We start from the raw sequence: 55,729 nt of genomic DNA, 5'->3' as shown, positions 1-55,729 counted from the left end.
CGTTGATTACCCCTGACTGAGCACAGTCATCATTTTTTTAATATCCGCGCCAAGGAACGTCAGTCCCGACTGATATTTCACGGCGTTATCCGCAAAATTGACGCGCTCACGGTCCATATCCACGGTATTGCCGTCGGCACTCGGTTGATCCGGTACGCGATAGAGCAACTGACTGTCGTCAAACGGCCTCGCTTTACCTTCAATATGCTTATTTGACGTTAATGACAGTGACACGGGTGATTTCGTCATGGCGTTATTTTCCATGGCGGCTTTTAGCTGCTGAGTAAAATCAATATCTCGCGCCTTGTAGCCCGGCGTATCAGCATTCGCAATATTTGAAGCCAATATATCCTGACGGCGCGACAGCAAACCTAACGCCTGCTGTTGAAAGCGAAAGGCGTCATCAAGTTTATTCATGACAACAGGACTCCTGTCTCGCGTTATTTAAACTGCGATAGTGTAGTCAGCGCGGGTGAAATATCACACCGCGAAGACCCGACAGAAATAAGCCTATTTAGAGAAATAGAAATAATGCACAGAGCGTTAAAAAATTGAAGAAATTAAATGGCGACAAAAGTGTCATTATTTCAGGCAATAAAACCCGTGTTTCTGCGTATATAATTTCGCCACGTTTTATAGAGTAATTTCGTTATTAAGGCAATAAGATGAAGCTCCGATTATTCAGCACGGCGGTGGCCGTCTTGCTCTGTTCTGCCTCCGCTGCAGCCAGCGTACCGTCTGACCAGATGGCGAAGCAACGTCTGATGCTCAAACTGGATACCCTGATCAAACAGCCCGAGAACGGCAGCGAGATCGTGCGCACCGCGACCCTGCTCGCCACCCCGGCACAGCTGGCCGCCGTGTGTGAGAACCCCACGCTGAGTCTGGTGGGGCGCGACAGCCGTCTCACAGGCAAACGCACCGTGCTCGCGCAGTGTGGCCCGCGCCGCCATTTCCTGCCAGTACGCATCAGCGCCCAGGGTACCTGGTGGGTGGCAAGCCAGAGCCTGCCCGGCGGGGCGATTGTGCAGCGCAGCGATATCGAACCGGTCACCGGCAACCTTGACCACCAGCCAGGCGGTTTAATCTTTAATGCCGACGAGATTATCGGCCAGCGCCTGACCCGCGCAATTGATGCCGGTAAACCGCTGTTAGAAAACCAGCTGCGTCAGCAGTGGCGACTGCGGGCCGGGCAGACGGTGGACCTGGTCACCACTGGCGCAGGCTTTCGTATTCGCAGCCAGGGCAAAGCGTTGAATAACGCGGCGGTGGATGACGTGCTGAAGGTGAAAACCGTGGGCGGGCGCACCGTAAGCGGGAAAGTGGGGGCTGACGGTCAGGTGATGATTATTTCCCAACAATAAATTTTAGGTTTTCTGTGAATCACCGATGAAAGCAGTATTGAGTAGATAAATTGATTTGCGAGGACAACCATGAGCATCAACAGCAGCCAGACCACCACGCCGATTGCGAAAATCGCCCCAACGCAGGAACTGCGCGCCCGTACGCAGTCTCAGGAACATGACGCTGCGGCAGAACGCCCGGAAAAGAGCGACAAAACCAACGTCACCCTGAGCGAATTGACCAAAAAAATCCAGACCGACGACAGCCGCGACGTGGATTACGCGCGTGTCGCCGAACTGCGCGACGCGCTGGCAGCAGGTACCCTGCGCATTGAGCCTGAGAAAATTGCTCAGGCCATGGTGCAAGACATGTTTCAGTTTTAACCGTTTACAGGCCCCTTATGGACAAGCTTTACCCGATACTCGCGCAGATGAAAACGTCTCTGGATGAACTGGAGGCGATCATGATTGAAGAGGTGAATCAGCTCAACCGCACGCAGATCAACCCGGTGTCGCTGCAGGTGCTGGCGGATAACAAAAACCAGCTGCTGACCACGCTCCAGTATTACGACGATATGCGCCGCCAGCAGGAGCAGAGCTGTGGCACAGAAGCCCCCTACCCGGGGCTCGGTAAGCTCTTTGCCAGCTGGCAGCAGGTGCATGAGAAGGTGCGCAGCACCAAGGCGCTGAATCAAAAAGTGGAATCACTGCTGCAAAGTCATATGAAGAAAAATCAGCATATCCGCAAGGCTATCGACCATGTGGGTCATGCAAACGCGCTCTATGGCCCGGCGGGAGAATCCAGCCAGCTGCCTTCTGGCCGCAAGTACAACATCAGTATCTGATCGTTCCTGTCTGCGTTGTCCTCTTTTGCCCGCCTCTGGTGGGCTTTTTTTTGCACGGGCCTGCGGGTTTCATCGTTGAGTAGGCCGGGTAAGCGCAGCGCCACCCGGCAATCAGGGAGGGAACTAAACAGCCGTGTAGGCTTTATTCATCGTGCGGGATTTACGCATGGCGGAGAGTTCGGTGCTGATGGTGGTCAGGCGCCCCTGAATAGCCTGCGTTAACAGGGCGTCGTGCTCCAGAAGCGTCGCCAGTTGAGCACTGACGGGCGCTTTGTTGTGCTGTGCCAGCTGGGTTAAATCGATATCACACAGCGTTCTCATTCCCATGGTGTACGCCACAGACTCGTCAAGAAACAGATCCCATTCGCCAGCCTCAGCCTGCTGGCGCAGCTTCGTGTTGCTGATAAGCAGTTCTTCAATCAGCGCAATAACATCCTTATCCATGTTTCACCTGCTTTTGCTGTGGCGCAATGGCCTGCCAGGTTTCAGCCATGCCTGTCATCAGGGCGATAAGGTGCGGCAGCTTTTCGCCGGATTTGTTGAGATTCGCCTCCAGCAGCGTGCGCGAAATATACTCGTACAGACTCTCCAGCTCTTCGGCGATTTTCCCGCCCTTCTCGTGGTCCAGCCCGGCGCGCAGGCCGTTGTCGATAATATTGATGGCACGGGAAATCATCTCACCGCGACGGGCAATGTTCCCGGACTGGAAGTAGATTTCTGCGCGCTTCATGGCGTTGATCGCCCCGTCGTAGAGCAGAACGATCAGCTGGTGCGGCGTGGCGCCGGTGATCTGGCTGTCGAGTGAGACAGCGGTGTAGGCACTGTTGCCCGTTTTGGTGTACATCGTCAAATCCTGCCGGGCAGCGGCCTGCCCGGATTGTTAATAGTTAAATTAACCCCGCCAGCGACTGCTGCAACCGGGTGCTCATGCTGTTCATATCACTCATGGCTTTATCCAGACGCTGATATTCTTTTTCTCTGCGCAGCATGGTCTCTTCAATGCGTCTTTCGACGGCCGTGATCTGCTTGCCAATGCGCTTTTCCTGCTCGCGCAGACTTTCCAGCGCGTCTTCAATGACGCCGTCTTTGTTGTCAATGGACTCTTTATCCCCGAGGTAGGCATTAAAGATCCCATCCATTCGATCCTTAATCCCCTCTTTCCCGCCTTTGCCGAGGAACAGCGCCTCAACCTCTTTCAGGTTGTCCTTCAGGGCGGCATCGAGCTTTTTGTTATCAATTGTCAGCGTGCCCAGTGTGCCTGTACGGTCATCGCCGGTTTTGCCATCGAACGTAACGGTAATCCCTAGTTTGCCCAGGGTCTGAATCACATCCCCCACCTCGGGATAGCTGCCGGTTACGGTGGCTTTCAGTTGGCTGGTCAGACGGCGTAAAGAGCCATCGCTGAACAGCGCGCCGTTACTTGGGTCAGGCTTTGGCAAAGCATCAGAATTGCTGTCGCGATCGGGTGCGGTGTACTTCGTCGCACCGGCGACGGTGGTGAGGTAGCTGTTGTAGTTCTTAACAAACTCTTCAATCAGCGTTTTCACCTTTGAGGTATCTTCGGTGATGGTGAGGGATTCTTCTTTGTAGACGGGTTTAGCCGGGTCTTTGTCATCGCTTTCAGAGACTTCACGCAGCTCCAATGTCACACCGGTGATTAAATCGCTAATGGTGTTAGAACTGCGAGTGACTTCCTTGCCATTAAGTAAAATGATGGCATTCTTCGGTTCCGTTTCTGGCGTAGCCATGGCAGCGGTCATCTTGCCTTCCAGTGCCGCATTGCCTGTGACTTTGATATCCATTTCCCCGGCATCACCGGTTTTTTTAGAGGTCAGCACCAGCTTGTGCTTACCGTCCTCTATGGTCATCACTTCCGCAACCACATCGCCTTTCTGCTCGTTGATCTTTTTGGCAATCTGATCAAGGGAGGTTTCATCTTTCGCTAAGTCCACTACCAGCGGTTCTTCGCCCTCTTTCAGGGTGATAGCCACTTTCGCACCGCTGCTACCAATGGGTTTATCGCGTGTGTCGTTCTCAATCGCAAGCTGATGCGCTTTCGCCAGCTGTTTAACGGCAATGGAGTAGCTGTTCGGGATCGCGCCCTGCCCCGCGGTTGCTTTGAACGTTTTGTTGTCGCTAACGCTGACGCCATTAAAACCTTCATCTTCCAGCTTGCTGAGATTGTCCTTCAGCGTACTCAGCGAGCTGGAAATCGATCCCCACGCGGAGATCTGTCCTTTATAACTTGACTGCTTTTGCAGATACGGATTCAACTTTTGTGAAAGGCCTTTACGCTCGTCGGCCATCCATTGGTCAAACGGCAGCCCGGAGCCCACGCCGAGAAAATTAGTTGCAGCCATAATAGTGTTCCTCCAGAAATGAGATAGCTTTCACTATTCTCATCGGGTAATAGAGAAGGAAGTTTAATTTTTCACAGTGGTCGTAACAATATGATGGCAGGGTAAAGACAGTTTTGTGCGTTTATTCCGCCATTGCCCTTTGTTATTTTAATAATTAGCGACATGCTTGACGCCATTTTATGCCATTAACAAAAAAATCAAAAAAAATAATTCAGTCTTTTTTATTACCCCCGATGAAAGAAGTATGCGCAGCAACGAACGCATATTTCATATTACCGTTATTACTTAGAAGGAAATAACAATGGCACAGGTCATTAATACCAACGCGCTGAGTCTGATGGCTCAGAACAACCTGAACAAATCTCAGTCTTCTCTGGGTACCGCTATTCAGCGCCTCTCGTCCGGTATGCGTATTAACAGCGCCAAAGACGATGCAGCAGGTCTGGCGATTTCTAACCGCTTCACCTCATCCATCCGCGGTATGACCCAGGCGGCACGTAACGCCAACGACGGCATCTCCCTGGCGCAGACCACCGAAGGCGCGCTGGAAGAAGTGACAGAAAACATGCAGCGTATTCGTGAACTGACCGTACAGGCGAAAAACGGCACTAACTCCCAGAGCGACCTGGACTCCATCAAAAAAGAGATCGGTACCCGTCTCGAAGAGATCCAGCGCGTAGCGGAAACCACCAACTTCAATGGCGTGAAAGTCTTTGACGGCTCTAAAGATAAAATCACTATTCAGATCGGTGATAAAGACGAAGATACCATTGACATTTCTCTGAACAAACTGGACATGGAAACCCTAGGTCTGGATAAATTCATGGATGACTTCGCAAAAATCGGTACAGGCAACGGCACAGGTAGTAGCTATACTGGCAAAGCAGTTAACAAAGCTGCGAATGATGACACGGGAGTGGTTGTAGGTGGTGGTACCGAAAAATGGAAAATTGATGCCGCAGATATCACTGCGCTCAAAGGGGCTATGCCAGGTGGTGTAGCAACCGACGCCCCTGAAATTTATATCAAGGACGATGAGGCCTTCGTCCTGAATAAAGACGATGGTAAGTTATATAAACTCGATCTTGATAAAGTAACATGGACTGCCAATGGCGCAGGTTTCCAGAAGATTGATAACGTGACTTCGGCTGCACTAGAGGAAATGAATGAAGCCGATACCGATATGCTGCTGAACGGACCAACCAAACTGAGCGATGCTAAGCTGGTTAAAGCGGATGACAGTGTTCAGGTTGGTGGTAATCCAGTGAAACTTGATGCCGCGAAGATGGATGCGATTTCAACCGAACTCTTCGGCGGTGATGTAGCGACTTCTGGTATGCAGTTTTTCTCTGCAACTGGCGCAGCAGCGGATACGTTCTATGCAATCAATGATGCGGGTGAAGTGAAATCATTTAAACTTGATGCCACTGGCGCAATCGATCCAGCGTCTAAAGCCGACGCGGGTTATGGCGATGCTGCAGTAATCAAGAAAGCAGCAGGGGTTGCAGTGGGTGAAGGTCTGCTGGCCGACATGGATGCTGCTATCACACAGGTTGCCGACTTCCGTGCCGACCTGGGTGCTGTTCAGAACCGCTTCAGCTCCATCATTGCGAACCTGAACACCAATATCATCAACACCACCGAAGCGCGCTCCCGTATTCAGGACGCTGACTTCTCCGTAGAAGTGTCCGCCATGAGCCGCGCGAACATCCTGCAGCAGGCAGGTGTTTCCGTACTGGCCCAGGCCAACCAGGTTCCGCAGAACGTGCTGTCCCTGCTGCGTTAATCTGCGTTACCACCTCACTATTATTACGCGCGTGCCTCACGCGCGGTTTGCCCTCCCTGGTGGAGGGCTTTTTTGTTTTTGTGCTCTGTGCGCATTGCCCGGCGGCGCTGCGCTTGCACGGGCCTACAAGGATCAACGCAAACGTAGGTCGGGTCAGCCGCCACCGCCACCCGGCAAGGGTTTAAGACGGGAGATAAGGCTCCTTCACATAATCCGCCAGCAGGTACACCATATCGTGCAGTCATCCCATCAACGCGATGTTCACCTCCTGCGGCAGGATGTTTCCCAATATTGCCTGTGGCAGCGCCTGCGCATAGTGAACCGGCGTAAACGTGTCCGGCCAGCTGTCCGGAATGCTCGACGGTGTGGCGTCATGGGCAATGAGTTGCTGGAGAAATCGTTGCGAGAGAAAGAAGAAAGTGCGGACAGAATCGTCATATGAAAGCCTCCGGAGAGATGAGAAATGAATAACAAAGAGCAAACCAGCAGGTCGCTTCGGTACCACCTTGTATTTTCAGGTTCTCACGCCCGGCTGCGGGTATTGCCGCAACGCGGGCACTTTAGTTGGGATAGAAACTAATAACAGGATAAATCGCGTATTACAGAGAGTTACTTATGGGATTGCGAGGCGGCTTCCAGATTTTTGCCGGGTGACGGCTACGCCTTACCCGGCCTACAAAATCTCCGAAAGTAGGCTGGGTAAGCGCAGCGCCACCCGGCTAGCTGCCTGTGCGCTGAAGCAGGGTATTCGCCACCGTATAAACCTCTTCTATCAACACGCTGTTATTCTGCGTCACTGACGGTGCCCCGCTTTGCGCCTGCATCATCGCGTCGTCAATCAGCGCCCGGAGTTCTTTCGAGGAACGCGCACAGCGGCTGGCCAGATTGCGCGACTCGACGGCAAAAATGCCCTCATCGTTATGCAGCGAATAGCTGTAAGCACGGCTGGCCAGTTGCACCAGCGCGCCGCTACTGTCGGCAATCTGCAGCGCGGCGTCATGCAAGGCATTCATCCCCTGAACCACGCCGGAGGTGCTTTCGCTCAGCATGGCGAGGAGATTACCGTTCGCTTCAGGTACCCGCAGCAGGCGCTCGTTTTCCTCAGCAATCGTGCTGGCTGCCTGCGCAATCACCCTCACCTGTTCGCCAATCTCCTGCATCAGCGGCGGCAAGTGCGCCCCCTGTTCGGTTTTCAGTTGCGACGGAAGTTCTTCGTTAAGGCGGGAAAGGTGCAGGTTAACGCTGCGCAGAAGAGTCAATGTGGAGACCAGCAGCAAAGCCGCCAGCGGCCACGGTTTATGCAGGAGTATGCCCGGGCGTTCGCCCAGCCTACGGGTGGGAACATCAATGGCCAGCAGCCATGGTGTCTCAGCAATGGGCGTCACCACCAGCGTATGTTCGCCGCTGGCGCTGCGAAAACGGGTATGGCGCATCCCTTCACCCGACTGAGCCAGCAGCGCACGCAGCGGTACCGCCATGGGCAGGCTGGCATCGTTGAGAGATTGTACCGTCGGCGCACCGGCGGCATCACCAATGATGCGCCCGGCAGCATCAACCATCCAGGCGCGACCACCAAGGCGTTCGCCGATCTCTTTGACCAGTGAATTGAAGAATTGGCGGCTGGTGCCCGTCTCTTCGGCGATATCGGTATCACCGGGGGCGCTTTTGTCCAGCGCAAAGCTTTTCAGGGTAACCACACTTTCGGTCATTGAGCGCTGCTGCGCTTCAACCCTGTCGAGCTGTTCACGTAATTGGGTAGCCAGGGCATCAACCTGCGTACGCAGACGCTGCCCCTCCGTGCGAATAAACCACGGCATGACGCCAGCCTGCACAAGAATAACCAGAGTAATAAAAATAACGACCAGTATGACAATAAAAACCATGACATCAGCGCCTGTTCTTTTAACGGCAGCACGACGCTGCCTCTACAGGGCTATTTTATTATGCAGGCGTCAGGAAATATGCTCTTCAAACCGTTGATAACCGCACACTTGTGTTACTCCTCCACAAAAACAATTTTGCGCACATTATCCCAGCGTTTCACCAGCCAGCCATCAAGACTACACAGCGTGCCGCCCCAGGTCAGGGGCAACAAACAGAGCACGATATACAGTGTCTCGGGCAGGTAAAAGAGCCAGCTCAACCAGGCAATCAGATTTAGCCCGCGCGGAATGGTATAAATACCAATGGTTGCCAGCGCCACGGTGCTGATAATCATCAGAACCAGCGCGCTAACGCGACTGAATAGCCCCAGTGTCAGCAACAGGCCCATGCTGCATTCCAGGAAAGCGACGACGACCGCCATCACGTCCGGGAAAGGGATCCCCGCGTCATACAGGGTATCCACCATCAGCAACTGGTTTTCAATCACAAATAATTTATTAAACCCGGCGGTAAAGAAAAATATCCCGACAACCAGACGACAGATAAATACGGGAAACATGGCGGGCAGATCGGACGTTTGCATAAAACGCTTAACAGATACCATCGGTCATCCTTGTAAAGAAAATAAAATACTGTGTAATAAATTCAATATCCTGTCTTTACTCAGTATAAATTTGCTGACCTCATTCGCAACCGCACCGGCCCCATTCCCAACACAATTAATAAATATATACAGATTAAAAATTATTAATTTAAAATAATAACAGCGTCTCATTATCAACGCTGCGGATGCCCCACCTCCGCCATCACAACTGCAAGTGATTGGTTTTAATATAATTAAAGTAAAACACTCCTAAGCATTACTTTTTACATGGTTAATAAGAGCCCGATTAATAACCTTAATTCTGTTAAGGCTGTTATTACGTAGTGGTTGCAAAAATATGACGTAAGACATAAAAAGCATGTCGCTCTGGCCTTCGGCTAGCAATACCGTGCATTCATTACTATTAATTACACTAGCCAGAAGCGATGTCCATTACACCAGAAGAATCAAATAACTATGCTAAACCCTATCGCGATTGGAACGTCACTAACGCTGGATGTGCAGACCCGGGAACTTACCCGGACGGATACGCAAGAGACCGTTACCCTCCCCCAGAGCGCGTGCCTGTGTCTCGCCGCACTGGCCGAGGCGCAGGGTGAGGTGCTTTCCCAGGAACAACTGATGGAGATCGGCTGGCGTAGCGCCGGGGTAGAAGTCACGGACAACAGCGTACGGGTGATGATCACCAAACTGCGCCGCGCGTTTACTCAACTGAACCTGCAGGAAGCCATCACGCTCATCGCCGTGACGCGCAGCGGCTACCGCCTGCTGGTGCGGGAGGCGGGCAGCGAACTGCCACAAGCGGAACCCCTGCCCCTGGAGGATGAACCGATACAGGCCGATACACCAGAAGCACCACCGGCTGTGACGCACCTTCCTGCCCGCGCTCGCAATGCGCTCAGGCAAAAGATCGGTGTCACTCTGGCGGGCGTACTCGTTGGGCTGGCGATTGCGCTCCTCCTGCACGGCATTGTCGACTTTACCCCGCAGCCGGTTCACTTTGTGCGCTGGAACGGGCCCGGCGTGCCGCCCGGCACACAAGTGATGGTTCAGCAGGATAAACAGTCGCAACAAGCGCTGATTGAATCCACGCTGCAAACCTATACCCGTCACGTGCTGGACCGTCGTCCCAACGAAAAACCGGCCGCCGTGCTGTACGTCACCACCGGCTCTGAAAAAATGAGCCAGTTCCAGGGGCTTATTGCCTGCCAACAACCCTTTAAGGATTCAGGGAATGACTGCGAATCGTTCTATTTTCGCCTTTATTAAATCCCCGCTCACCCTGCTGTTTGTGGGCGGGATGGTCGCCGGGCTGGGCGGTATGGCGCTGTACGGGTTTAAAACCACCGCGTACGCCTCGCAGTGTATTGCCCCCACCTCCTACTACGTGATAGAGGACGACAACAACGCGACGCTGGCGCGGGGTATCTACCGCTCCTATCGCGACGGTCTGTTCAGCGGGCATACCACCTATATTGGCACTATTAGCCACTTCAGGGACGGCAAGCGCGACGGACTGCCCAAAGCGGTGAACCGTGAAGTGCGTTACGATGTTGAACTGTCGGGCAAACGGATCCATCTGACCGTCACCAGCCAGCACCGCAAGCTCGGTGGCCAGACCGCAGATAAAGACGTGACCGACTATATCTTCCCGCAGATTAAACCAGGTGAAGTGGCCACCAGCACCGTGTATCTGCTGGACGATAAAGTGCTGGCCTCCGGCACGGAAACCGTCGCCCGTATCGCCTGCATGAACTGAGGGTTACACCAGCGCCTGAATCAGGCCGGCAAGGGTATCAAACCCGGTGGCCATCAGGCGCTCAAAGAACGGGGCCAGCGTTTCGGCAATCAGGAACAGCGCCAGCATGCCGAAGGTGAGTGTCAGCGGGAAACCAATCACGAAGATGGAGAGCTGTGGCGTCAGGCGGTTTAACAGCCCGAGGATAAAGTTGATGCACAACAGCAGGGCGATAATCGGCAGTCCCAGCATCAGCCCCTGGCTGAAGATGAGCCCCGCGTGAGTGACCAGGTACATAAACCCGCCCGCATGCAGCGGCGTGGCGTCAACCGGCAGCGTCTGGAAGGTCTCCGCCAGCAGCGCCAGCAGCCAGAGATGGCCGTTAAAGGCGAGGAACAGCAGCGTCACCAGCAGGTTGAGAAAGCGCGAGATCACCGGGCTGTTACCGGCCCCGGGATCGAAGAAGGTGGCGAACGACAGCCCCATCTGCATACCGATGATCTCACCGGCCATGCGCACGGCGGCAAACAGCAATTGCAGCGTCAGCCCCATCGCCGCACCGATAATCACCTGTTTGGCCAGCACCCAGACGCCTTCCCAGGAGTAAAGCCCCACCTGCGCGTCGGGCAGCGTACCGCCGAGCAGGATCGCCGTCAGCAACGCCAGGCACGCGCGCAGCCGGGCGTTGATCGCCTTCTCGCCAAACACAGGGGCAACGTGCAGCAGCGCGGCAATGCGCACCATAATGAAAAAATAGTGGCTGACCAGCCCGTAGAGCTGGTCAAGAGGAAGTCCGAAGGCCATCAGCCGATCACATAGGGGAGGCTGGCAAACACCGCGCGGGTGTATTCAATAAAAATTTTCATCATCCACGGGCCAAGCGCCACCGCGACGCCGACAATCATCAGGATTTTCGGGATGAAGGTCATGGTCATTTCGTTGACCTGGGTGGCAGCCTGCAAAATACTGATGATTAGACCGGTGACCAGCGCGGCCACCAGCATTGGGGCTGATACCATCAGTCCCACCTTGATCGCCTGCATACCAATCACCATTACGCTTTCCGGGGTCATGGGTCTCTCCTAACTGTAAAAGCTCTGCGCCAGCGATCCCACCAGCAGCTGCCAGCCATCGACCAGCACAAACAGCATCAGTTTGAACGGCAGCGCAATGGTGGTCGGCGGAACCATCATCATCCCCAGCGCCATCAGAATACTGGCGACCACCAGATCGATAATCAGGAACGGGATAAAGATGGTAAAGCCAATCTGGAAGGCGGTTTTCAGCTCGCTGGTGATAAACGCCGGTACCAGAATGCTGAGCGGCACCTCTTGCGGCGAGGCGACATCCGGGGTTTTGGCGATACGGGCGAACATCGCCAGATCGCTTTCGCGTGTCTGGTCGAGCATGAACGCACGCAGCGGTTTCACCCCTTCGGTGAGCGCCACCTCCATGGTGATTTTATTTTCCTGCAGCGGCTGCCAGGCTTTTTCGTAGATCTGGCTGAACACCGGAGACATAACGAAAAAGGTCAAAAACAGCGACAGCCCCACCAGCACCTGGTTGGGTGGCGCGGTGGGTGTACCGAGCGCGTTACGCAGCAGCCCCAGTACAATGATGATGCGGGTAAACCCGGTCATCATCAGCAGTACCGCAGGGATAAAGGTAAAGCCGCTCAGCAGCAGCAGGGTTTGTACCGGCAGCGTCCAGCCCCCTTCCCCCGCCGGTTTGCCGAGGGTGATGTCAGCGTTGGCCGCCAGCGCACCGGCGGCAGGCAGCATCAGGGCGAGCGCCAGCAGCAGACGAAGGCTCACTGCTCACCTCCCGGACGGTATTTCTGACGCAGCTTTTCCAGCATCAGCGGAAAGGTCGCCGCAGGCGCGGTGGTCTGCGGGGCGTTTTCCGGGCGCGCCTGTGTGGCGAGGCAGGTAATCTGCGAGGCGGTAACGCCCAGCACCAGACGCTGTTCACCCACGTCAACCAGCACCAGGCGCTCGCGCGGCCCCAGCGACTGGGTCGCCACCAGGGTCATGTTGCCCTGGGCGTCGTTCAGCCGACGCGCCAGCCCGCTGCGGCGGGCGGCCCAGGCCAGCACCACCATCAGCAGGACGATCAGCGCCAGCGCGCCGCTGACCGTCATCAGTACCGAGCCGGTGGCCGGGAGGGAGTCAGTGGCGTTCATCAGCGGCTCAGACGATGCATGCGCTCAGACGGGGTGATGATATCCGTAATGCGGATGCCGAATTTATCGGACACCACCACCACTTCGCCCTGCGCAATGAGGTAACCATTGATCAGGATATCCAGCGGTTCACCCGCCAGACCGTCCAGCGACACCACCGAGCCCTGGCTTAAGCGCAGCAGCTCCTTGATGGTCATTTTGGTGCGTCCCAGCTCCACGGTCATTTTTACCGGGATATCCAGGATCAGGTTCATCTCGTCAGAAAATTGCGGTGCAGCCATGGTGTCGGTAATTCCCGCCGCGTGCTGTTCGGTCATGGCCTCACCCCAAAGATTATCGATGGACTGATCGTCAGAACCCGATGAGGTGTTCATATCGCTCATGGGGAAATTACTCCTTGTTTAATGAAAGTAGTGAAGGCTGAATCATCTGCTCGACCTTCAGGGCATATTGATTGTTGACGGCACCGTAGCGGGCCGTGAAGACCGGTACACCACCGACGCTGGCCTCGATAAATTCCTGCTTGTCCAGGGCGATAATGTCGCCTTTTTTCATCTGCATGACGCTGGAAAGCCGGGTGCCGATATCCGCGAAGCGTGCCGTCAGCTCCAGCTCGGTTTCCCGCATCTGGCTGGCCAGCAGCCCGCGCCAGTGGGAGTCCTCGTGCCGGGAGTTGTCCATCGGCGGGTTACTCAGCAGCTCGCGCAGCGGCTCAATGGTGCTGAAGGGAATACAGATGTTGAACTCCCCGCGGTGCGAGCCGATCTCCACCGAAAACGGCGTGGTGACCACCACGTCATTCGGGGATGAGGTGATATTGGTGAACTTCACCTGGATTTCGGAACGGATGTACTCCGTTTTGATTTTATAGATCGAACTCCAGGCAAATTCGTACGCCTCGCGCGCCATCGACAGCATGCGGTGGATCACGCGCTGTTCAGTGGGCGTAAACTCGCGGCCGTCAGCCTTGGTAGGGAAACGACCGTCGCCGCCAAACAGGTTATCCACGGCCATAAACACCAGCCCCGGCGAGAACGCCATCAGCGAGGTGCCGCGCAGCGGGTTAAGGTGCAGCAGGTTCAGGTTTGTCGGCACCGGCAGGTTGCGGGCAAACTCGTGATACGGCTGGATCTTAATGTTCCCAGCGGTAATGTCCGGGCTACGGCGCAGCAGGTTAAACAGCCCCATACGGAACTGACGGGCAAAACGCTCGTTAATAATTTCCAGCGAATGCAGACGTTCGCGAATGACCCGGCGCTGGGTATGCGGATCGTAGGGTTTGATCCCCGGGTCTGCCCCGTTGTTTTGACGATCGCTGTTGCTCTCCACATCGGCATTGAGCAAACGGTCGATCTCATCCTGAGATAAAAAGCTGTCAGCCATAATAATTACCGCAGAATAAATTCGTTAATAAGCACGTCAGTGACGCGAATGGACTGGTTAAATGCCAGCGGTTTATCGAGCTCACTCTGAATATTGGTAATCAGGCGACGCTTTCCTTCATCCGTCGATAAATCTTCATAGGTCTGGTGAGTAAGCAACATAAATAAGCGGCTGCGATATTCCGGCAAATATTTTTCCAGCACCGCCAGTGATTTCTGTTCTGCCACGCGAATGGACAAGCCCAGATACAATACCCGATCCGATTCGTTCGCCGTCGGCTTCAGGCTCACGGTAAAGGTATTCATTGAAGCGTACAGCGGCTCAACCTGTACCGGCGCCGGTGTTGCCTGCACTTCCCCTTGCGCAACCTCTGCTGCCGGTTTCGCAAATTTCATTTCCCAGAACAGGTAGCCGGAAAATCCGCACGCCGCAACGGCAGTCAAAAACATGAACGTCATCAGAAGCGAGCGAGACCCTCCGCCGCTGGCGACCTTTTTATTTTTATTACTCATTGAACGTACACCTGATAAATAAGAGAGGGCAGCGGACTACCCTCGGGTCAATATGGCGGACATTGTAGTCCATATCATCATCCTGATAATCAGGTGATAAAATTTCATTCCTGAAGCTAATTCGCCACTTCAGGCAAAGGTATTTATTCCGTATATATTTCCGGGGGTGGTGGTTAATAAGGTCGGCACGATCTCCTCTTCCATCAACGGCTCTTCCCCTTCCTGCGCGCCGTGCTCGTCACCCGATGCGTTCTGGCCCTGCTCACCGGCGGCAAACTGCTGCCCTTCCGCGCTCACGTTTGCCTGGCCGAGCTGAATACCCGATTCCGCCATCGCGGCCCGCAGCTGCGGCATGGCCTGCTCCATGACGTGACGAATATGGGCATGTTCGCTGACGATATGGATCTGCGCCTGATCCTGCTGCATACGCAGGGAGATCTGCAGCGACCCCAGCTCTTCCGGGTGCAGGCGGATCTCCGCGCTGTGCAGCCCGTTACGGCTAAAGATAGCGATATGCTGGCTGACCGACTGCTTCCACTCCGGCGTTTCCGGCGGATGGTTGACGGTGACAACCTGCTGCGGTGCATGCGCCACACTGGTGCGTACGGCGGCCGGCAGCGCCACGGCGCTCACCGATGAGCTCGCAGGCACGTCTGCCGTGATTATCGCCTCACTGCTCACCGCTGCGGGCTGCGCCGTCAGCGGTGCGGTATTTGCCGCTGGCGTGTTCCCGGCGGCGGCCATCAGGGGAGACACCGTTTTGCCTTCTCGCGCCGGGGTTTGGCCACTCACTATGCCCTCTGCAGGTTTAACCGGCTCTGCTCCGGTGACGCTGCGGGTCACCAGCTGTTGCAGCTGCCACTGCGGGCTCTCTTCACCCTCACCGTCGGTGAGTGAAACCCCTTTCAGGGCCTCTGCCAGCCCCGGCGGCGCGGCGAGCAGCATACCGTCGGCATCCGTTACCGGTGCGTCGCCGGTAAGCTGTTGCGGCAGTAAATCCGCGGATAACCCCGCCAGCGCGGCTTCCGGCATGGCTGCCAGCGCCTGGGGGTCAAGCCCCGGGAAAAGCTGCGCCAGTTCCGCCAGCTTGTCATCCAGCGCCAGGCTGAAGCCTTCGTCTGCGAGCAATCCGGCCTTCGGTTTGCCCTGTGCTGCGCCACCCAGTAACAGGGCGGCAATATCAATGTTCATAGCCTTTCTCTCTTTTGTCCGGCACGCTGAGCAAATTCATCCATCAGCTTTTGTTCATGTCGGCTCTGAACCAGGGCCTGCGCCGTCGCCCGGCGCTCAATCAGGGTTTCAAACGCGTTCAGGCGCTGCTTGTTCTGCACCCAATTCTGCTTCACCTCGTCTACCGCCTTTTCGCAGGCGTTAACGTGGCCTTCCTGCTGCTTCACCACCTGTTTCAGCGACAAAATAAACGACTGGTGATTCACCAGATCCGCCACCGACATACCGCCGCCCATCATTCCCTGACGCAGGGACTGCTGGTACTCCTGCTCATAGTGCTGCAGCTGTTCGTGCTGGGTCATCGCCTGCTGGAGCTGCTGCTGCGCCCCACCCAGCGCGCGGGTGGTCTCGGTCAGCGTCTCCTGCGCCATATCGCGCAGCAGCGTCATGGGGTTTTTCACGTTCATCGCGCCTCCGGATTAGTCCCTGATGTCCGGGAAGAGCCCGGACAGGGCGCGAACGGCGTCGTCATAGCCGCTGCGCTCGTGGATCGCCTGATGGAGGAACGCCTCCAGCGACGGATATTTGTCGATAGCCTGATCCAGCATCGCGTCGCTCCCTTTGACGTACGCCCCCACGCTGACCAGATCGCGGTTGCGCTGATACGCGGAAAGCAGCTGTTTAAAACGCTGCACCTTGCGGTACTGGGCATGCGGGATAAGCTCGGTCATGGCACGGCTGATCGAAGCTTCAATATCGATCGCCGGATAGTGCCCCGCCTCAGCAAGACGACGCGACAGCACGATATGGCCGTCGAGGATCGCCCGCGCGGAGTCGGCAATCGGATCCTGCTGATCGTCCCCTTCAGTGAGCACCGTATAAAACGCGGTGATTGAGCCGCCCCCTTTAATACCATTACCGGTGCGTTCAACCAGCGCAGGCAGACGGGCAAAGACCGACGGCGGATAGCCTTTGGTCGCGGGCGGTTCGCCAATCGCCAGCGCCACTTCACGCTGCGCCATGGCGTAACGGGTCAGGGAGTCCATGATCAGCAGCACGTTGAGGCCGCGTTCGCGAAAATCTTCCGCAATACGCGTCGCGTAAACGGCCCCCTGCATACGTAAAATCGGCGAGACGTCGGCCGGGGCGGCGACCACCACCGCCCGCGCCAGCCCCTGCTCGCCGAGGATATTCTCGATAAAATCTTTTACCTCGCGGCCACGCTCGCCAATCAGCCCCACCACGATGACGTCAGCGGTAGTAAAGCGGGCCATCATGCCGAGCAGTACGCTTTTGCCGACACCGGAACCGGCGAACAGGCCCATACGCTGCCCGCGCCCTACCGTCAGCAGGCCGTTGATAGCGCGCACGCCGACGTCGAGCACGTTTTTAATCGGATCGCGGTGCAGCGGATTAAGCGTTGGGGTAAACAGCCCCGCAGCCGGTTTTCCCGGCGCGGGACGGCCATCCAGCGGTCGCCCCTGCGCATCCAGCACGCGACCCAGCAGGTGCGGGCCAACGGGCAGTTGCTTACCCGCGTGGTTGTCACTTTGCAGGGCGTAAATGCGCGCCCCCGGCAGAATGCCGTCGACATGCTCCAGCGGCATCAGGAACAGCGTCTGGCCGTTAAAGCCCACCACTTCGCTCTCCACCGGGATAATGCCCTGCTCCGTCTGGCGCTCAACGATGCACAGGGCACCGATCGGCAGCTTCAGCCCCACGGCCTCCATCACCAGCCCGGTGGCGCGCGTCAGCTTGCCGTACTGGCGAAAATCGGGCACCTGCGTGAGTTTCTCCTCCACCCGGTCGAGGGCGGAGAGCCACTTTTTTAGCTGCTGGCTCATTGCGAGAGCTCCTCGCGCGCCAGCTGACAGAGCGCCTGCCAGCGGGTTTCCATGCTGGCATCCACTTCCACATCCGGGGAGACCACCCGGCAGCCGCCAGCGGCCAGGCTGGCGTCGCGGTGCAGCTCCCAGCCCATCGCGGTGAGCGTTTCACCCAGCGCCTGCTGCACCGCGCTAAACGCATCCGGGCTGACATACAGCTGGATGGTGCCGTGCAGCAGCGCGTCCTGCTGCATCAGGCTGCGGATCTGGGTCACCAAAGCATGGTTATCTGCCACACGAGACGAACCGTAGAGTTGCTGCACCGCTGTCAGGGACAGCTGCACCAGACGCGCGGGGATAAGCCCTTCGAGGTTTTCCAGCGCCAGCTTAAAGTTGCTGACCCAGGTTTCCGCCTCGCGCAGCAGCGCCTGCTGCTCCACACGCGCCTGCTCGACGCCCTGGGCAAACCCGGCGTCGCGGCCCTCTTTCAACCCGGCCTCATAGCCCTGTTTGCGGCCCTCTTCCTGGCCCTGTTGCTGCCCCTGGGCAAAGCCCTGCTGTTCCGCCTGCTTGCGCAGACGCGCCAGTTCGGCTTTCAGCTGCGCCTCAGACTGGGTGTTATCCAGCGTGGGCAGCGGGGTGTCCTGAGGTTCACCCAGCAGGTTTTCAGGCTGCCAGGCGCGCCACCCGGTAGCGTTATGTTCATCAAATGTAGGCATCGTCGCTGCCTCCAATCAGGATCTCGCCGGTCTCGGCCAGACGACGCACCACGTTGAGGATAGTCTTCTGTTCGGCTTCCACCTGCGACAGACGCACCGGGCCACGGGAGGCCAGATCGTCGGTCATCAGCTCGGCCTGACGGCGCGACATGTTGCGGAAGAACTTCATGCGCAGCGGCTCGTCGGCCCCTTTCAGCGCGATGATCAGCGTATCGCTCTCGATCTCCTGCAGCAGGCGCTGGATGCTGCGGTCTTCCACATCCACCAGGTTTTCGAACAGGAACATCTCGTCGATGATCTTCTGCGCCAGCTCGCCGTCGAACTCGCGTACCGCCTCGATGGCCGCCTCTTCCTGCTGAGATTTCATCAGGTTGAGGATCTCGGCCGCCGGACGGACACCGCCCATCTTGCTGCGCTTGAGGTTCTGACCGTGCAGCAGGTTGTTGAGCACTTCCGTCAGCTCCTGCAGCGCGGCCGGCTGTACGCCGCCGAAGGTGGCAATACGCAGCATGATGTCGTTACGCTCACGATCGTCGAATTTACCCAGCACGTCCGCCGCCTGGTTACGCTTAAGGTGGACCAGGATGGTGGCGATGATCTGCGGATGCTCTTCGCGGATAAGATCGAATACCGCCTGCGGATCCATAAAGTTGAGCGTTTCGATGCCGTTGGTGCCCTGGTGGGTATCCAGCAGATCTTCCAGCAGCGAGGAAGCGCGCTCTTCGCCCAGCGCCTTGACCAGCACGCTGCGCAGATAATCGTTGGTGTTGAGGCTAAGCGCCGCATATTCGCTGGAGTCTTTCTTAAACTCCTCCAGCACCATGGCCATCTGGTCGTGAGTAAAGCCCGCCATGTTAACCATGGAGCCACTGATCTGCTTCACCTCGTGGGCGTTGAGGTGCTTGAACACCTCCGCCGCCAGGACATCTCCCAGCGTCAGCATGACGATGGCGCTTTTTTCTGAGGCATTCATTATTTCGGCTCCTTACTCATCCACTGGCGGATCACGAGGGCAATAACGCGCGGCTCCTGCTCTGCCAGCTCACGCAGCTGTTGACCATTGAGTTCCGTATCCACACGCTGCTGGGCGCGGTCGCGGTTGCTTTTCTCCGCTGCACGTTTTTTCGCGGCAATCTCTTCTTCCCGCGCCTCTTTTTCCATCTCCAGACGGCGCAGGGTGGTCTCCTGGTGGCGAACCCAGGCAGGCTGAACCAGCTTGCGCCACATGACCCAGGCGATAATGGCGATGACCAGATAGCGGGCGATAGCCATCAGCAACGCGTAGAAGCGATCCTGCTCCCAGAACGGCGGAACCGGCTCTTCCACCACGCCGTTGAAGGCGGAGTTGAGGATGTTGACGCTGTCGCCACGGCTGGCGTTATAGCCAATCGCCTCTTTGACCAGCGCGTTAATGCGGGTCAGTTCGGCCTCGCTAATCGGCCCAGCCTTACCCTCTTCGCCCTGCGGCAGATGGTTTATCACCACCGCCACGGACAAACGCTGAATGCGCCCCACGCTGGATTTGGTGTGCGTAAGGGTGCGATCCACCTCAAAGTTGGTGGTCTCGTCACTGCGGTTGTTGTACGGCTGCGGCGTCTCGCGGTTATTATCCGTGCCGGTGGTTTTCTCTTTCTTATCATCCCCTGGCGTGTTCAGCGGCTGGGTGATGGGCGCGGTCGCCGGTGCGGGAGGCGTATTGCTCAGCGCGCCCGGAACGCCGCTGGCACCACGGCGATTCCCCTGCTCGGCCAGGCTGGCCTGACGACTGCGGATCGCCATTTTTTCAGGGTCGCTGTTCGGCTGATACTGCTCCTGCGTCTGCTCCTGCTCGGTGAAATCAATCTGCGCGGTCACCTGGGCGCGGATGTTTTCATCCCCCACCAGCGGGGCGAGAATGCGCTGGATGCGCTGCTGGTAGTCGCTCTCGATTTCATTGGTGTATTTCAGGTGCGCGGTCTGCAGGCCGCGCATCCCGCTCTGGGTGAGCAGGTTGCCGCGCTGATCGACAATGGTCACGCTCTCTGCGGCCAGCCCGGTCACCGCGCTGGAGATAAGATGGGTGATCGCCACCACCTGGCTGTCGTCAAGGGTGCGGCCCTGCAACAGGTTAACGGTGACGGACGCAGTCGGTTTTTTCTGTTCGCGGACAAACATCGACGGTTTTGGCGTGGCCAGATGCACGCGCGCGCTCTGGATCGGCCCGAGATTTTCAATGGTACGCGCCAGCTCGCCTTCCAGAGCGCGCTGATAGTTCACCTGCTCGGTAAACTGGCTGACGCCAAATTTCTCCTGATCGAGCAGTTCAAAGCCCACGCCGCCGCCTTTCGGCAGCCCCTGCTGGGCCAGCTTCATGCGCACCTCATGCACCTGCGATGCCGGGACCATGATCACGCCACCCGGCGTGTCGATGCGGTAAGGGACATTGAGCTGCGACAGCTGCGCCACGATGGCGCCGCCTTCTTCATCACTGATATTACTGAACAGCACCCGGTAATCCGGCTCCTTTGCCCAGAACATTAACGCGATGATGACGGAAAGCGCCGCAGCGCCGCAAATCACCAGCAAAAGCTTCGGGCTGCCGCGAAGTGAGGACAGCATCGATTTAATTCGCTCTGCCGGATTGTTGGTTAACTCATTTAGTGTGGCACTCATGCCGTATTCCTGTATGAAATAGCACGCATCCGCGATGCGCGTCAGCTCACGAAATTCGCGAGAGTGATGTCGACGATTTCAAAAATATAAGAATTTTTCAGGCGGGCATTATCGTCTGAAAGGCGTTTTTTTTAAGGATAAATAAGCTCAAAGTTCTGTCGGCTTATTGGATTTTCTGAGGTTTTTAAACGCGTGTTAAGCTGTCGACGTTTAAAAGATGTGCAACAAACCGCCGTTTTTATCTTAATCACCAGGAATAAAAAGAATGTCAGCGACATTAATGCGTGGCGTACTCGATCAAATTCAAACCCAGGCGCAGCAGGTCAGCGGCCCATCTCACCGGCTGCACACCTCGCGCGACGAGGCCCCTGCCTTTTCTGACGTTTTATTTAACAGCATTAACGAAATAAATAAAACCCAGGTTGAGGCAAAGAGCAAAACACAGCAATGGATGTCTGGAAGTAGCGATATTGCCCTGAATGACGTGATGCTGGCGATGCAGAAATCGTCTATTTCATTCAGCTTTGGTATGCAGGCACGAAATAAGATGATTAGCGCCTATCAGGAAATAATGAATACGCCGGTTTAAGGTCTGATCCCCTTCTATGAGTGAAATTAACAGCACGCCTGCACGCTTATCCCTGAATACGCTTTCACTGACTGACAGCGAATTACAGCGTGTCGGGAAATTAATCTATAAGCGCGCCGGCATTGTCGTCAACGCGCAAAAGCGAGAGATGATTTTTAATCGTCTCTCGCGTCGCGTGCGCACGCTGGGGCTGGCCACGTTCAGCGAGTATATCGCCCTGCTTGAGTCGCACTCTGAGCATCCGGAATGGCAGAACTTTATCAACGCGCTGACCACCAACCTGACCTCCTTTTTCCGCGAGGCGTATCACTTCCCGATCCTCGCGGAACATGCGCGCCAGCGCGCGAATGGCTATCGCGTCTGGTGTACCGCCGCCTCAACGGGGGAAGAGCCCTGCTCTATCGCCATGACGCTCAACGAGCAGCTGGGTGCGTCGGTGGCCGGGCCGCGCATCTGGGCGTCGGATATCGACACCGAGGTGCTGGCTAAGGCCGAAGCGGGCGTCTACCGGCTGAGCGATCTGGATGCGCTGACGCTGGCGCAAAAGCGCCACTATTTTCTGCGCGGGGCGGGCGACAACAGCGAGTGGGTGAAAGCCCGGCGGGAACTGCTGTCGGCCATTCACTACCAGCAGCTTAATTTACTCGATGAAAAGTGGTCCGTTCCCGGTCCGTTCGACGCCATTTTCTGCCGCAACGTGATGATTTATTTCGACGCGCCGACGCAGCAGCGTCTGTTGCAGCGTTTTGCGCGTCTGCTTAAGCCGGGTGGCCTGCTGTTTGTCGGTCATTCGGAACACTTTAACCACGCACATATTCCGCTGCGCCTGCGGGGGCAGTCGGTGTATGAACTGACGGAGGCCACACGGTGAAGGCGATTCGTGTGCTGGCGGTCGATGATTCCGCCCTGATGCGTAACATGCTCAGCGCGGTGGTCAATCAGCAGCCTGATATGGAAATGGTCGGCACGGCGCCGGACGCGTTTATCGCGCGCGAGCTGATTAAACAGCTCAACCCGGACGTGCTGACGCTGGATATCGACATGCCACGGATGGATGGGCTGGAGTTTCTCTCCCGCCTGATGCGCCTGCGCCCGATGCCGGTGATTATGGTCTCCTCTCTGACCACCCGTGGGTCGAAAGCCACCATGACCGCGCTGGAGCACGGTGCGGTGGATTTTCTGCCCAAGCCGGAGCACCGCGGCGCAGAGAATATCGACAGCTGGAGCCAACTGGTAGTGGAGAAGATCCGCGTCGCGGCTCGCGCAAAGCTGGCACAGCATAGCCCTGACGTCAGACCGGTCCTCGCCGGTATTCCCGTGCGCCAGCAGAGCATCATCGCCATCGGCTCTTCTACGGGTGGCACGGAGGCGCTGCGCCGGGTGCTGATGCAGCTGCCGGTCAGTACGCCAGGGATTGTGATCGCCCAGCACATGCCTGCCGGTTTCACCTACTCCTTCGCCCAGCGGCTTGACTCGCTGTGCCAGATTGCCGTGCGGGAAGCGCAGGATGGCGAACCGGTGCGACCCGGTACCGCCCTGATTGCCCCGGGCGATCGCCATATGGAGATCCTCTGCCAGGACAATGGCTACCGGGTCAGGCTCAGCGATGCCCCGCCGGTGAACCGCCATCGCCCGTCGGTGGATGTGCTGTTTGACTCCGTGGCGCGTCAGGCCAGCAAACACGCCACCGCCGCCCTGCTGACCGGCATGGGCGCGGACGGCGCGCGCGGTCTGCTGCACCTGCGCCAGACCGGCGCCTTTACCCTCGCGCAGAGCGAAGCCACCTGCGTGGTGTTCGGCATGCCGCGTGAGGCGATTGCGCTGGGCGCGGCGAAAAAGGTCGTCGATCTCGACGATATCAGCCAGTGCTTACTGGACAGTTTTCATAAACATAAATTATCCAAAACCGACTCACGTTCAGGAGATCTCCCCCATGTCGGATAAAAATTTGCGTTTTCTGGTGGTAGACGACTTCGCCACCATGCGACGCATCGTACGAAACCTGCTGCAGGATCTGGGCTACAAGCACATTGACGAGGCCGAAGACGGCCAGGACGCGCTCAACAAGCTGCGCACCAGCGACTTCGATTTCGTCGTCAGCGACTGGAATATGCCCAATATCGACGGTCTGGAGCTGCTGAAAACCATCCGCAGCGATGCGGCGATGTCAAAACTGCCGGTCCTGATGGTGACCGCAGAAGCGAAGAAAGAGAACATCATCGCGGCCGCTCAGGCGGGGGCTAATGGTTACATCGTTAAGCCGTTTACCGCTGCCACGCTGGAAGAAAAGCTCGGCAAAATCTTTGAAAAACTCGGGTAACCCTTATGAACTCCCCGTTAAACATGCAGGCGGATAACGCCAAAGAGATTTTTGTTCGCATCGGACAGCTGACCCGTCTGCTGCGCGACAGCATGGCTAACCTCGGTCTGGAGCAGGCGATTATGGAAGTCGCGGACGCCTTTCCGAACACCCGCGACCGCCTGAACTACGTGGTCGGTAAGACCTCTCAGGCCGCCGATCGCGCGCTGACCAGCGTGGAGGTGGCGCGCCCGCTGCAGGAAGGGCTGAGCGATAACGCCAGCGCACTGAGCGCGCGCTGGGACGCCTGGTTTGAAAACCCGCAGCCGCTGGAGGATGCCCGCGAGCTGGTCAAAGCGACCCGCGCCTTCCTGCACGACGTGCCGGAGAAGGCCCGGCAGACCAACCGCCAGCTGACTGAAATCATGATGGCACAGGATTTCCAGGATCTCACCGGTCAGGTGCTGCAAAGCCTGATGCACGTGATTGAGACCGTCGAGAAAGAGCTTATCAGCGTGCTGGTGGAAAACATGAACGAACGCGACGCCAGCGCCGCCGCCGGTGATGCGCATCTGAAGAACGGTCCGCAGATCGATACCCGCGCCGAAGGCATTGTGGCGTCTCAGGAGCAGGTGGACGATCTGCTGGAGTCACTCGGCTTCTAATCCCGCCGGGCGAATGTCATGTCAGAACAAAACGACAGCGAAAAAACAGAAGACCCCACACCCCACCGAAAGCAAAAAGCGCGCGAGGAGGGACAGGTTCCCCGATCGCGCGAGCTGACGAGCGTCCTGATGCTGCTGGCAGGCTGGGGATTGCTGCTGGTGGCGGGCGGCTGGCTGGCAAAACAGCTGCAGCATCTGCTGCATAACGGCTTAACGTTTGACCGGCTGTTAGTCAGTGACCCGCAGCAGATGCTGCATCACGCCGGAGCGCTGCTGGGTATCGCCTTTCTGGCCCTGCTGCCGTTCGTGGGCGGGCTGTTTTTGACCGCCGTCGCCACGCCGTCGCTGATTGGCGGCCTGAATATGAGCGCCAAAGCCCTCAAATTTAACGTCAAAAAGCTCAATCCGATCAGCGGCATCAAACGCCTGTTTTCCGGGCAGATGGTATCGGAGATGGTGAAGAGCATTCTGAAGGTGATGCTGGCGGGCATCGGCGGTGGGCTGTTTTTGTGGTTCAACAAAGGGAAATTTATCAGCCTGATGTATGAACCGCTGCGCCTGGCGCTGGGGGATATCAGCGCCCTGCTGATGGGCTGCATGCTGGTCATTATTTTATCGCTGATCCCGATGGTGGCGTTCGACGTGGTTTACCAGCTCTGGAGCAACTTCAAGAAGCTGCGCATGAGCCTGAAGGAAATCAAAGACGAATTCAAAAATCAGGAAGGCGATCCGCTGATTAAAAGCAAGGTTCGCCAGTTGCAGCGTCAGATGGCGCAGCAGCGAATGATGAGCGACGTCCCCACCGCTGACGTGGTGGTGAATAACCCGACCCACTATTCGGTCGCCCTGAAGTACCAGGAAGGTGCCATGGGCGCGCCGATGGTGGTTGCCAGCGGTAGCGGGCTGATTGCCCTGCGCATCCGTGAACTGGCCGAAGAGAACCGGGTCCCTATGCTTGAGGCGCCGCCGCTGGCGCGCGCCCTGTATCGCCATTGTGACCCCGGCACACCGGTTCCCGCCGAGCTGTATAGCGCGGTGGCGGAAGTGCTGGCCTGGGTTTATGGCCTTAAGCGCTGGCGTAAGGGCTATGGCTTACGTCCGCTGACACCTAAAGATCTTCCCGTTCCGGCGGGGATGGATTTTGCACAAGAGAGTAGAGAGTGATGGCCAATATCGCCACCAAATTACGATTACCCAACATGAAGGAAACCCAGTGGCAGGTGCTGGCCGGGCCGGTGCTGATCATGACCATCCTCGCGATGATGATCCTGCCGCTGCCGACCTTTGTGCTGGACCTGCTGTTTACCTTCAACATCGTGCTGTCGATCATGATCCTGCTGGTCGCCATGTTTACCCAGAACACGCTGGAGTTTTCAGCGTTCCCGACGGTGCTGCTGTTCTCCACCCTGCTGCGTCTGGCGCTGAACGTCGCCTCAACGCGCGTGATCCTGATGAACGGCCATACCGGCTCGGAAGCGGCGGGCCAGGTGGTAGAAGCCTTCGGCCACTTTCTGGTGGGCGGTAATTTCGCCATCGGTATCATCGTGTTCATCATTCTGATCATCATTAACTTTATGGTGATCACCAAGGGTGCGGGACGAATTGCGGAAGTGGGCGCGCGCTTTTCTCTCGACGGGATGCCGGGTAAGCAGATGGCGATTGATGCCGATCTCAATGCCGGACTGATCGGCGAAGAAGAAGCCAAGCGCCGCCGTAAAGAGGTGACGCAGGAGGCGGACTTCTACGGCTCGATGGACGGTGCGAGTAAGTTTGTGCGTGGCGATGCCATCGCCGGGCTGCTGATTATGGCGATCAACATTATTGGTGGCCTGGTGATTGGCGTGATGCAGCACGACATGTCCGTGGGCGTGGCCGGTGAAACCTATACCCTGCTGACCATCGGTGATGGTCTGGTGGCGCAGATCCCGGGTCTGGTGATCTCCACTGCGGCCGGCGTGGTCGTGACCCGCGTAGCCAACGATCAGGATGTGGGCGAGCAGATGGTGGGCCAGCTGTTTACCTCTCCGCGCGTGATTGTGCTGGCGGCGGGCGTGATTGGCCTGCTGGGGCTGATCCCCGGCATGCCTAACTTTGTCTTCCTGCTGTTTACCGCCACGCTGCTGGGTGTCGCCTGGTGGCTGCGCGGGCGCGAAGGTGAAGCGAAAAAAACGGGTGGAGCGCAGGCTGACGCCTCCGACGCGACGGAAGCCGAGATGGCGCAGGTACACGAAGCCACCTGGTCTGATGTACAGATGGAAGATACCCTGGGTCTGGAAGTGGGCTATCGCCTGATCCCGATGGTGGATCACGAGCAGCAGGGCCAGCTGTTGACCCGCGTGCGCGGCATCCGCAAGAAGTTTGCCCAGCAGATGGGCTTCCTCCCGCCTGCCGTGCATATTCGTGACAACCTGGATCTGGCGCCGACGCACTATCGCATTCTGCTTAAAGGGGTCAACATTGGTTCGGGTGAAGTGCAGCCGGATCGCTGGATGGCAATCAACCCCGGTTGCGCCGAGGGCGAAGTTCCCGGCACGCCGTGCACCGAACCCACCTTTGGTCTGCCAGCCCTGTGGATCGATGAAGTCCACCGCGAACTGGCGCAGACGCTGGGCTACACGGTGGTGGATCCGAGTTCGGTGGTGGCAACGCACCTCAACCATCTGATCACCACCCATACCGAGGAGCTGTTTGGTCGTCAGGAAGCGCAGCAGCTGCTCGACCAGATCACCAAACATTCACCGAAACTGGTGGAAGATTTGATCCCGGCGGTCATCAGCCTGACCATGCTGCATAAGGTGCTGCAGAATCTGCTGGCCGAGCGCGTGCCGATCCGTGATATGCGCACCATCATCGATACGCTGGCGGAGTTTGCCACCGCCCAGAGCGATGCCGATGAGCTGACCACCCGCGTGCGGGCGCGTCTCTCCCGGGCGATCACCCAGCAGTGGTTCCCGGGGGAGGACGATATTCAACTGATTGGTCTGGATCTCTCCCTGGAGCAGCTGTTGATCCAGGCGACCCAGAGCGGCAGCGCGATTGAGCCGGGGATAGCTGAAAACCTGATGAAGCAGACCGAACAGGCGCTGCAGCACCAGGAAGGCCTGGGCGCGCCGCCGGTGCTGCTGGTGAACCCGGCCCTGCGTCTGATGCTGTCGCGCTACCTGCGCCGCATCTTCCCGCAGCTGGCGGTCCTTTCCAGCCAGGAGATCAATACCCAGCGCAACGTGCGGATGACGTATCTGATTGGGGGTAAAGGATGAGGAGAGCAGGACTTGCGCTGCTGCTGGTTTCACCGCTGGCGATGGCGGCGGACGGTTCATGGAGCGGTAGCAGCTTCGGCGGCACAATGACCCGTGGACAGGTGGTACTGAAAAGCAAACCGCTGCAAAGCCCCTCTCCCCTGCCCGCTGGCGCAGTGGCTTCGCGCGTACACTGGAAGATTCAGACGAACGGCCTCACCCCCGCCGGGTTTCGCATTCGCCTGTGCAGTGCCACTCGCTGCCTGAGGCTGCCCGGCTATGCCGGGGAGCTGCCCCTGCCTGCCGGAATGCCGCCAGGCGGGCCGTTTCGTTTTGAGTATTATTCCGTGGCGGGAGGTCGCCTCGACACACCGCTGACCGTGCTGAGTAACCAGGTGACGGTGAGTTATCGCAACCGGGGTTGAGCGTATCGCCCCCGTTGCAGTCGGTGATATCTCTGGCTCATTTTTTGCGTTCGGCTTTAAAGAGCGCAACCTTCCCTTCAACGGTAATCTCCACATGATGAAAATAGCGGGAGAGAAGAGAGGCTAACCCCTCTGCGCTGTCGGTTCGGTTAGAAAAGATGCCTTTTTTATTATAAATGTCCATCAGTTTTCGCCCGAACATATTGTGACCCGCATCGTCACCCAGAATAGTCGCGCCAAATAAACGCCCTTCTTTTGTTAATGCAGCACTGGCATGGGCAATCACCTCAGCTTTATCGTGCATTTCGCCGGGCAGGCAATGGAGCAGATAAAACATCGACACGGAGTCAAATTGCTCTCGCAAATGCGGTGGATAAGGATTGAATACGTCATGCAATATGGACTCTTTTACTCTTCCTCTGCCCACACGTGCATTCGCCGCCTCCAGACTTGAGATATTCAAATCCATAAGCGAGATAGTGCAGAAACCTGGCGTAAACGTCAGATAATATCCGGTGCCGACTCCCACATCGAGGTGGTTATTTTTCATGTTATTTCTGAAATGAGGAATCAGATGTCGCTCGGTAGCGCATTTCCAGGCATAGCGATTGGAAACGCGAAGTACCCACCAGTCATAGAGCTTCAGGGAAAGTGGGTTATAGGCTTTTATTCCGTCACGTGTTTTTGTACTCATAAGCTCTCCTGCGCGAGCGGTGCAGTAAAAAGGCCACATTATGTGGCCTTTTATTTAGAAGAAGAAAGTAAATTGCGCGACACCGCCTATCGTGCGGTCACGACCGGCAATAGCGGTTAAGTCAAACTGCATGGCGTCACCGGCTGAAAGCCCCACCCCGCCCGTGACGACGCGGCGGTCGTTACCACGCATATCAAGGCGATAACCCGCCCGCAACTGGATCCAGTCTGCCGTGCGCCATTCAGCACCAAACGCCGCGTACTGATTTTTGTCGACATACTGGAAATGGCTGACCGGCGTCAGATCAATATCGGCACCTAACGTCACTGGCCCCGTTTGCCAGGCGGTACCGGCGGTAACCTGCGGACGAATAACAAAAGCAGGCTGATAGCCGTTCACCTCACGGGTTTTCACGCGGTTTTCAAACAGGTTTTGCGCCGACAGCGCCACCATCCAGCCCGGTGTCGGTGAGGCAAAGAAACCGGCGTCGATATTGGCACTCATGGTTTGATGTTGCCAGTTACCATCGCGCAGATCGGAGGAGTCATAGTTGTTAATGGCGACGTTGTAATTCCACGTTTCGATACGCTGGATCTTCGGCGTGATCCCCACGCCCATCGACATATCGCCCACGGTAAACGGATGTGCAATCGACACGCCGTATTCCGTCACCAGTGCGGCCATGCCTTCGGCGCGAGAGGTTAATTTATCCAGATCGTCTTTCACGGGAATAATTGACCCGTTGGCAACCCCTTCCAGATAGTCCAGATCGCTCTGGCTCACTAACGCGCGCGCATTGCCTTTGCCCCAGGTGTTTATGGATAACGCGATGGGAAGTGAATCATCAGGCACAGCAAGCACCATCGCCAGCCCGACATTTGCGTAGGCATTTTCCCCGGAGAGGCCAGACACAATATCGCCCAGCTTGCCTGCGGCTTCAGCTTCTGTACCGGTGCCCAGGGCGCTTTCCAGCGTATCCCAGGCTGATTTGACGTCATCAAAACCATCGATCAGGTTTGCCGAATCGCTGACTTGCACACCGATGGAGGGGGCAATCAGGCTGATAGTGTCCTGTGAGCGTGAGGTTGCAAGTAGTGCCGGGTTCACTAACGGTGCCGCACCAAAATGTGCTGACGCCACGCCGGTGCCCCCCATTGCAGTGCTGCGCGCATCAAAGCCGTTATAAGACGCCGAAGCAAAAGGGGTTGCAACGCTAAAACCTGCCAGTAACAGGCTGCGCAAAATAATATTTTTTTTCATTTTATTCCCAGAGTAATATTGAGCGGTGTGTCAGGGTGCTCATTGCGTGTGATATAAATTGCTCTTTATCATGCTAGCAAAAAGTTCATTCTGTTTATTTGGCGATAACCTCAAAGACATTTCCGCTATTGATGACTTTATTCATCAGGATTTTTTATTTCCCGCCCCATTCCCTGAAATGCTTACAATTATCATCGTTTATTAACGTTATAAACGATTGCCTGTAATAAACAGACTGCGATAATAGTTCCTCAACTTATCTTTGCGGGAGAATAACCGTGCGCTATTTCGCCGTTGTGGTTTCATCAATTTTAATGTGTGGTTCATCGCTGGCCGCCTCCGTGAACGCCGCAACCCTTCCTGAGCTGGCAGAGGCATTAAACACGCGATTCGAGGTGATGAAGGATGTGGCAGGTTATAAGGCGGCGAACCATCTTCCCATTGAGGATCTCCCTCGGGAAAAAAATGTTCTCCTGAAAGCACTGGACGCTGCCCGTGACGTCATGCTGGATCCGCAGAGTATTGATGCGTTTATCCAGACACAGATGGCTGTCAGTAAAAATATCCAGTATCGCTATCTTGATCGCTGGCGTTTGCAGCCTGAAAAAGCCTGGCAACCCCGTCCCCTGGCAGAAGTGAGAGCACAAATTCTTGAACTGGATAGCGCCATTCTGAACCTGATTAGCCGTCAAATCATGACCGGTGGCGGATTTGGTGAAGAGCAGGACCGCACGCTGTCCGGGTTGCTGAGCGATAAGCAGATTTCAGCGCTGGAGAAAGCGCAGTTGATTGACGCGCTCGGGAAGATTAAGCGGCGATAAATATCAGCGATCGTTCTACACTGTAAGGTCTTGATGGAATGATAATGAACGCATCTTTTTAACAGGAGCAACACGTGACTCTGAACAAAACATCAGGCCTGGCTGTCTTCCCGGCCCTTATGATGACCCTCATGCTGTCAGCCTGTAGCACGTCTAAGCCCGCTCCTGCGTCAAAAAGCACGCCACTTCCCTATCAGGTGACGCTCTCTGCAACACCGGATGACCGTATGCAATGTGAAAATTGTGGCAACAGTGGCAAAAAGGTCCTGATCAAAGACGGAGAGAAACTCAGCCAGTACACGATGATGGTGGACAGCCCCTACTTTGTCTTCCTGTGCAATAACTCCACCGACGCCTGCCGCACCGGTTCGTGGATTGCGATTAACAAAAACCTGGTCAGACCGTATGCACAGACGCTATCGCTTGGTGGTCAGACGCTAATCACCGATCTCCGACCGGCAAATGATGCGCATCACACCTGGCTACAGGTAATTTATGCCAATGGAGAGCAGAACGTTTTCACTTTCGACAACAATAAATAACCGCAGAACAACCGACTTTTCTCGCCTGGTTTTCTCAATGGGATTCTTGTCACTGAAAGGAAACGGGATAAGTGTTTGAATAATGGCAGAGAGGCTGGCCTCTCCTGCCATTCCGACATCTCTACGTTTTGTAGTTGCCTTCATGCCGGGTTCTTTGGCATGTTAACCTAACCTGACCTTTCCATTTTGTTCACGTGACGAGTTTGCGAGCACAGCGATGATTAAGTGGCCCTGGAAATCAAATGACGCTGGTCAACATGTGGCGCTGCCGTGGGATGACGCGCTGGCGATCCCCGTGCTGGCCAACCTCCAGCCGGATGAACAGTCAAAGCTGATTCAACTGGCGGATCGCTTTTTGCAGCAAAAGCGGCTGGTTCCGCTGCAGGGGTTTGAGCTGGATGCACATAAAAGTGCACGTATCGCCCTGCTGTTCTGCCTGCCGGTGCTCGAACTGGGTATCGAATGGCTGGATGGTTTCCACGAAGTGCTGATCTACCCGGCGCCGTTTATCGTTGACGACGAATGGGAAGATGATATCGGGCTGGTGCATAACCAGCGCGTGGTGCAGTCCGGGCAAAGCTGGCAGCAAGGGCCGATCATCCTCAACTGGCTGGATATTCAGGACTCGTTCGACGCGTCCGGGTTTAACCTGATTGTTCACGAAGTGGCGCATAAACTGGATACCCGCAACGGCGATCGCGCCAGCGGTGTGCCGCTGATCCCGCTGCGTGAAGTCGCCGGTTGGGAGCACGACCTGCATGCGGCGATGGAAAATATCCAGGATGAAATTGACCTTGTCGGGGAAAGCGCGGCCAGCATTGATGCCTATGCGGCAACCGATCCGGCCGAGTGTTTTGCGGTGCTGTCAGAGTATTTCTTCAGCGCCCCGGAGCTGTTCGCCCCGCGTTTCCCGGCCCTGTGGCAACGTTTTTGTCATTTTTATCAGCAGGATCCCTTGCAGCGTTTGCGGCAAAGTGAGGAGTCCGGCAACCACGCCTCCCGCCAGGTCCACTAAGGCCTTCCGACAGGGGGACGCTCAACCGACCGTACCCCTAAGCTCAGGGCTAAAAACAGCAGCGCCATCGCCCAGGCGGCCACGATTAAAAACGTTTCACCGAACATGCGCGTCACCAGCGGCACCAGCAACGCGCTGAGGCCGTAGCCCAGGGTATGGCTGGTGGCGATCACCCCCGCCCCTTTGCCTGTCGTTAATCTGTCGTTCAGCAGGAGCTGATATCCGGGCGTTGCCATCGCCGCCCCCAGCGAGGTGATGACGATCCCCACATAGAACAGCGCCACATCCGCGAGACACATCACCCCAAGCCCGACCACCATCAACACCGCGGCCAGGCAAAGTAACGTCATCGGGCGAAAGTGCTGCGGACGCACCACCAGAAACTGGGCAGCGAGCGTTGCCAGCGCGGCCAGGCTCAGCAGCAGCGCAACGTGATGACTGATTTGTGCCGCATTGCCGTCCAGCAATGGGCTCAGATGGGGTGACAGACCAAGCTGCATCAGGCTCACCAGTGCGGCAAGCAGCAGCGCCAGCATGAGATACGGCACCATTGATGCCTGCAGCCGCGTCGCCTGCTGCGCCACCGGCGGTAAAGGCGGATCGGCCACTTCACGCAGCACCATCAGCAGGGCGATCAAGGGCGCTATCGCCATCAGCCACAGCGGTGCCACCGGATTAACGCTGAGCATCAGTGCAGCCAGCGGCGGCCCCAGCAGACGCCCGCAGCTGAGGCCCGAGCTTATCGTCGCCAGCGCGGCCATTCTTTTCTCCAGACCCGCACGCTGAATGGCCCATGTCTGGGCTGCCGGCACCAGACCGGAGACCGTCAGGCCGTAAAGGGTGCGCGAGAGGATAAGCCCTGCCAGCCCCCAGGCGGCATTGAGCATCCCGTTCGCCATTGCCCAGACCACCAGCGCCATGACGAAGAAACTTGCCAGATAGCCGCTCAGCGAGGCCAGCATCACGCTTTTACAGCCGTGCCGCTCGCTCTGGCGTCCCCACCAGGGCGAAGCCGGTAAAAAGAGCATTGAACCGAACATCAACAGCCCCGCCCAAACGGAGAGCGATAGCCCGGTCATCGTGACCAGTTGCGGCAGCATGACCAGCAAACCGTTTTGCCCGATCCCCAGTAAACCGGCACACAACGCCAGGGGCCAGTTCGCTTTCGGGGTGAGATTGTCGGTCAGGGTGTCGGAAAGTGAGCGCATAGAATTGTGAACATAGTGTCAATAAATGTGTGGAAATCATGAAGTTTATGCAAACAAATATTGCAAAAATAGTTGCGACTGTAAACAGAATGAATATCATAACGAGAATTATTATCAGTCATGGAATGAGGTACATCTATGCGTACTCTGCCCCGCTCTGCCGGTACAGACGTTGCGGCCCAGTGTTTTTTAAACGCCCTGTTGCGCGAAACGAAGGACTGGCGCTATCTCCCCGCTACCGCTGCGGATGAGCTATCGCAGATCCATATCCCGCTCTCGCAAACCCAGGCCATCCGGGTTTCAGTACACTATTTCTCCCCAACCCAGCATCATCAGTACCGCTTCCCGGCAACGCTCATCCAGACCGACAGCGACCGTAGTGACGCCGTCACTTTCCCTCAACTGGTTGATTTAATTCTTGAAAAACCCTCTGTAAAAGGCTCGCTGGATGCCGATACGCTGGCGCGCTTTAAGCAGCGCGCCCTCGAAAGCCATGCCCATACCTGGCAGGCAATCGACTTGCGTCACAACTGGGCAAACCTGCGCGACACACCGCTGACGTTCGCCGAGGCGGAACAGGCGCTGCTGGTCGGCCACGCATTCCATCCGGCCCCGAAGTCACACGAGCCGTTTAACGAAGCCGAAGCCCGCCGCTATTTGCCCGATTTTGCCTCCCGTTTCCCGCTGCGCTGGTTTGCTGTTGAGAGCGAACTGATCGCCGGCGAGAGCCTGAACGTCTCCCTGCGTGAACGTCTGCTGCGCTTCGCAGCCCAGAGCGCCCCTGAACTGCTCGGTCATTTCACCGACACCCGCTGGCTGCTGCCGATGCATCCGTGGCAGGCGGAGCACCTGCTCGGTCAGGACTGGTGCCAGCGACTGGTGGCGAAGGGAGCGCTGCAGGATCTGGGCGAAGCGGGCGCGCAGTGGCTACCCACCAGCTCCTCCCGCTCGCTGTACAGCGAAACCAACAGCGACATGATTAAGTTTTCCCTGAGCGTGCGCCTGACCAACTCGGTGCGCACGCTGTCGGTGAAAGAGGTTAAGCGCGGGATGCGTCTGGCGCGTCTGGCGAAGACGGCGCGCTGGCAGGAACTCCAGGCGCGCTACCCGACCATGCGCGTGATGCAGGAAGACGGCTGGGCCGGTCTGCGCGACGAAAGCGGCGCCATTCAGGAAGAGAGCCTGATGGCCCTGCGCGTGAACCTGCTGTTTGATACGCCGGATACGCAAACCAACGTGCTGGTGAGCCTGACGCAGGCCGCGCCGGACGGCGGTGACAGCCTGCTGGCGGCTGCGGTCCGCCGTCTCAGCCAGCGTCTGGATCTCCCCCTCGCCCAGGCCGCGCGCTGCTGGCTGGAGGCCTATTGTGACCGCGTTCTCCTTCCGCTGTTCAGCGCCGAAGCCGATTACGGTCTGGTCCTGCTGGCACATCAGCAAAACATTCTCGTGGAGATGCAGCAGGACTTCCCGGTCGGGCTTATCTACCGTGACTGCCAGGGCAGCGCCTGGACCGAAGGGGCCGACGCGTGGCTGAAAGAGGCAGGTGAAAGCGAGGTGGAAAACCGCTTCGGCGAGAGCCAGCTGCTGCGCTACTTCCCGTATTACCTGCTGCTGAACTCCACCCTTGCCGTCACCGCCGCCCTCGCCGCCGCAGGTTTCGACAGCGAAGAGAGCCTGATGTCACGGGTGCGTGACGCGCTGGCCGACCTGCGCCAGACCGCGAAGCAGACCCGCTGTCTCGACTATGTGCTCGACAGCCCGACGTGGAACTGCAAAGGCAACTTTTTCTGCTACCTGCACGATCGCAACGAAAACACGATTGCCGATCCGGCAGTGATCTATTTCGACTTTAGCAACCCGTTTTACAAGGAGAAGGCGTGATGGCTAACGCGAATATCGTCCATTCCGGCTATGGCTTTCGTTGCACCGTAACGGACAGGTCCCTGCCGCTGACCTTAGGCCTCGACGGCAGCGCGGTGCTGGAGCGCCTGCGCGATATCCCGGACGGCTGGCTGGTCGAGGCGCTGGATCAGCTGTTTGTCGCCGCACCGGCGCTGACCGGCATCACGCTGCCGTGGGCCACCTGGCAGGATGAACCGCAGGCGCAGACGTTATTCGCGCTTACCAGCGGCGATTATCTGGCCCGTGAGACCTTCTGGCAGCTGCCGCTGTGGCTGCAGGGGGAGCGTCCGCAGGCCAGCGGTGGCATGCAGTTCGATGAGAGCCGTCAGCTTTACTTCCCGCTGCGCCCTCACCGTCCGCAAGGGGAAGTTTATCGCCGTTACGATGCACAAATTAAACGCACCCTGAGCTTCCGCGTGGCCGACGTGGCGCTGGACGGTGAGCGTTTTACCCAGTGGATGAACAACCCGCGCGTTAATGCGTTCTGGGAGATGGCCGGTCCACAGGAAGAGCAGGAAAACTACCTGCGCCGTCAGCTCGACTCGACGTACTGCTATCCGGTTATCGGCTGCTTTGACGATCGGCCGTTCGGCTATTTTGAGCTCTACTGGGCCGCAGAAGACCGTATCGGACGCCACTATCGCTGGCAGCCGTTTGACCGTGGGCTGCATATGCTGGTTGGCGAAGAGAACTGGCGCGGCGCGCAGTATATCCGTAGCTGGCTGCGCGGTCTGAGCCACTATCTGTGGCTGGATGAACCGCGCACGACGCGCATTGTCGCCGAGCCGCGTTTCGACAACCAGCGCCTGTTCCGCCATCTGGCTTCCGCTGGTTTCGAGACTGTCAAAGAGTTCGACTTCCCGCATAAACGTTCTCGCCTCATCATGAGCGAGCGTCACCGCTTCTTCAGCGAGGTGGGACTGTGAACGCACTCTGGCAAAAAGTGAACCGCGAGATGGTGGCGAAGATCCTCGCCGAGCTGGAATACGAACGCACCCTGAGCGCCGAACCGCTGGCCGCTGATCGCTGGCAAATCGCCATGGGCAGCGAAACATGGCAGTTTCGCGCCACACGCGGCATCTGGGGCTGGTTACATATCGATCCCGCCAGTCTGACCACCACCAGCGGAGCTGCCGTGGAAGCGGAAAGCACGTTTCTGCAGCTGGCGACGGTGCTGGAGATGAGCGACGCGCAAACGGCAGAGCATCTGGAAGATCTTTACGCCACGCTGCGGGGCGATATGCAACTGCTGCAGGCGCGAGAGACGCTTGATGCCGACGCGCTCATTCATCTCGACCCGGACGAACTCCAGTGTCTGATGAGCGGCCATCCTAAATTCATTTTTAACAAAGGACGCCGCGGCTGGGGGCTGGATGCGCTGCGCCAGTACGCGCCGGAATACCGTGGCCGTTTTCGCCTGCACTGGGTTGCCGTGCAGCGCGAGCATCTGGTCTGGAGCAGCGATGTCGATTGCGATATCAACTCCCTGCTGGCCAGCACCATGGACAGTGCCGAGCGCGCGCGCTTTGATGCCCGCTGGCAGGCGCTTAACCTTAACGACAGCTGGCTGCCGGTACCGCTGCACCCGTGGCAGTGGCAGCAAAAAATTGCCGTCCATTTCCTGGCGCAGCTCGCGCGCGGTGAGATGGTGGAGCTGGGGGAATTTGGCGATGAGTATCTGGCCCAACAGTCCCTGCGCACGCTGACCAACGCCAGCCGCCGCGCGCCGTATGACATCAAGCTGCCGCTGACCATCTACAACACCTCCTGCTATCGCGGCATTCCGGGCAAGTACATTGCCGCCGGTCCGCTGGCTTCGCGTTGGTTACAGCAGCAGTTTGCCAGCGACGCCACTCTCACCCGCTCTGGCGCGCAGGTGCTTGGTGAACCCGCCGCCGGATATCTGGCGCATACCGGTTACGCCGCATTACCGAAAGCGCCCTATCGCTATCAGGAGATGCTGGGCGTGATCTGGCGCGAAAACCCGTCCTGCTATCTGCAGGACGGCGAGCAGGCGGTACTGATGGCGGCGCTGATGGAGACCGACAACGCCGGACGCCCGCTGATTGACGCGTGGATTGCGCATTCGGGATTAACCGCCGAAGCCTGGCTGGAAAAACTGTTCGATGCCACGGTGATCCCGTTCTATCACCTGCTCTGCCGCTACGGCGTGGCGCTCATCGCCCACGGCCAGAACGTGACGCTGGTGATGAAAGACTACGTACCGCAGCGCATTCTGCTGAAGGATTTCCAGGGTGATATGCGGCTGGTGGATGAAGATTTCCCGCAGGCGGAAAGCCTGTCGCAACAGGTGAAAGCCGTTACGGCGCGTCTGAGCGCGGAGTACATCATTCATGACCTGCAAACCGGCAACTTCGTGACGGTGCTGCGTTTTATCTCGCGTCTCACGCAGCAAAGCGGCGTCAGCGAAACCCGCTTCTACCAGATCCTGGCGCAGGTTTTGCGCCGTTATATGGCCGCGCATCCGGATCTTGCAGAACGTTTCGCGAAATTCGACCTGTTTAAGCCGCAGATTATTCGCGTGATCCTCAACCCGGTCAAACTCACCTTCTCCGAACACGACGGTGGCAGCCGCATGCTGCCGAACTACGTCTGCGATCTCGATAACCCCCTTTTTCTGGTCTCCCAGGAGTCAGCGCAATGAAAACGTATGATTTCATCGGCATTGGTATTGGCCCGTTTAACCTCAGCATCGCAGCCCTTGCAGAGGGGCTGGACGGATTTAGCTCACTGTTCCTTGAACGCAAGCCACATTTCTCCTGGCACCCGGGGATGATGGTCCCGGACTGCCACATGCAAACCAGCTTCCTGAAGGATCTGGTCAGCGCCGTGGAGCCGACCAACCGTCACAGCTTTCTCAACTACCTGGTGCAGCGTAAAAAGTTCTACCGTTTTCTGACCACCGAGCAGCGCACCGTCTCCCGCGAAGAGTTTGCTGATTACCTGAGCTGGGCGGCGGAAAACCTCACCAACCTCGCCTTCAGCCAGCAGGTGCAGCAGGTGAGTTTTGATGAGAAAAAGGGCCTGTTTGAGGTGGTGACCCAGCGCGATCGCTTCCTGGCGCGCCACGTCTGCGTGGGGATTGGCAAACAGATCAACCTCCCCGACTGCGTGACCGCGCAGGATGACAGCTGCTTCCACGCCAGCGAGATGATGCTGCGCACGCCAGATTTGGCGGGCAAACGGGTGACCGTCGTTGGCGGCGGCCAGAGCGGTGCCGATCTGTTTTTGAATATCTTCCGCGGGGAGTGGGGTCAGCCGCTGAGCCTGAATTGGGTGTCGCGCCGCAACAACTACAACGCCCTGGATGAGGCCGCGTTTGCCAACGAGTATTTCACGCCGGAGTACGTGGACAGCTTCTCCACGCTTGGTGAAGAGGCCCGTCGTCAGATGCTGCACGAGCAGAAGATGACCTCTGACGGTATCACCACCGAGTCCCTGCTGGCGATTTACCGCGCCATGTACCACCGCTTCGAAGTGCTGCGAGAAAAACCCTGGGCGCACCTGATGCCGTCCCGCTCGGTGACCGCCCTCACGCGACTGCCAAACGGGCAGCGCCTGACGCTACAGCATCACCTCGACGGCGGCCGCGAACAGCTGGAGAGCGACGTGGTGATCTTTGCCACTGGCTACCGCGCCGCGCCGCCTGCGTTTCTGGCCCCGCTCTCCCATCGTCTGCACCTGGATGCCGATGAAGCTTTTCACATCAACAACGATTTCACCCTTGAATGGGACGGCCCGCAGAGCAACCGCCTGTTTGCCGTGAATGCCGGGATGCACCGTCTCGGCATTGCCGAACCCCAGCTTAGCCTGATGGCCTGGCGCGCCGCGCGAATTCTCAATCGCGCGCACGACGACGAGCCGTTTGAGCTGGCCACCACCCCCGGCGTGATCCACTGGCGTAGCACCACCAGCGTGGATAACAGCCAGGTTTTTAAACCATTAGCACAGACCACCGAGTACTGACACACACAATCAGGATCAACATAACAATGAAACGTTCTCATCTTTGGGTTTTAAATCCGTGCTTGCTTGCCATGCTTTCGACCTCTGCGTGGGCAGAAGAACAAAAGGAAGAAAATATCGTTGTCTCCGCCAGCCGCGCACACCGCAGCGTGGCGGAGATGGCGCAGACCACCTGGGTTATTGAGCGTGCGGAAATTGAGCAGCAGGTTCAGGGCGGGAAAGAGATTAAAGACGTGCTGGCGCAGCTGATCCCGGGCATGGACGTCAGCAGCCAGGGGCGCACCAACTACGGTATGAACCTGCGCGGCCGTTCAATGATGGTGATGGTGGACGGTGTGCGTCTGAACTCCTCCCGTAGCGACAGCCGTCAGCTTGACTCTATCGATCCGTTCAACATCGACCGTATCGAAGTGATTTCCGGCGCCACCTCGCTGTACGGCGGCGGCAGTACCGGCGGCCTGGTGAACATCGTCACCAAAAAAGGTCAGCCGGAGACGGAAGTCGAATTCCAGACCGGGGCAAAAAGCGGGTTTAACAGCCACAACGACCACGATGAGAACGTGTCGGCGGCGGTCAGCGGCGGTAATGATAACGCGTCTGGTCGCCTGTCCGTTTCTTATCAGCGTTACGGCGGCTGGTATGACGGCAACGGCGACGAGGTGATCATCGATAACACCCAGACCGGCTTACAGTATTCGGACCGTATTGATGTGATGGGCACCGGCACCATCAACATTGACGATCACCAGCAGCTGCAGTTAACCACCCAGTACTACAAGAGCGAATCCGATGGCAAGCATGGCCTGTACCTCGGGAAGAACTTCTCGGCAGTAACGGGTGATGCCACTGCGTATAACAAAAACAACCTGGATTCTGACCGTATTCCCGGTACCGAGCGCCATCTGATTAACCTGCAGTACTCCAATACCGATTTCTGGGGACAGGATCTGGTCGCGCAGATCTACTACCGTGACGAGAGTCTGACCTACTACCCGTTCCCGACCCTGAGCAAAGGGACGGTCACCAGCATCGGTGCCTCTCAGCAGAAAACCGATTTTTACGGCGGTAAGCTGACACTGAACAGCAAGCCGGTGGATGATTTAACCCTGACCTGGGGCGTGGATGCCGACCATGAAACCTTCGATGCCAACCAGCAGTTCTTCGACCTGAGTAAAGCGGCGGCGAGCGGCGGCATGAAGCTGGACAATGCGTACAATGTGGGACGTTATCCGGGTTACAGCATTACCAACCTCGCCCCGTTCCTGCAGGCGAGCTATGACATTGACGCCATCACCCTGAGCGGCGGCGTGCGTTATCAGTACACCGAAAACAAGGTGGATGACTTTGTTGGTTACGCCCAGCAGCAGGCTATCGCCACCGGTAAGGCTACCTCCGCAGACGCGGTACCGGGCGGGAAGACCAATTACAACAACTTCCTGTTTAACGCCGGGATCCTTGGCCGCCTGACCGAACAGCAGCAGTTGTGGTTTAACTTCTCCCAGGGCTTCGAAATCCCGGACCTGGCGAAGTACTACGGCTCCGGCACCTATCAGCTGGTTGACGGGCACTATCGCCTGCTGAACAGCGTGAACGTTAACGACTCGACGCTGGACGGCATTAAGGTTAACGCTTACGAGCTGGGCTGGCGCTACACCGGCGATAACCTGCGCACGCAGGTTGCGGCGTACTACTCGCTCTCGGATAAAACCATCACCATCAACAAAACCGATATGACCATCAACCTGGAAGATGACAAACGTCGTATCTACGGGGTGGAAGGTCAGGTGGACTATTTCTTCACCGACAGCGACTGGAGCACCGGCGCGAACTTTAACGCCATTAAGTCTGAAACCCGTGAAAACGGTAAATGGGAGAAGCTGACGGTAGACAGCGCCAGCCCGTCGAAAGCCAGCGCCTGGGTCAACTGGGCACCGGGCGACTGGACCCTGCGCGTGCAGAGTACCCAGACCTTTGACGTCTCTGATGCCGACGGTAAGAAGATCGATGGCTATAACACGGTCGACTTCCTGGGCAGCTACGCCCTGCCGGTGGGTAAAGTGAGCTTCAGCGTGGAAAACGTACTGGACAAAGACTACACCACCGCCTGGGGACAGCGCGCACCAGGGCTGTATAGCCCAACGTATGGCGCTCCGGGTCTGTATACCTATAAAGGCCGTGGCCGTACGTTTGGTCTGAACTACTCCGTCCTGTTCTAATCAACCGCGCCGCCTGCCCGCAGGCGGCGCATCCTGCTGTGTAATTTCACCGCAAATTTGCTATAAAATCAGCGATTTGCTGAAATTGTCGGCAAACAATCAAAAAGGGTGTTTTCACCCTTTGACAAGGCGTACCGAGGTCGCTACTATGCGCCTCGTTCACACGATTCCTCTGTAGTTCAGTCGGTAGAACGGCGGACTGTTAATCCGTATGTCACTGGTTCGAGTCCAGTCAGAGGAGCCAAATTTGAAAAGCCTGCTTTTAAAGCAGGCTTTTTGCTTTTGTGCGTTCGGAAAAACTGCCGGGTGGCGGCTTCGCCTTACCCGTCCTACGGGACTGTAGGCCCGGTAAGCGCTGTCTTATCTTTCGACTGGCGCAAAGACCCCTGACGCTCACGGCAGCCTGGCTATCACCTTAATCTCAAACTGGAATCCGTACAGCCACGTTACACCGATCCCGGTCAGCGTTGGGTAAGGTGCCTCCCCCCAATACTCTGGCAGGATACTCCAGATAGCATCGAGGTTTGACTCGGGATCGACGACATAAAGGGTAACGTCAACCACGTCATCGAACGTACAGCCCGCAGCCGCGAGGACAGCATGAAGATTGTCGAATGCCAGCCTGACCTGCGCTTTCAGATCGGGCTCAGGCGAACCATCCTCCCGGCTACCAACCTGCCCCGAAACAAACAGGAAGCCGTTAGATTTGATGGCAGGTGAATAGCGATTGCGCTCATAGAGCGCCTGGCGTCCAGAGGGAAAAACGGCTTCGCGTGTTGTCATATTTACACCTTTGCAATGGGGCGAAATCTGCCCAATGAACTTAAAGACACATTACAGGTGCTGGCCCGAACGGATAAACAAGCGACTTTGTTCATCATTGTTTGTAATATCCAAACAATCGGTGAAAAGAGAGGATAAGGAATGGATCGTTTCGATGCGATGCGTGCCTTTGCTCGCGTGGTAGAGGCAGGTAGCTTCACGAAGGCTGCACAAACGCTTCATATGAGCAAAACCACGGTGACGCAGCTTATTCAGCAACTGGAAGCGCGCCTGCGCGTCAGATTGCTCCATCGCACCACCCGCAAGCTCAGCGTCACTCCTGACGGCGCAGTCTACTACGAGCGTGTCATCCGCCTGTTGGCAGACATGGAAGATGCTGAGAACAGCCTGTCCAGTGCGGCAATGACGCCCAGGGGACGGCTACGTGTGGACGTGCCCAGTCCGCTGGCCCGCCTCATCCTGGTGCCGGCGCTACCGGCGTTCCACGCACGCTACCCTGACATTCAGTTCGACATGGGCGTGAGCGACCGGGTGGTGGACCTGATTGGCGACAACGTGGATTGCGTGCTGCGCGGCGGTGCAATCCATGACCAGTCCCTGATTGCTCGCCATGTCGGTGATTTGCAAATCGGCGTCTACGCCGCTCCCGGTTATGTGGAACGCCTTGGTACCCCTGCGCATCCGCGAGAGCTGGAAAACACCGACCATCGCATCGTGGGATTCTTGTCCTCACGCACCGGTAAGATTGATCCTCTGGTACTGCGCAGTGAGAGTGAACGTATTGAAATCACGGGCAGCTATGTACTTGCCGTGGATGATGGCAATGCTTACCTCGAAGCCGGGTTAGCCGGGTTAGGCGTGATTGCGCTGCCAGTCTATATGGCGGCAGCGCATCTGGCTCGTGGTGCCTTGATTCCGCTATTTGAACACTGGCGTCTTGCTCCAATGCCCCTGTACCTGGCATTTCCGCCGAACCGCCATGTCAACGCCAGACTGCGCGTATTTATTGATTGGATCGTTGAATTGATGCAGCAGCATGTCCCCAACGTCAACCGAAAGGGAATTCTGATTTAGCTCGTATATTCGCTAGTTACTGGCTAAGGCGCTCCCGGTCAGAGGAACTAAATTTGAAAAGCCTGCTTTTGAAGCAGGCTTTTTGCTTTTGCGCCCTACAGCACAAACTCATAATGCGAACCATCCGGTAACTCAACGTCAAGTGTAAGCTTTCCACCCGCAGCCTCAACGTAGCGCTTGAGTGAAGAGAGTTTAAGATCGCGCCCGGGCTTTTCCATGACCGCGACGGTAGGCTGTCGGATACCCAGCGCCTGCGCCATTTCAACCTGCGTTTTTTGCACCTTTTCACGTAGCTCTGCCAGATGGATGTTAAGCAAAATGTCGGCAGCCATTGCCTGAGCGCTGGCAACAACATCCGATTTTTCATCCGCTATAAGCTGCTCAAGGTTTCTGCCCATCGCGTAACGTCCTCTCTTTTAATGTATTCAACCAGTGAGTGAATTCCCGGTCGGCCACCAGAAGCATCTCATCGTAAAAGCGTCTTTCGTTGCCGACCTTATTGCCGGCACAGAGCACAATGCCGGTACGGTTTGGGTCAAACGCGAAAAATGCCCGCAACGGATCGCCCTTACTCTGAATGCGCAACTCTTTCATGTTGCTGTGACGAGAGCCTCTAAGCGTATCGGCATAGGGCCTCGACAAAGCAGGCCCCTTTTCTCGCAAAACAAGCAGTGCTGCCAGCACGCTGGCCCGATCAGTATCGTCAAGTGAACGAAACCAGCAATCGAACCTGTCCGTCGTGTTAATTGTCCACACACTCCCTCCATAAAATATAGATCACAAACTATATAGCCGTAAAGCTATAGCAGCGATTATCCTGAGAGAATGCGCATTATTCTTGTGTTGTTACGCGAAAGCTGAAGACGCGCAGGAGTATTTCGGTGAATCACCCGTCAGGTGCTCACCGCATTGCGAGCAGTATCGTAAAAAAGAGTTCAGGACTATGTTAACTGCCGCCAGGCCGCCACTTCCTCATCCAGCCATTCGACGAAATGGGGCACCTCTGGCTTTGCCTCTGTTAACGTCGATGTCACTAGCCAGTAAGGCCAGGGGTATGGCGCGGTGATGGAGGTTAACTGAACCAACTCGCCTCGGGTGATGGCATCCTGAACCAGAGACCGGCGCTCCAGCGCGATACCTTTCCCGAGCCGGACCGACTCAAGGATGATATTGGAGTCGTTAATACATACACCAACAGGCACGATCTCTTTCTCAAGCCCCGCATTCACGCACCACGTCTTAAGACGCTGGGCTTTATCCTCGTCGCCGCTGAGAAAGCCGTGCAAAATGTGTATGAACACCACCAGCGCCCGCTGGAGAAACAGCACGCTTCATGGATCGAACGCATTACAATCCAGCTTCTGGCGGCCTGCAGGGAATGGAATACCTTGCTGGAGAAGCGCCCGACCACCACTGTTCCCGATCAGGTTGCCGTCACCAGTACGGTGGTCTGGACGTTTATTCAATAGATGATCCCACACGTTGTCAGCGCAGCGCTACCGGGCAAGCCAGCAGCTATATTTGATAATCAATCGCCACTTCTTCTGGCTCCATCACCTGGCGTTTGATTTCGTCAACGGACAGCCCGGCGTTGCAGAGTTCGATAAAGCGCCACACATAGTTGCGCTGGAGCTGTCCACGCTTGAGGCCGAGCCATACGGTATTCGCATCAAACAGATGACGCGTATCCAGGCGCACCAGGTTCCCGACTTCGCGCTCGCCGCCGGACTGTTCCGCCACCAGGCCAATTCCCAGCCCCAGCTCGACGTAGGTTTTGATCACATCGGAATCCTGCGCGCTGAGCACCACATCTGGCGTTAAGCCTTTGCGGTTGAAAGCCTCATCGATACGCGATCGCCCGGTAATGCCCTGGCGGTAGGTAATCAGCGGCCATTTTGCAATCTCTTCCAGCGTCAGGGGAGAGGCCTGATTCAGGGGGTGATCGACAGGGAGGAGTAAACTGTGGTGCCAGCGGAACCAGGGGAAAGCCACCAGCAGCGGGTCGTTGCTCAGGCGCTCACTGGCGATACCGATATCTGCCCCACCGTTTTGCAGCAGAACTTCAATTTCCTGTGGCGTGCCCTGAATAAGCTCCAGACGCACCTCCGGGAAGAGTTCGCGGAAGGCTTTAATCACTGGCGGCAGGCTGTAGCGGGCCTGGGTGTGGGTGGTGGCGATGGTGAGCACGCCGGAGGCGTCATTGGTAAAGAGATCCGCCAGGCGGCGGACATTGCTGGCCTCGTTGAGGATCCGCTCAGCGATGGTCAGCAATGCTTTACCTGGCTCCGTCATGCCAAGCAGACGCTTGCCGCGACGGATAAAAATCTCAATGCCAAGCTCCTCTTCCAGCTCGCGAATATGGCGGCTGACGCCCGACTGGGAGGTATATAGCATATTGGCGACTTCGGTCAGGTTGTAGTCCCGCCTGGCCGCCTCACGGATAATTTTAAGTTGCTGGAAATTCACGGTTCACTCCGGCGCATCTGACATAGCTCTATTGTTAGAGTCAGCTGAGCTGCAGAACAAATAATAAAAACCAGCATCTTATGCTTTTATGGAATATTAACTCACGAGCTGCAGTTCTCGATTCTCCAGCGATGGCTTACTGACCAGCGACATCAAAATTTCTTTCACCGCCTGCGCCTGTGGCGACAGCGAGCCGCGGGCGGACATGTTCAGCGACAGCGGCAGGCTCATCGAAGGCGTGGTGATGCGTGCCATCCAGCCATTTGCTGCGCTGCAGAGCGAGCGCGCGGCGGATTCCGGCAGCACCGTGACGCCCATCCCGCTGGCAATCGCCGCGGTCAGCGTGGAGATGGAGTCAATTTCACCGATGATTTTTGCCGTCAGGCGGCGCAGGGAAAACGCTTCATCCACCCGCACCCGCACCGCGCTGTAATCACGCGGGAGGAAGAGATTCATCTCGGCAACGGCGGTGAGATCAACGCTCTGCCCCGGACAGTCGCGGGTACCCACGAGATACAGATCTTCTTTCAGCAGCGGCTGGCTGGTGATCCCGGCAACCGGAGAACGATCGTAAAGTACCGCCATATCCAGCTGGCCATTGAGCAGTTTGTCATTCAGGACAGAGCCGCTGTTCTCGTGCAGATAAACCAGCACTTCCGGCAGTTCCGCGCGCACTGCCTGCAGCAGTGGCATCGTGATTGAGGACGCTGCGGTCCCCGGCGCCAGCCCGATGGAAACGTGTCCGCTCAGCGTCTGGCCAACATTATGCACCGCCAGCTGCGCCTGTTCGCACTGGCGAAGAATGGTGCGCGCGTGGGTATACAGGATCTTGCCTGCTTCCGTTGGGGTCACGCCACGTTTGGTACGGATCAACAGCTGCTGATCCATTTCGCCTTCCAGAGTAGCCACCTGCTGGCTCAGCGCAGGCTGCGCGATATGCAGCACTTCCGCCGCTTGAGTCAGGCTGCCGATATCGACGATTTTTACGAAGTATTTCAGTCGTCTTAAGTTCATTTTGCCCCCTGTTCGAAATGCTGTGCCGGTACTGGCTGTTGTTGTTGAACAGGTTTTGCAATATGAATGCCAGTTTTACCAGCAGGTCAGATTTGTTCGCTAAGCGCCTGAAAATAAGGAAACCTAATCATAGACGCTGGTTTTATTACTGAAACAGCGGTTTATGATCTGCCCCATAAGAGGTATATCCGCACCACAACGGTGCATTACGTTGGCAAAATCGCCACTTTGCTGAAATTGTCAGCAAACAGATGCAAAGCGTGGTTTCACCCTTTGACAAGGCGTACGCAGGTCGCTACTATGCGCCCCGTTCACACGATTCCTCTGTAGTTCAGTCGGTAGAACGGCGGACTGTTAATCCGTATGTCACTGGTTCGAGTCCAGTCAGAGGAGCCAAATTTGAAAAGCCTGCTTTAAAAGCAGGCTTTTTGCTTTTGTACAGATGATAAAAACTGCCCGGTGGCGCTACGCTTACCCGGCAAAAGTAGCGTCACATGCCAAGCTTAACCGGCATCCCCGATCGCCGCTCCAGTTCGGCTCCGGCCCCCTCGTTGATTAGCTGCGCCCGCAACGCGGGAGTCATCGGCAGCGGCACCTTATTGGTTGATTCAAATTCGGCACGGTTACGCGAGAGCGGCTCGTGCACTTCCACCCAGCGGCTGCCGTCCGGCTCCGTTGTCACTTTTACGGGCTGATCGATAAGCTGCACGCGCGTGCCTGTCGGCACATTGTCGAAAAGGTATTTGATATCGTGATTACGCAGGCGAATGCAGCCCTGACTGACGCGCAGACCGATGCCGAAATTCGAGTTGGTACCGTGAATGGCATAAAGCCTGCCAATATAGATCGCGTACAACCCCATCGGGTTATCCGGCCCGGCGGGTACGAATGCGGGCAGCGTTTTCCCCTCTTTCGCATATTCACGCCGGGTGTTTGGCGTGGGCGACCAGGTTGGCCCTTCCTGCTTGCGCTCGACGGCTGTCACCCAGTTGCGTGGCGTTTCGCGCCCGGCCTGGCCAATACCGATGGGAAACACTTCAACGGTATTGCTGCCTGGCGGGTAATAGTAAAGGCGCATTTCCGCCACGTTCACCACGATGCCTTTGCGCACCGTATCGGGAAGAATGAGCTGCTGAGGTACCACCAGTCGGGTCCCGGATTGCGGTAAAAATGGGTCAACACCCGGGTTCGCCTCCAGCATGTTACTCAGCCCCTGCCCGTGCTGCGCGGCAAACGCTTCGAGCGGCAAGGTGTTCCCCTGTGGAACGGTAACAGTTATGGGTTCCCCCACCAGACGGCCACCATCAGAGGGTAATGGATAGGTTACGGCAAACGCCTCCGGAACAACGGCGCAAAGCGTAAGAACGAACGAGGCGAATCGAATCATAATGTCCTGTGTTCAAGCCTGCCGTCAGGCAGGCTGTTTGAGTTAATGCGATTACGCCACCGTTTTACGCCACCTGCGCGTTAGCGGTTTTTCCACTTCGACAATCAGGAACATCGCAAAGCCAATCAGGAACGTGATGACCCAGTAGCGGAACGGCAGTGCTTCGGTACCGAACAGCGTCTGCATGAAAGGCGCGTAGATAATAAGCAACTGTAGCACCAGTAATACACCGCTCACCACCCAAATACCTTTATTTGCCAGTAAGCCTTTGCTCAGGGAAAAACCGTCCGACACGCGGCAGTTAAGCATATAGAACCACTGCGCCGTCACCAGCATTTGCAGCAACACTGTACGGATAAACTCCGGTGAATAACCACGCGGCTGTAACCAGGCTTCCAGCACAAAGGCACTGATGGCAATCATCAGGCCAACGAAGACCACTCGCCAGATGGCAAAGCCGTCCATCACATGCAAATTTGGTTTACGCGGCGGACGGTTCATAATGTCCTTTTCACCAGCCTCAAACGCCAGCCCAAAGGAGAGCGTTGCCGATGTCGCCATGTTCATCCACAGGATAAGCACGGGCGTTAATGGGATCAGATTCCCTGCCAACAGAGCGATGATGATGAGCAATGCCTGGGCGATGTTGCTGGGAATAATGAACAGAATGGTCTTTTTCAGATTATCGTAAACGCGACGCCCTTCGTTTACGGCCCTGGCAATGGTGGCAAAGTTGTCATCCGTGAGCACCATGTCAGCGGCCTCCTTGGTGACTTCCGTGCCCTTAATCCCCATCGCAATACCCACATCCGCGCGCTTGAGCGCAGGGGCATCGTTCACGCCGTCTCCGGTCATCCCCACCACCTCCTGCTTGCTTTGCAGGGCTTGTACCAGACGGTATTTATCTTCCGGGCTGGTTCGGGCAAAGATATCGTATTGTTGAGCCGCCTCGCTCAGCTGCCGGTCATCCATAGCCTCAAGCTCACGACCCGTAATGGCGCTTGCCGCATTACCTATACCCAGCATTTGGCCAATGCTCATCGCCGTTTGCGGGTGATCCCCGGTGATCATCTTCACGCGAATACCGGCCTGCAGGCAGTCGGCAATGGCGGTTATCGCCTCGGGACGCGGTGGATCCATCATACCGGCAATTCCGAGCAGAATGACGCCCTCCTGCAAGTCTGAGTGATCCAGTTCGCGTTGCCCGCTGACGGCAGGCTTCCAGGCAGCGGCCACCATACGCAACCCCTCCCGGGCATACTCTTCAATTTTGCCTTCCCAGTAAGACTGATCAAAAGGCTGCAACCCGGTGTTGGTCTGCTGGAACTGGCACAGGCGGAAAAGGACGTCCGGCGCACCGGTGATGAGGATCACCTCCTCATCGCCCAGGCGATAGAGCGTAGACATGTATTTATATTGCGAATCAAAGGGGATTTTACTGCGCATTTCGGTGTTAAGCGGCGGGAGCGGGATTTTCGCCGCCAGCACCTTCAGCGCGCCCTCTGTCGGTCCACCTGTGATTTTCCACAGTCCCTGCTCGTCTTTGATCAATTGACTGTCATTGCAGAGGTCAATGGTACGCAGATAGCGTTCCAGCAGGGAGCCCTGCGTAACGCTGACGGGTGTTGGGTCGTCAACGGGATGAATATTACCCACCGGCTCGTAACTGTCCCCCTCCACGCGATAGGTGGTGTCAGCGGTAATCAATGCTTTGACCGTCATTTCATTCATGGTCAGGGTACCGGTTTTATCCGAGCAGATAACCGTCATCGCGCCCAGCGTTTCCACCGTCGGCAGCTTACGAATAATGGCCTTGCGACGCGCCATAGCCTGTACGCCAAGCGAGAGAATGATGGAAATGATGGCCGGCAGGCCTTCCGGTACCGCCGCAACAGCAAGGCTGATAAGCGACAGCACCAACTCGGAAACCGCCATATCACGGAAAAGCAAACTAAAGACAAAAAGCGCCACCATCATCACCAGGATGGTGATGAAGATGGTCTTTCCGAGCTTATCCATTTGTACCATCAGCGGCGTACGATGCTTTTCAATGTCGGACATCATCTGATTAATATGGCCAAGCTCTGTCTCGCCACCGGTCGCCACGACTACCCCTTTGCCACCGCCGGAACTGACGGTGGTGCCTGAATAGAGCAAGTTATACCGGTCACCTAAAGGGAGTTCTCCGGTTAACGCATCGCTGTTTTTCTCAACTACGGTGGATTCACCGGTCAGGATGGCCTCCTCCACGCGAAGGTTATGCGCTTCGATCACGCGCAGATCCGCGGGGATACGATCCCCGGCGCGGATCACCACAATGTCGCCCGGCACCAGCGCTGTAGTAGGGATCGTTTCATGATTGCCCTGACGCACCACCACGGCTTCGCTGGAGAGCATATTGCGAATACTTTGCAGCGATTTTTCAGCATTGCTCTCCTGAATATGGCCAATCAACGCGTTAATAACAGCCACGCCGAGGATCACAAACATATCGACCCAATGCCCCATAATGAGCTTGAGTAACGCTGCTACCAGCAGCACGTAAATCAGTACATCGTTAAAATGGGCCAGGAAATTCAGCCACGCGGGTTTACCCTTTTTCTGCGGTAACGCATTCTCACCATACTGCTGGAGTCGGGCGGATGCCTCAGTGCTGCTCAGTCCCTCCGCAGTGGAGTCGACATTAGCCAGGGTGTCGTCAACAGTTTGTTGATAATACGGACGATCAGATTTTCCTGTTTTCATCGTTCCTTCCTCAGGTTCTTTTCAGAAATCACCTTGCTTTCATGCTATTAACGAATAACGAAAACAGGAACATGTGCATAACGAACAATACTTGCCGCCTCTGACCCTAACAAATGGGTTTGAATATTGGGGTTGCGGGAGCCGACAATAATTGCCCCAGCGGCAAGTTCATCTGCCAGCTTAATAACTTCATCACGTACATTCCCACTCCGAACATGAAGATGAACATGTTCCTCAGGCAGATTCAGTTTTTTGACCAGGGCAGACAGCTTTTCTTTCGAATTATTAACCATATATTCATCCATTTTGCGCGCATCTGAAATAAAACCACGCGTCAGTTCGGCTGAAAATTTGGGCATGACGTGCAGCAAATGAATGTCACCCGATGCGCTTTGCGCCAGAAAATGAGCGTGCTCTAGCGCTTTGTCTGCCAGACTTGTCTCGTAGACATCCACCGGAACCAGAATGTTTTTATACATATCGTGCATCCTTTTTGTAACTAATATGATTATGGCTGGAGCAAAAAAAAGCATTAAATGCAGGGACTTGCTCTTAATGCCCGTTACAGGGAAAAGAGATGAATGATATTAAACGTAGCACAGGAATATCAGGATTAACGTCCCCCCACTGATAATGGTTATTTAACATTTATCTTTTCTCCAACTATGCTCATTGAAAGACGCTGCTTACGGCTCATGGAGGAATGAATGTACGGTTTAAGCCTTTTTCGTCTAGGTTTGTTTATCGCGCTTGCCATTATTGCCAGCACGGCAATTGGCCTATTTACCTATATGGTCGTCACTGTTCTGGCAGAATAGTGTCACCCCCTGCCCTTCTTACGGAATAAATAAAACAGTTATTTATTAGGGGAATACAGTGAACCGCTACCTCTCTCTTTTACCGTTCGTTATGTTAACGCTCACGGCGTGCGACCCGAAACCCAGGCAAGATGCTCCCCTGCCGCGCATGGTAAAAGTGGCGGAGGTGGCTGTTCCCGGTCATGCCCGGCAGCGCGTCTTTCCCGCCCGTATTGAATCAGGTGATGCGACCGACCTCTCCTTCAAGCGCGCGGGTCAAATCGAAGCACTGGATATACGCCAGGGCGCAACCATCAAGCAGGGGCAACAGCTAGCCAGATTAAACGCCCGTGAAACGCAGCAGCGGGTTAACGACAGACAAACGGCGGCGACGCTGGCCCAGCGGCAGTTCGATCGCTTCCAGACGCTGGCAGGACGCCAGGCTATCTCGAAAGCAGAAATGGACATACAGCGCGCGAACCGCGATTCGGCGAATGCGGCGCTGCAGATTGCCCGTGAAGAGCTGAATCAGATGACGCTCGTCGCCCCCTTTAGTGGAACAGTGGCCAGCGTGCATGTGCGAAAGCATCAGGTGGTATCGGCCGGTCAGCCCATTGCGACCCTGACCCGCACCGACCTGCTGGACGTGGTGTTTAGTCTTCCTGAGAACCTGTTTAAGACCTTTGATATCCGTAACGCGCAATATCGTCCCGTGGTAAGAATTAACGCCTTCCCGGATCGGGAGTTTACCGCTGTCTACAAAGAGCATTCAGGCAGTAGCGACAGTAACACCCTGACCTGGCAGGTGATACTCACCATGCCGCGCCCGGATGATTTTCCCGTGGTGGGAGGCGTAAGCGGTACGGTTACCATCAATTTAACCAACCTCCCGGCCGGTGCGGGCCCTCAGGCGCTGGTTGTACCGGTTGAGGCGGTCTTTAACCCGAATAACAGCCCGCGCAATGAGCCGCACGTCTGGGTCGTGGCGGGAGAAGGGGATGCGCTCCATCTTGAAGACCGCAAGGTCAGCGTGGGGCAAGTAACCACTGAGGGCGTGATAATCACCCGTGGGCTTAAAGCAGGCGAGCGTGTCGTGGCAGCTGGCGTGGGTGAACTTCATGCTAATCAGCCGGTACGTATCTGGACGCGTGAACGGGGACTGTAATGGATATCTCTCGCCAGTTTATCAATAACCCCATTCGCGTCTGGCTGACGATCCTGCTGCTGGGCGTGGGCGGCATTTTCGCCCTGCTGAACATTGGCAGGCTGGAAGATCCCGCCTTTACCATAAAAACCGCGGTGGTGATCACCCACTATCCCGGCGCCTCCGCTCAGCAGGTTGAAGAGGAGGTCACGCTACCGCTGGAGAATGCCCTTCAGCAGCTGCCCTATCTGGACAACGTGAGCTCCATCTCTTCCAACGGCCTGTCGCAAATCACCGTGAACATTGCCTCACGTTATCATTCGAACGAACTGCCGCAGATCTGGGACGAACTGCGCCGTCGCGTGGGCGATGCTTCGCGCCAGTTCCCGCCCGGCGTCGTGACGCCCTTCGTGAATGATGATTTTGGCGATGTGTTCGGCTTTTTCTTCGCGATTTCCGGGGATGAATTCAACAATTCTGAACTGGTGAGATATGCCGAGCAGCTGCGACGCGAACTGATTCTGGTCCCCGGCGTCGGTAAGGTTGCCATCGGCGGGGCCATCAGCCAGCAGGTCAATATCGATATATCCCTGACCAAAATGGCGGCCCGCGGCATCACGCTGAACCAGCTTTCCGCCCTGCTCAGCAGGCTTAACGTCGTTTCCAGCGCCGGAGAAATCACCTCCGGAACAGAATCCATTCGTCTGCATCCAACCGGTGAGTTCGAAAATCTTGATGAACTGGCGGATCTCATCATTACCCCTTCCGGCACCGGGGCGGCGACCCGTCTGCGGGATATCGCCACGCTGTCGCGCGGGCTGAACGAATCGCCCGCCAGTATCTATCATGCCAACGGCAGGAAAGCCGTCACCATGGGCGTCTCGTTTATTCCCGGCGTGAACGTGATCGACGTGGGACACGCGCTGGAGGCAAAGCTCAACCAGATGTCAGCGGAAAAACCGGCAGGGATACACATCGACCTGTTCTACGATCAGGCCGCCGAAGTGGGGCACTCTGTAAATGGTTTTATCATTAACTTCCTGATGGCGCTGGCGATTGTTATCGGCGTGCTGCTGATCTTTATGGGTGTCCGCAGCGGGATCATCATCGCGTTTTCCCTCGCACTTAACGTGCTGGGCACGCTGCTCATCATGTATCTGTGGGGTATTGAGCTGCAGCGCATCTCGCTCGGCGCGCTGATTATCGCCCTCAGTATGCTGGTGGATAATGCCATCGTGATCGTTGAAGGGGTACTGATTGCGCGTCAGCAAGGTTCCCCGCTGTTAACCGCCATTAACTACATCATCCGTCGTTCCGCCCTGCCGCTGCTGGGGGCGACGGTGATCGCCATCCTCGCGTTTGCGCCTATCGGGCTGTCCCAGGACTCTACCGGGGAATACTGTAAATCCCTGTTCCAGGTACTGCTGATTTCCCTGATGCTGAGCTGGTTCTCGGCGCTCACCATCACGCCGGTGCTGATCACATGGTGGTTGTTTAAAAATGACAGCGCGCCGGAAAAAAGTGACGAGGCAGACCCTTACGACAAACGCCTCTATCGACTTTACCGGCGCCTGCTTAACGCGCTGCTGCACCGGAAAGCGCCGACGCTCATCGTGATGGCTGCGCTGCTGGCAGCGTCAGTCTGGGGTTTTGGTGCCGTGCGGCAAAATTTTTTCCCGTCGTCTAATACGCCGATTTTCTTTGTCGACCTCTGGCTACCCTACGGCACCGATATTAAATGGACCGAGAAAATGACCGGCGATATCGAAAAAACCATTAACGGCCAGCCCGGCGTGGAAACCACCGTCTCAACCATCGGTCAGGGCAGCATGCGGTTTATTCTGACCTACAGCGGACAGCGGCAGTACAGCAACTATGCCCAAATCATGGTAAGAATGGATGACCAGCGCAACATCTCCGCATTGACGCGCCACGTCGATGAGTACATTGCGCGAAACTATCCGCAGGTAAACGCCAGCACCAAACGCGTAATGTTTGGTCCCTCTGGCGACAGCGCCATTGAGGTGCGCATCAAAGGCCCCGATCCTGACAGGTTGCGTCTGATTGCCAGCCAGGTGGACGAGATCCTGGCGCGCGACCCGGCCACGGCAAGCGTGAGAAACGACTGGCAAAACCGCAGCAAGGTGCTCCGTCCGCAGTACGTCGCCGCACTGGGACGCGAGCTTGGCGTGGATAAGCAGGACGTCGACAACGCGCTGGAGATGAATTTCTCCGGCAGCCGGGCGGGATTATATCGGGAAGGCAGTGACCTGCTTCCGGTCGTGGTACGCCCGCCGGAACGCGAACGGCTGGACGCGAATCACCTGAACAACGTGCTGGTATGGAGTCAGACCCGGCAGCAGTATATCCCGCTGAGTAATGTCGTCAGTCGCTTCTCGCTGGAATGGGAAGATCCGCTTATTTTGCGACGCGACCGCTCGCGGGTGCTGACC

At 56.7% G+C, this 55,729-nt stretch carries 55 protein-coding genes, 2 tRNA genes and 2 pseudogenes (1 of these 59 running past the window's edge); 28 read left to right on the top strand and 31 right to left on the bottom strand.

Going from position 1 to position 55,729, the window contains the following annotated elements:
- Positions 1 to 6: 6 nt before the first annotated feature.
- Positions 7 to 417, bottom strand: a complete 411-nt coding sequence (gene flgB / locus ACTJJI_RS09320; protein WP_440653750.1) for a flagellar basal body rod protein FlgB — start codon at positions 415 to 417, stop codon at positions 7 to 9.
- Positions 418 to 665: 248 nt separating this feature from the next.
- Here flgB and flgA point away from each other — a divergent pair, with 248 nt between their 5' ends.
- The 3 genes from flgA to ACTJJI_RS09305 all read left to right on the top strand — a co-directional run bounded on the left by flgA (position 666) and on the right by ACTJJI_RS09305 (position 2,188).
- The gene (gene flgA, locus ACTJJI_RS09315) at positions 666 to 1,364 is read left to right on the top strand and encodes a flagellar basal body P-ring formation chaperone FlgA (protein WP_440653748.1); all 699 of its coding nucleotides are present in this window, start codon (positions 666 to 668) and stop codon (positions 1,362 to 1,364) included.
- 69 nt (positions 1,365 to 1,433) lie between these two features.
- Positions 1,434 to 1,727, top strand: coding sequence for a flagellar biosynthesis anti-sigma factor FlgM (gene flgM / locus ACTJJI_RS09310; RefSeq protein ID WP_440653746.1), 294 nt, complete (start codon positions 1,434 to 1,436; stop codon positions 1,725 to 1,727).
- A gap of 17 nt (positions 1,728 to 1,744) precedes the next feature.
- Positions 1,745 to 2,188: a flagella synthesis protein FlgN gene (locus ACTJJI_RS09305; protein ID WP_013097786.1), complete on the top strand. Its 444-nt coding sequence runs from the start codon at positions 1,745 to 1,747 to the stop codon at positions 2,186 to 2,188.
- A gap of 123 nt (positions 2,189 to 2,311) precedes the next feature.
- Here ACTJJI_RS09305 and fliT read toward each other — a convergent pair whose 3' ends face one another.
- The 3 genes from fliT to fliD are packed head-to-tail and all read right to left on the bottom strand — an operon-like array spanning position 2,312 to position 4,548.
- Entirely contained in the window at positions 2,312 to 2,632 is a 321-nt protein-coding gene (gene fliT, locus ACTJJI_RS09300; RefSeq protein WP_161670326.1) for a flagellar protein FliT, read from the bottom strand.
- Positions 2,625 to 3,032: a flagellar export chaperone FliS gene (gene fliS, locus ACTJJI_RS09295; RefSeq protein ID WP_045292589.1), complete on the bottom strand. Its 408-nt coding sequence runs from the start codon at positions 3,030 to 3,032 to the stop codon at positions 2,625 to 2,627. Before fliS ends, fliT begins: the two co-directional genes overlap by 8 nt.
- A gap of 43 nt (positions 3,033 to 3,075) precedes the next feature.
- Positions 3,076 to 4,548 carry a flagellar filament capping protein FliD gene (gene fliD, locus ACTJJI_RS09290; RefSeq protein ID WP_440653743.1) on the bottom strand — a complete coding sequence of 491 codons (1,473 nt, stop codon included), beginning with the start codon at positions 4,546 to 4,548 and terminating at the stop codon, positions 3,076 to 3,078.
- A gap of 301 nt (positions 4,549 to 4,849) precedes the next feature.
- Between fliD and ACTJJI_RS09285 the strand changes: the two genes are divergently transcribed.
- A complete protein-coding gene (locus ACTJJI_RS09285) occupies positions 4,850 to 6,334 on the top strand; it encodes a flagellin N-terminal helical domain-containing protein (protein ID WP_440653741.1) in 1,485 nt (494 codons plus the stop codon).
- A 719-nt stretch (positions 6,335 to 7,053) separates the two neighbouring features.
- Here ACTJJI_RS09285 and ACTJJI_RS09280 read toward each other — a convergent pair.
- A complete protein-coding gene (locus ACTJJI_RS09280) occupies positions 7,054 to 8,217 on the bottom strand; it encodes a methyl-accepting chemotaxis protein (protein WP_440653739.1) in 1,164 nt (387 codons plus the stop codon).
- A gap of 113 nt (positions 8,218 to 8,330) precedes the next feature.
- Entirely contained in the window at positions 8,331 to 8,822 is a 492-nt protein-coding gene (locus ACTJJI_RS09275) for a DoxX family protein (protein ID WP_440653737.1), read from the bottom strand.
- Positions 8,823 to 9,278: 456 nt separating this feature from the next.
- On the opposite strand from ACTJJI_RS09275, the gene ACTJJI_RS09270 reads away from it, so the two are divergent.
- Together ACTJJI_RS09270 and ACTJJI_RS09265 are read left to right on the top strand one after the other, a co-directional pair.
- Entirely contained in the window at positions 9,279 to 10,091 is an 813-nt protein-coding gene (locus ACTJJI_RS09270; RefSeq protein WP_440653735.1) for a winged helix-turn-helix domain-containing protein, read from the top strand.
- Positions 10,057 to 10,581 carry a hypothetical protein gene (locus ACTJJI_RS09265; protein WP_440653733.1) on the top strand — a complete coding sequence of 175 codons (525 nt, stop codon included), beginning with the start codon at positions 10,057 to 10,059 and terminating at the stop codon, positions 10,579 to 10,581. Before ACTJJI_RS09270 ends, ACTJJI_RS09265 begins: the two co-directional genes overlap by 35 nt.
- 3 nt (positions 10,582 to 10,584) lie before the next feature.
- On the opposite strand, the gene fliR is transcribed toward ACTJJI_RS09265, so the two are convergent.
- The 13 genes from fliR to fliF all read right to left on the bottom strand — a co-directional run bounded on the left by fliR (position 10,585) and on the right by fliF (position 21,004).
- Positions 10,585 to 11,364: a flagellar biosynthetic protein FliR gene (gene fliR, locus ACTJJI_RS09260; protein ID WP_440653731.1), complete on the bottom strand. Its 780-nt coding sequence runs from the start codon at positions 11,362 to 11,364 to the stop codon at positions 10,585 to 10,587.
- Positions 11,364 to 11,633 carry a flagellar biosynthesis protein FliQ gene (fliQ, locus tag ACTJJI_RS09255; protein ID WP_440653729.1) on the bottom strand — a complete coding sequence of 90 codons (270 nt, stop codon included), beginning with the start codon at positions 11,631 to 11,633 and terminating at the stop codon, positions 11,364 to 11,366. The genes fliR and fliQ overlap by 1 nt, the downstream gene beginning before the upstream one ends.
- A gap of 9 nt (positions 11,634 to 11,642) precedes the next feature.
- On the bottom strand, positions 11,643 to 12,341 hold the full coding sequence (gene fliP, locus ACTJJI_RS09250) for a flagellar type III secretion system pore protein FliP (RefSeq protein ID WP_440653875.1): 699 nt from the start codon (positions 12,339 to 12,341) through the stop codon (positions 11,643 to 11,645).
- 29 nt (positions 12,342 to 12,370) lie between these two features.
- Complete coding sequence (gene fliO / locus ACTJJI_RS09245) at positions 12,371 to 12,742, bottom strand: flagellar biosynthetic protein FliO (RefSeq protein WP_440653727.1); 372 nt, start codon at positions 12,740 to 12,742, stop codon at positions 12,371 to 12,373.
- Entirely contained in the window at positions 12,742 to 13,125 is a 384-nt protein-coding gene (gene fliN / locus ACTJJI_RS09240; protein WP_014832539.1) for a flagellar motor switch protein FliN, read from the bottom strand. The genes fliO and fliN overlap by 1 nt, the downstream gene beginning before the upstream one ends.
- 7 nt (positions 13,126 to 13,132) lie before the next feature.
- A complete protein-coding gene (fliM, locus tag ACTJJI_RS09235; RefSeq protein ID WP_046888407.1) occupies positions 13,133 to 14,125 on the bottom strand; it encodes a flagellar motor switch protein FliM in 993 nt (330 codons plus the stop codon).
- A gap of 5 nt (positions 14,126 to 14,130) precedes the next feature.
- A complete protein-coding gene (locus tag ACTJJI_RS09230; protein ID WP_014832541.1) occupies positions 14,131 to 14,637 on the bottom strand; it encodes a flagellar basal body-associated FliL family protein in 507 nt (168 codons plus the stop codon).
- A gap of 129 nt (positions 14,638 to 14,766) precedes the next feature.
- Positions 14,767 to 15,828, bottom strand: coding sequence for a flagellar hook-length control protein FliK (locus ACTJJI_RS09225; RefSeq protein WP_440653724.1), 1,062 nt, complete (start codon positions 15,826 to 15,828; stop codon positions 14,767 to 14,769).
- Entirely contained in the window at positions 15,825 to 16,274 is a 450-nt protein-coding gene (gene fliJ / locus ACTJJI_RS09220) for a flagellar export protein FliJ (RefSeq protein ID WP_014832543.1), read from the bottom strand. Before fliJ ends, ACTJJI_RS09225 begins: the two co-directional genes overlap by 4 nt.
- Positions 16,275 to 16,286: 12 nt before the next feature.
- Complete coding sequence (gene fliI / locus ACTJJI_RS09215; RefSeq protein WP_440653722.1) at positions 16,287 to 17,651, bottom strand: flagellar protein export ATPase FliI; 1,365 nt, start codon at positions 17,649 to 17,651, stop codon at positions 16,287 to 16,289.
- A complete protein-coding gene (locus tag ACTJJI_RS09210) occupies positions 17,648 to 18,352 on the bottom strand; it encodes a flagellar assembly protein FliH (protein WP_046888402.1) in 705 nt (234 codons plus the stop codon). Before ACTJJI_RS09210 ends, fliI begins: the two co-directional genes overlap by 4 nt.
- Entirely contained in the window at positions 18,339 to 19,325 is a 987-nt protein-coding gene (gene fliG / locus ACTJJI_RS09205) for a flagellar motor switch protein FliG (protein WP_046888401.1), read from the bottom strand. The genes ACTJJI_RS09210 and fliG overlap by 14 nt, the downstream gene beginning before the upstream one ends.
- Positions 19,325 to 21,004: a flagellar basal-body MS-ring/collar protein FliF gene (fliF, locus tag ACTJJI_RS09200; protein WP_440653719.1), complete on the bottom strand. Its 1,680-nt coding sequence runs from the start codon at positions 21,002 to 21,004 to the stop codon at positions 19,325 to 19,327. Before fliF ends, fliG begins: the two co-directional genes overlap by 1 nt.
- Before the next feature lie 265 nt (positions 21,005 to 21,269).
- Between fliF and fliE the strand changes: the two genes are divergently transcribed.
- From fliE to ACTJJI_RS09160, 8 genes are read left to right on the top strand one after another with little or no spacing between them, the layout of a single operon-like run.
- A complete protein-coding gene (fliE, locus tag ACTJJI_RS09195) occupies positions 21,270 to 21,593 on the top strand; it encodes a flagellar hook-basal body complex protein FliE (RefSeq protein WP_014832548.1) in 324 nt (107 codons plus the stop codon).
- Between the two features lie 16 nt (positions 21,594 to 21,609).
- Positions 21,610 to 22,464: a CheR family methyltransferase gene (locus ACTJJI_RS09190; RefSeq protein ID WP_046888398.1), complete on the top strand. Its 855-nt coding sequence runs from the start codon at positions 21,610 to 21,612 to the stop codon at positions 22,462 to 22,464.
- Positions 22,461 to 23,537, top strand: a complete 1,077-nt coding sequence (locus ACTJJI_RS09185; RefSeq protein WP_440653716.1) for a protein-glutamate methylesterase/protein-glutamine glutaminase — start codon at positions 22,461 to 22,463, stop codon at positions 23,535 to 23,537. Before ACTJJI_RS09190 ends, ACTJJI_RS09185 begins: the two co-directional genes overlap by 4 nt.
- Positions 23,527 to 23,913 carry a chemotaxis response regulator CheY gene (gene cheY, locus ACTJJI_RS09180; protein ID WP_014832551.1) on the top strand — a complete coding sequence of 129 codons (387 nt, stop codon included), beginning with the start codon at positions 23,527 to 23,529 and terminating at the stop codon, positions 23,911 to 23,913. The genes ACTJJI_RS09185 and cheY overlap by 11 nt, the downstream gene beginning before the upstream one ends.
- A gap of 5 nt (positions 23,914 to 23,918) precedes the next feature.
- A complete protein-coding gene (gene cheZ / locus ACTJJI_RS09175) occupies positions 23,919 to 24,557 on the top strand; it encodes a protein phosphatase CheZ (protein WP_440653713.1) in 639 nt (212 codons plus the stop codon).
- Between the two features lie 18 nt (positions 24,558 to 24,575).
- Complete coding sequence (gene flhB, locus ACTJJI_RS09170) at positions 24,576 to 25,721, top strand: flagellar biosynthesis protein FlhB (protein WP_219279537.1); 1,146 nt, start codon at positions 24,576 to 24,578, stop codon at positions 25,719 to 25,721.
- Positions 25,721 to 27,817 carry a flagellar biosynthesis protein FlhA gene (flhA, locus tag ACTJJI_RS09165; RefSeq protein WP_440653711.1) on the top strand — a complete coding sequence of 699 codons (2,097 nt, stop codon included), beginning with the start codon at positions 25,721 to 25,723 and terminating at the stop codon, positions 27,815 to 27,817. The genes flhB and flhA overlap by 1 nt, the downstream gene beginning before the upstream one ends.
- A complete protein-coding gene (locus ACTJJI_RS09160; RefSeq protein ID WP_440653709.1) occupies positions 27,814 to 28,221 on the top strand; it encodes a flagellar protein FlhE in 408 nt (135 codons plus the stop codon). Before flhA ends, ACTJJI_RS09160 begins: the two co-directional genes overlap by 4 nt.
- Positions 28,222 to 28,258: 37 nt before the next feature.
- Here ACTJJI_RS09160 and ACTJJI_RS09155 read toward each other — a convergent pair whose 3' ends face one another.
- Positions 28,259 to 28,915 carry a methyltransferase gene (locus ACTJJI_RS09155; protein ID WP_440653707.1) on the bottom strand — a complete coding sequence of 219 codons (657 nt, stop codon included), beginning with the start codon at positions 28,913 to 28,915 and terminating at the stop codon, positions 28,259 to 28,261.
- A 54-nt stretch (positions 28,916 to 28,969) separates the two neighbouring features.
- On the bottom strand, positions 28,970 to 30,175 hold the full coding sequence (gene traF, locus ACTJJI_RS09150; RefSeq protein ID WP_083021033.1) for a conjugal transfer protein TraF: 1,206 nt from the start codon (positions 30,173 to 30,175) through the stop codon (positions 28,970 to 28,972).
- Positions 30,176 to 30,453: 278 nt separating this feature from the next.
- Here traF and ACTJJI_RS09145 point away from each other — a divergent pair, with 278 nt between their 5' ends.
- The 3 genes from ACTJJI_RS09145 to mtfA all read left to right on the top strand — a co-directional run bounded on the left by ACTJJI_RS09145 (position 30,454) and on the right by mtfA (position 32,553).
- On the top strand, positions 30,454 to 30,996 hold the full coding sequence (locus ACTJJI_RS09145) for a chorismate mutase (protein WP_440653705.1): 543 nt from the start codon (positions 30,454 to 30,456) through the stop codon (positions 30,994 to 30,996).
- 74 nt (positions 30,997 to 31,070) lie between these two features.
- On the top strand, positions 31,071 to 31,538 hold the full coding sequence (locus ACTJJI_RS09140; protein WP_440653703.1) for a hypothetical protein: 468 nt from the start codon (positions 31,071 to 31,073) through the stop codon (positions 31,536 to 31,538).
- A gap of 217 nt (positions 31,539 to 31,755) precedes the next feature.
- Positions 31,756 to 32,553: a DgsA anti-repressor MtfA gene (mtfA, locus tag ACTJJI_RS09135; RefSeq protein WP_440653701.1), complete on the top strand. Its 798-nt coding sequence runs from the start codon at positions 31,756 to 31,758 to the stop codon at positions 32,551 to 32,553.
- Here mtfA and ACTJJI_RS09130 read toward each other — a convergent pair.
- The gene (locus ACTJJI_RS09130; RefSeq protein ID WP_353418926.1) at positions 32,550 to 33,761 is read right to left on the bottom strand and encodes an MFS transporter; all 1,212 of its coding nucleotides are present in this window, start codon (positions 33,759 to 33,761) and stop codon (positions 32,550 to 32,552) included. The two genes, mtfA and ACTJJI_RS09130, sit on opposite strands and share 4 nt — an antisense overlap.
- 138 nt (positions 33,762 to 33,899) lie before the next feature.
- Here ACTJJI_RS09130 and ACTJJI_RS09125 point away from each other — a divergent pair, with 138 nt between their 5' ends.
- The 6 genes from ACTJJI_RS09125 (at position 33,900) to ACTJJI_RS09100 (ending at position 42,110) form a co-directional block, all read left to right on the top strand.
- A complete protein-coding gene (locus ACTJJI_RS09125; protein WP_440653699.1) occupies positions 33,900 to 35,642 on the top strand; it encodes an IucA/IucC family protein in 1,743 nt (580 codons plus the stop codon).
- Positions 35,642 to 36,589, top strand: a complete 948-nt coding sequence (locus tag ACTJJI_RS09120) for a GNAT family N-acetyltransferase (RefSeq protein WP_440653697.1) — start codon at positions 35,642 to 35,644, stop codon at positions 36,587 to 36,589. Before ACTJJI_RS09125 ends, ACTJJI_RS09120 begins: the two co-directional genes overlap by 1 nt.
- On the top strand, positions 36,586 to 38,328 hold the full coding sequence (gene iucC / locus ACTJJI_RS09115) for an aerobactin synthase IucC (protein ID WP_440653695.1): 1,743 nt from the start codon (positions 36,586 to 36,588) through the stop codon (positions 38,326 to 38,328). Before ACTJJI_RS09120 ends, iucC begins: the two co-directional genes overlap by 4 nt.
- Complete coding sequence (locus ACTJJI_RS09110) at positions 38,325 to 39,650, top strand: lysine N(6)-hydroxylase/L-ornithine N(5)-oxygenase family protein (RefSeq protein WP_178328535.1); 1,326 nt, start codon at positions 38,325 to 38,327, stop codon at positions 39,648 to 39,650. The genes iucC and ACTJJI_RS09110 overlap by 4 nt, the downstream gene beginning before the upstream one ends.
- A gap of 26 nt (positions 39,651 to 39,676) precedes the next feature.
- Complete coding sequence (locus ACTJJI_RS09105; protein WP_046888387.1) at positions 39,677 to 41,866, top strand: TonB-dependent siderophore receptor; 2,190 nt, start codon at positions 39,677 to 39,679, stop codon at positions 41,864 to 41,866.
- Between the two features lie 168 nt (positions 41,867 to 42,034).
- Positions 42,035 to 42,110, top strand: a tRNA-Asn gene (locus tag ACTJJI_RS09100).
- 149 nt (positions 42,111 to 42,259) lie between these two features.
- On the opposite strand, the gene ACTJJI_RS09095 is transcribed toward ACTJJI_RS09100, so the two are convergent.
- Entirely contained in the window at positions 42,260 to 42,649 is a 390-nt protein-coding gene (locus ACTJJI_RS09095) for a RidA family protein (RefSeq protein ID WP_014832566.1), read from the bottom strand.
- 141 nt (positions 42,650 to 42,790) lie between these two features.
- Between ACTJJI_RS09095 and ACTJJI_RS09090 the strand changes: the two genes are divergently transcribed.
- Positions 42,791 to 43,723: a LysR substrate-binding domain-containing protein gene (locus tag ACTJJI_RS09090; RefSeq protein WP_440653692.1), complete on the top strand. Its 933-nt coding sequence runs from the start codon at positions 42,791 to 42,793 to the stop codon at positions 43,721 to 43,723.
- Positions 43,724 to 43,818: 95 nt separating this feature from the next.
- Here the strand turns inward: ACTJJI_RS09090 and ACTJJI_RS09085 are convergent, their stop codons facing one another.
- The 3 genes and pseudogenes from ACTJJI_RS09085 to ACTJJI_RS09075 form a co-directional block, all read right to left on the bottom strand.
- The gene (locus ACTJJI_RS09085) at positions 43,819 to 44,121 is read right to left on the bottom strand and encodes an XRE family transcriptional regulator (RefSeq protein WP_014832568.1); all 303 of its coding nucleotides are present in this window, start codon (positions 44,119 to 44,121) and stop codon (positions 43,819 to 43,821) included.
- The gene (locus ACTJJI_RS09080) at positions 44,105 to 44,479 is read right to left on the bottom strand and encodes a type II toxin-antitoxin system RelE/ParE family toxin (RefSeq protein WP_014832569.1); all 375 of its coding nucleotides are present in this window, start codon (positions 44,477 to 44,479) and stop codon (positions 44,105 to 44,107) included. The genes ACTJJI_RS09085 and ACTJJI_RS09080 overlap by 17 nt, the downstream gene beginning before the upstream one ends.
- A gap of 185 nt (positions 44,480 to 44,664) precedes the next feature.
- Positions 44,665 to 44,964: pseudogene (locus ACTJJI_RS09075) on the bottom strand (LysR substrate-binding domain-containing protein); the annotation flags it as partial.
- Between ACTJJI_RS09075 and ACTJJI_RS09070 the strand changes: the two are divergent.
- Positions 44,959 to 45,189 (top strand): annotated as a pseudogene (locus ACTJJI_RS09070) (glutathione S-transferase); the annotation flags it as partial. The pseudogenes ACTJJI_RS09075 and ACTJJI_RS09070 overlap by 6 nt on opposite strands.
- A 49-nt stretch (positions 45,190 to 45,238) precedes the next feature.
- On the opposite strand, the gene cbl reads toward ACTJJI_RS09070, so the two are convergent.
- Together cbl and nac are read right to left on the bottom strand one after the other, a co-directional pair.
- Positions 45,239 to 46,189 carry an HTH-type transcriptional regulator Cbl gene (cbl, locus tag ACTJJI_RS09065; RefSeq protein WP_046888385.1) on the bottom strand — a complete coding sequence of 317 codons (951 nt, stop codon included), beginning with the start codon at positions 46,187 to 46,189 and terminating at the stop codon, positions 45,239 to 45,241.
- Between the two features lie 96 nt (positions 46,190 to 46,285).
- Positions 46,286 to 47,203 carry a nitrogen assimilation transcriptional regulator NAC gene (nac, locus tag ACTJJI_RS09060; RefSeq protein ID WP_014832573.1) on the bottom strand — a complete coding sequence of 306 codons (918 nt, stop codon included), beginning with the start codon at positions 47,201 to 47,203 and terminating at the stop codon, positions 46,286 to 46,288.
- Positions 47,204 to 47,523: 320 nt separating this feature from the next.
- On the opposite strand from nac, the gene ACTJJI_RS09055 reads away from it, so the two are divergent.
- Positions 47,524 to 47,599: transfer RNA gene (locus tag ACTJJI_RS09055), tRNA-Asn, on the top strand.
- A 94-nt stretch (positions 47,600 to 47,693) separates the two neighbouring features.
- Here the strand turns inward: ACTJJI_RS09055 and ldtA are convergent.
- Genes ldtA through ACTJJI_RS09040 form a run of 3 tightly spaced genes read right to left on the bottom strand, consistent with a single transcriptional unit; the run spans position 47,694 to position 51,814 of the window.
- On the bottom strand, positions 47,694 to 48,590 hold the full coding sequence (ldtA, locus tag ACTJJI_RS09050) for a L,D-transpeptidase (RefSeq protein WP_063424884.1): 897 nt from the start codon (positions 48,588 to 48,590) through the stop codon (positions 47,694 to 47,696).
- A gap of 51 nt (positions 48,591 to 48,641) precedes the next feature.
- Positions 48,642 to 51,335, bottom strand: a complete 2,694-nt coding sequence (locus ACTJJI_RS09045; protein ID WP_153907633.1) for a cation-transporting P-type ATPase — start codon at positions 51,333 to 51,335, stop codon at positions 48,642 to 48,644.
- Positions 51,336 to 51,382: 47 nt separating this feature from the next.
- Complete coding sequence (locus ACTJJI_RS09040) at positions 51,383 to 51,814, bottom strand: universal stress protein (protein ID WP_063412203.1); 432 nt, start codon at positions 51,812 to 51,814, stop codon at positions 51,383 to 51,385.
- Between the two features lie 397 nt (positions 51,815 to 52,211).
- Between ACTJJI_RS09040 and ACTJJI_RS09035 the strand changes: the two genes are divergently transcribed.
- Both ACTJJI_RS09035 and ACTJJI_RS09030 read left to right on the top strand, forming a co-directional pair.
- Positions 52,212 to 53,297 carry an efflux RND transporter periplasmic adaptor subunit gene (locus ACTJJI_RS09035; protein WP_440653687.1) on the top strand — a complete coding sequence of 362 codons (1,086 nt, stop codon included), beginning with the start codon at positions 52,212 to 52,214 and terminating at the stop codon, positions 53,295 to 53,297.
- Positions 53,297 to 55,729, top strand: partial view of an efflux RND transporter permease subunit gene (locus ACTJJI_RS09030; RefSeq protein ID WP_047360981.1) — the 5' portion only. It continues 630 nt past the right edge of the window; 2,433 of the gene's 3,063 nt are visible here — the first part of the coding sequence; it begins with the start codon at positions 53,297 to 53,299; the stop codon falls past the right edge of the window. Before ACTJJI_RS09035 ends, ACTJJI_RS09030 begins: the two co-directional genes overlap by 1 nt.

Source organism: Enterobacter sp. 22466, assembly GCF_052044775.1.
Lineage (GTDB): Bacteria > Pseudomonadota > Gammaproteobacteria > Enterobacterales > Enterobacteriaceae > Enterobacter > Enterobacter dissolvens.
Note: the sequence above shows the minus strand (reverse complement) of the source record. Positions and strands in the feature narration are given on the sequence as shown.

Excerpts from the sequence above, each read along its gene's own strand:
- ACTJJI_RS09230 (WP_014832541.1), bottom strand. The coding sequence starts at position 14,637 with ATGAGTAATAAAAATAAAAAGGTCGCCAGCGGCGGAGGGTCTCGCTCG.
- ACTJJI_RS09045 (WP_153907633.1), bottom strand. The coding sequence starts at position 51,335 with ATGAAAACAGGAAAATCTGATCGTCCGTATTATCAACAAACTGTTGAC.
- ACTJJI_RS09275 (WP_440653737.1), bottom strand. The coding sequence starts at position 8,822 with ATGGTATCTGTTAAGCGTTTTATGCAAACGTCCGATCTGCCCGCCATG.
- fliQ (WP_440653729.1), bottom strand. The coding sequence starts at position 11,633 with ATGACCCCGGAAAGCGTAATGGTGATTGGTATGCAGGCGATCAAGGTG.
- fliN (WP_014832539.1), bottom strand. The coding sequence starts at position 13,125 with ATGAGCGATATGAACACCTCATCGGGTTCTGACGATCAGTCCATCGAT.
- mtfA (WP_440653701.1), top strand. The coding sequence starts at position 31,756 with ATGATTAAGTGGCCCTGGAAATCAAATGACGCTGGTCAACATGTGGCG.
- flgB (WP_440653750.1), bottom strand. The coding sequence starts at position 417 with ATGAATAAACTTGATGACGCCTTTCGCTTTCAACAGCAGGCGTTAGGT.
- ACTJJI_RS09110 (WP_178328535.1), top strand. The coding sequence starts at position 38,325 with ATGAAAACGTATGATTTCATCGGCATTGGTATTGGCCCGTTTAACCTC.
- flhA (WP_440653711.1), top strand. The coding sequence starts at position 25,721 with ATGGCCAATATCGCCACCAAATTACGATTACCCAACATGAAGGAAACC.
- fliM (WP_046888407.1), bottom strand. The coding sequence starts at position 14,125 with ATGGCTGACAGCTTTTTATCTCAGGATGAGATCGACCGTTTGCTCAAT.
- ACTJJI_RS09105 (WP_046888387.1), top strand. The coding sequence starts at position 39,677 with ATGAAACGTTCTCATCTTTGGGTTTTAAATCCGTGCTTGCTTGCCATG.
- nac (WP_014832573.1), bottom strand. The coding sequence starts at position 47,203 with ATGAACTTAAGACGACTGAAATACTTCGTAAAAATCGTCGATATCGGC.
- ACTJJI_RS09270 (WP_440653735.1), top strand. The coding sequence starts at position 9,279 with ATGCTAAACCCTATCGCGATTGGAACGTCACTAACGCTGGATGTGCAG.
- ACTJJI_RS09095 (WP_014832566.1), bottom strand. The coding sequence starts at position 42,649 with ATGACAACACGCGAAGCCGTTTTTCCCTCTGGACGCCAGGCGCTCTAT.
- cheY (WP_014832551.1), top strand. The coding sequence starts at position 23,527 with ATGTCGGATAAAAATTTGCGTTTTCTGGTGGTAGACGACTTCGCCACC.
- ACTJJI_RS09265 (WP_440653733.1), top strand. The coding sequence starts at position 10,057 with ATGACTGCGAATCGTTCTATTTTCGCCTTTATTAAATCCCCGCTCACC.
- fliP (WP_440653875.1), bottom strand. The coding sequence starts at position 12,341 with ATGCTGCCTGCCGCCGGTGCGCTGGCGGCCAACGCTGACATCACCCTC.
- fliE (WP_014832548.1), top strand. The coding sequence starts at position 21,270 with ATGTCAGCGACATTAATGCGTGGCGTACTCGATCAAATTCAAACCCAG.
- ldtA (WP_063424884.1), bottom strand. The coding sequence starts at position 48,590 with ATGATTCGATTCGCCTCGTTCGTTCTTACGCTTTGCGCCGTTGTTCCG.
- ACTJJI_RS09210 (WP_046888402.1), bottom strand. The coding sequence starts at position 18,352 with ATGCCTACATTTGATGAACATAACGCTACCGGGTGGCGCGCCTGGCAG.
- ACTJJI_RS09225 (WP_440653724.1), bottom strand. The coding sequence starts at position 15,828 with ATGAACATTGATATTGCCGCCCTGTTACTGGGTGGCGCAGCACAGGGC.
- ACTJJI_RS09040 (WP_063412203.1), bottom strand. The coding sequence starts at position 51,814 with ATGTATAAAAACATTCTGGTTCCGGTGGATGTCTACGAGACAAGTCTG.
- fliS (WP_045292589.1), bottom strand. The coding sequence starts at position 3,032 with ATGTACACCAAAACGGGCAACAGTGCCTACACCGCTGTCTCACTCGAC.
- fliJ (WP_014832543.1), bottom strand. The coding sequence starts at position 16,274 with ATGAACGTGAAAAACCCCATGACGCTGCTGCGCGATATGGCGCAGGAG.
- fliT (WP_161670326.1), bottom strand. The coding sequence starts at position 2,632 with ATGGATAAGGATGTTATTGCGCTGATTGAAGAACTGCTTATCAGCAAC.
- fliR (WP_440653731.1), bottom strand. The coding sequence starts at position 11,364 with ATGGCCTTCGGACTTCCTCTTGACCAGCTCTACGGGCTGGTCAGCCAC.
- ACTJJI_RS09090 (WP_440653692.1), top strand. The coding sequence starts at position 42,791 with ATGGATCGTTTCGATGCGATGCGTGCCTTTGCTCGCGTGGTAGAGGCA.
- flgA (WP_440653748.1), top strand. The coding sequence starts at position 666 with ATGAAGCTCCGATTATTCAGCACGGCGGTGGCCGTCTTGCTCTGTTCT.
- ACTJJI_RS09155 (WP_440653707.1), bottom strand. The coding sequence starts at position 28,915 with ATGAGTACAAAAACACGTGACGGAATAAAAGCCTATAACCCACTTTCC.
- fliI (WP_440653722.1), bottom strand. The coding sequence starts at position 17,651 with ATGAGCCAGCAGCTAAAAAAGTGGCTCTCCGCCCTCGACCGGGTGGAG.
- flhB (WP_219279537.1), top strand. The coding sequence starts at position 24,576 with ATGTCAGAACAAAACGACAGCGAAAAAACAGAAGACCCCACACCCCAC.
- ACTJJI_RS09280 (WP_440653739.1), bottom strand. The coding sequence starts at position 8,217 with ATGGTTTTTATTGTCATACTGGTCGTTATTTTTATTACTCTGGTTATT.
- fliG (WP_046888401.1), bottom strand. The coding sequence starts at position 19,325 with ATGAATGCCTCAGAAAAAAGCGCCATCGTCATGCTGACGCTGGGAGAT.
- ACTJJI_RS09285 (WP_440653741.1), top strand. The coding sequence starts at position 4,850 with ATGGCACAGGTCATTAATACCAACGCGCTGAGTCTGATGGCTCAGAAC.
- ACTJJI_RS09160 (WP_440653709.1), top strand. The coding sequence starts at position 27,814 with ATGAGGAGAGCAGGACTTGCGCTGCTGCTGGTTTCACCGCTGGCGATG.
- flgM (WP_440653746.1), top strand. The coding sequence starts at position 1,434 with ATGAGCATCAACAGCAGCCAGACCACCACGCCGATTGCGAAAATCGCC.
- ACTJJI_RS09305 (WP_013097786.1), top strand. The coding sequence starts at position 1,745 with ATGGACAAGCTTTACCCGATACTCGCGCAGATGAAAACGTCTCTGGAT.
- ACTJJI_RS09120 (WP_440653697.1), top strand. The coding sequence starts at position 35,642 with ATGGCTAACGCGAATATCGTCCATTCCGGCTATGGCTTTCGTTGCACC.
- ACTJJI_RS09125 (WP_440653699.1), top strand. The coding sequence starts at position 33,900 with ATGCGTACTCTGCCCCGCTCTGCCGGTACAGACGTTGCGGCCCAGTGT.
- fliO (WP_440653727.1), bottom strand. The coding sequence starts at position 12,742 with ATGAACGCCACTGACTCCCTCCCGGCCACCGGCTCGGTACTGATGACG.
- ACTJJI_RS09130 (WP_353418926.1), bottom strand. The coding sequence starts at position 33,761 with ATGCGCTCACTTTCCGACACCCTGACCGACAATCTCACCCCGAAAGCG.
- ACTJJI_RS09085 (WP_014832568.1), bottom strand. The coding sequence starts at position 44,121 with ATGGGCAGAAACCTTGAGCAGCTTATAGCGGATGAAAAATCGGATGTT.
- fliF (WP_440653719.1), bottom strand. The coding sequence starts at position 21,004 with ATGAGTGCCACACTAAATGAGTTAACCAACAATCCGGCAGAGCGAATT.
- traF (WP_083021033.1), bottom strand. The coding sequence starts at position 30,175 with ATGAAAAAAAATATTATTTTGCGCAGCCTGTTACTGGCAGGTTTTAGC.
- cheZ (WP_440653713.1), top strand. The coding sequence starts at position 23,919 with ATGAACTCCCCGTTAAACATGCAGGCGGATAACGCCAAAGAGATTTTT.
- fliD (WP_440653743.1), bottom strand. The coding sequence starts at position 4,548 with ATGGCTGCAACTAATTTTCTCGGCGTGGGCTCCGGGCTGCCGTTTGAC.
- ACTJJI_RS09190 (WP_046888398.1), top strand. The coding sequence starts at position 21,610 with ATGAGTGAAATTAACAGCACGCCTGCACGCTTATCCCTGAATACGCTT.